Below are 57671 nucleotides of genomic sequence, written 5' to 3'. Positions count from 1 at the left end.
AGCGCCACGCCGCTGGCGGAGGCTGCGGCGCTGGTCTGGTCGCCCAGGCTGATGTGCGTCTGCTGGGTGTGGTAGAGCTCTCGCATCGCCTGCACCTGTTGTTGCAGCGCGGGCAAGTCTTCGATCTGGTCTGCACGGTGCAGCAGTACCTGATGGGCCGACTCGATCAGCTTGCCGTTGCGGGTGGACTGCGCCGCATCGAGCAGCATGAGAACGGTGCCGCGCGGATTGCCCTTGAGGCTTTGGGTCATGGCCTGCTCGGAAAGTTTGAGCACCTGGGTGTGCGCCGCGTGGATGCGTTCGGCGAATTCGGGCCGTCCGGCGGCGGCGCAAGCCAGCAGTTCGGTTAGCGCGCGGCTGGTGCAAAAACGCAGACCCAGCACGTCCACCGCTGCGTCCACCTCGTAGAGCTGGATAGAGCGCACGGCCAGTTGCGTTATCAGGGCCAGCAAGTTGCTGGCGGACTCAAAGTCGAAGTCTGGGTCGAGGATGGTCTTGGCCATGCGCCGCACGTTTTCGAGCGCGCGCGCCGTCTGCTGTTCCTTGATCAATTGCAGGGTGTGAAGCGCGTCGGACAGGCGCAGCAGCCGCGTGCTGTCTGGACTGCGCTGGCGCAAGCGGTTGAGTTGTTCGGCGCAGCGTTGCAGGCCGCGCGTGTCCTCGTTTTTCAGTCTGGCCAGCGCCAGCAGCACCAGTGCCTGGGGGTCGTAGAGTTTGGAGTCGAGCCCGATGCGGGTGGCGCGGTCCAGCAGTTCGATACCCACTTCGCGCTGACCGGCGTAAAAGGCCATCATGCCGTGTTTGAGCAGACGTTTGACCGAATCGGGCGTGAGCCGGGTGGCCATCTGAAAGGTCGACAGCGCAAGGTCAAAGTGGCCTTGCTCGAACTGCGCCCGACCCATCAGGTCGTAGGCGTCGGCGTAGCCGGGGTCGGTCTCGATCAGGCTCTGCAGCGTGGTCAGCGCGCGCTGCGGGTAGCCGGCATCGAGTTGGGTGCGCGCCACGCCCAGCCGTGCCCAGGGCAGGGTTTTGGCTTGCACCACCGCTTCGTAGAGTTGTTGCGCTTCAGTAAAGCGCCCGGCGCGCAGCAGCAGTTCGGCGCCGATGCGTGCGGCGTAGAGCCAGTAAGCCTGCTTGGACTCGAAACGTTCCAGGCACAGGCGGACCGCTCGTTCGAGCTGTTGAGCCTCGATGGCGCTGAAAATTTCTTGCAGCACGCTTTTGCGCAGCCGGGCCAGAAAAATCCGCTCGGCCAGCGCCGAGGTTTTGAACGGCTTGATCAGGTAGGCGTCGAGTGCGGACTCGGCCGCTTCGGCCACCATGCTGTATGAGGCTTCGGATGCAATCAGGATGAAGACGGTGTAAAAGGGCAGCAGGTGGTTGCGTCGCAAGTCGTCCAGCAGGTCTTGTCCCGACATGGTTTCGCGCTCGAAATGGTGTTCGCAGAGCACCACGTCGAAAGCCCCAATTTCCAGTTTGCGCCGCGCATCGCTCAGGCGCGAACACTGCGCCACCGTGCCCATGCCGAACTGGCGCAGTTGCGCCACCAGCGTCGAGCGCGACTGCGGGTTGCTGCTGATCACCAAGGCCCGGGCGTCGCTGAGATCGGTGCTGGATTTAGACATGTCTGGCTTGTTGCGCGAGCTAAGGGCCAGCTTACACGCTGGCGAACGGCGCGGACGATGAATCGATGCGGGCCAAGCGCCGCGCCATCCCATGTGTGTGTTATGCCACAGTTGGGCCGAATCCGTTCTTGTCGTCCCGGTGCGGGCCGCATTTTTTCTCCGCCCTGGCGAATCCGTTGGCGCAGCAGTCACGACCAAAGCTCAATCCGGGCGTATGCTTGAGCGTCACTTTGGCCGGCCCGGACTTCGAGGCCTCAGAGGCGGGGAAGCTTTTGCTCATGCCCGCTCACCACACCAAAATCGCTTGACCTCTGATGACTGCGCCCGTTTTCCCGGCTGACTGGCTCGTTCCCGACTGGCCTGCGCCGCCGGGTGTGCGCGCGGTCTTGAGCAGCCGCGCCGGCGGCGTTTCGTTGGCCCCGTTTGACAGCTTCAACCTGGGCGAGCATGTGCGTGACGACCCCCTGGCCGTGGCCGAGAACCGGGCCCGGCTGGCCGCTTTGATTGCTTGCCGGGCGGTATTTTTGCAGCAGGTGCACGGCGCTGCCGTGTTGACGCTGGAGCCTCATACCCCGGACGGGCTGGTGGCCGACGCCAGCCTGACGCAGCATCTCGGGCTGGCCTGCGTGGTCATGGTGGCCGACTGTCTGCCGGTTTTGTTTTGCCACCGCGCAGGCACGGTGGTGGCGGCAGCCCACGCCGGCTGGCGCGGCTTGGCTGGGGTGGATGCGGCCGGGGTGACGGCCGGGCCGGGCGTGCTCGCTGCTTGCTTTGCCGCCTTCGTGCGCGCGGTGCAGGACGTTGAACCGCTGCTCACGCGCGCGGAGGTGGCGCGCGCCACGCTGGCCTGGCTGGGCCCGTGCATAGGGCCGCAGGCGTTTGAGGTCGGCCCTGAGGTGCGACAGATTTTCCTGGAGCGGCGGCCGCAGGCGCAAGCCTGTTTCGTGCGCCGCGCTGCCGATAAATACCTGGCCGACCTGCCTGCACTGGCTCGGCTGGACTTGCAGTCGCTGGGCATCACCCAGGTGTTCGGCAACGACGCCAGCGCGCCCTGGTGCACCGTGACGCAGACCTCACGCTTCTTTTCGCACCGCCGCGACGCTGCCCAACTCGGCAGCAGCGGGCGCATGGCCGCCTGCATCTGGCGCGTCTGATGCGGCGGGCGCAGCGGGCGCTGTCTCCTGCGCCAGCTTGGCCTGCTGCGCTGGCGCCGCTTCGGCCCGGCGCATGGCTTGGCGGCGTTGCGGCGTGCGCACTAGGTAAAGCACCAATGCCAGCGGCAGCAAACCGTAAAAAAATAAGGTCACAATGGCGCCTGGCATGCTGCCGTCCGGACTCAAGGCCTGGGCTGCTGCCATCAGCACCACCACATACATCCAGCCCAGCACAATCAAATACATGGCAATCCTTGAAAACAGCGCTGGCTCTTAGCCTGCATAAAGACACGCCCTGAAAACGGGGTGCGGGCACAAATTTTTTTGCCTGCAAGCTTCGATAATAGAACGCAACAATAACCTTGGGAGATTTGCATGTCGTCTGGATCAGCTTTCGAACAAACTTGGCTGCAGGCTGCTCAGCAGTGGCAGCAAAACCTGCTGGCGCAGTGGACGCAGGCCGCTCAGACGCCTGCCGCGCAAGCGAATGCTGCTGAATCTGCCGCCGATCCGTTTGCCGTTTTCAAGGCATTCATGCCGCCCAGCGGCGCGGCCAACCCGCTGGGCATGCCCATGCCGTCCATGGGAGCGGGCCCGATCGACATGTTCAGTTGGGTCTGTGGGCAGCAGGTCGGCTTCGGTCCGGTCAAGCTGAAAGAAATTCAGGACAACTACCAAAAAGAGTTGAAGGCGCTGTGGAGCCAGGGGCTGGAGGCCAAACCGGTGGGCGACCGCCGCTTCGCCGCCGAGGCCTGGGGCAGCAATCCGCTGGCGGCTTTTTCTGCCGCGTCTTACCTGCTCAACGCCCGCACCTTGCTGGCCATGGCCGATGCGGTTGAGGGCGACGCCAAAACCCGCGCCCGGGTGCGCTTTGCGGTGCAGCAGTGGGTGGACGCCAGCGCGCCCAGCAACTTTTTGGCCTGCAACGCCGAGGCGCAGAAAAAGGCCTTGGATACCCGGGGCGAGAGCATTGCCAAGGGGGTGGCCAACTTGCTGCACGACCTGCGCCAAGGCCATGTGTCGATGACCGACGAAAGCGTGTTCGAGGTCGGCAAGAACGTCGCCACCACCGAAGGCGCGGTGGTGTTTGAAAACGAGCTGTTCCAGTTGATCGAATACAAGCCGCTGACGCCCAAGGTCTTTGAACGCCCCTTCCTGCTGGTGCCGCCTTGCATCAACAAGTTCTACATCCTGGACTTGCAGCCCGAAAACTCGCTTATTCGCTACTGCATCGAGCAGGGGCACCGCACTTTTGTCGTCAGTTGGCGCAACCCGGACGCTTCGCTCGGGCACAAAACCTGGGACGACTACATCGATGACGCGGTGATCAAAGCCATTGCCGTCACGCAAGACATCACGGGCGCCGATTCCATCAACGCGCTGGGCTTTTGCGTTGGCGGCACCATGCTGGGCACGGCGCTGGCGGTGCTGGCTGCGCGTGGGCAGCAGCCGGTGCACAGCGCCACTTTTCTCACCTCGCTGCTGGACTTCAGCGACACCGGTGTGCTCGATGTGTTCATCGACGAGAACTTCGTGCGCCTGCGCGAGATGCAGTTTGCCCAGGGTGGCTTGCTGCCCGGGCGCGATCTGGCCTCCACCTTCAGCTTTTTGCGTCCGAATGACCTGGTCTGGAACTACGTGGTCGGCAACTACCTCAAGGGCGAGTCGCCGCCGCCGTTTGACCTCTTGTACTGGAATTCCGACAGCACCAACCTGCCCGGCCCGTTCTACGTCTGGTACCTGCGCAACACCTATCTGGAAAACAAGCTGGCCAAGCCGAACCAGCTCCAGGTCTGCGGCCAGCCGGTCGATTTGACCCGGCTCGATTTGCCGGTCTACATCTACGGCTCGCGCGAGGACCACATTGTCCCGATTGGCGGCGCCTACGCCAGCACACAGGTGCTGTGCGGCAACAAGCGCTTCGTCATGGGGGCGTCCGGTCACATCGCCGGCGTCATCAACCCGGCCAGCAAAAACAAGCGCAGCCACTGGATCGGGGCCGACGGCGTGTACCCGCCTTCGGTGCACGACTGGATGGCCGGCGCCACCGAACACCCGGGCAGTTGGTGGACCGACTGGGCGGCCTGGCTCAAACCCCTGGCGGGCAAAACCGTAGCGGCACCCAAGGCCTACGGCAGGGGCAAGCAGTACGCCGCCATTGAAGCGGCACCGGGCCGTTACGTCAAGGTCAGGGCCTGATTCCTGCCCTTGTCCCGAAGACACCGATTTCTCGTTCTCAAACTTAAAACCTAGGAGTCAACATGCAAGATATCGTCATCGTCGCCGCTGCTAGAACCGCCGTGGGCAAGTTCGGCGGCTCGCTGGCCAAAACCCCGGCCACCGAACTCGGCAGCGTGGTCATCCGGGCGCTGCTCGAGCGCAGCGCTCTGGCCCAAGACGCTATTGGAGAAGTCATTCTGGGCCAGGTGCTGGCTGCCGGCGTGGGCCAGAACCCGGCGCGCCAGGCCATGATGAAAGCCGGTCTGGCCAAGGAAACACCGGCGCTGACCATCAACGCGGTGTGTGGCTCCGGCCTCAAGGCGGTGATGCTGGCGGCGCAGGCGCTGGCCTGGGGCGACAGCGAGATCGTGATTGCCGGCGGGCAGGAAAACATGAGCGCCAGCCCGCACGTGCTCAACGGCAGCCGCGACGGCCAGCGCATGGGTGACTGGAAAATGCAAGACAGCATGATCGTCGACGGCCTGTGGGACGTCTACAACCAGTACCACATGGGCATCACGGCCGAGAACGTCGCCCGCGCGCACGGCATCACGCGCGAGATGCAAGACGCGCTGGCGCTGGCCAGTCAGCAAAAGGCCGCCGCCGCGCAGGCCGCTGGCCGCTTCAAGGACGAAATCGTCCCGGTCTTTATTGCCCAGCGCAAGGGTGAGCCGCTGCGTTTTGACAGTGACGAGTACATCAACACCAAAACCAGCGCCGAGGTCTTGGCTGGCTTGCGCCCGGCGTTCGACAAGGCCGGCAGCGTGACGGCGGGCAACGCCTCGGGCATCAACGACGGCGCCGCTGCGGTGCTGGTGATGAGCGCCAAAAAAGCGGCCTCACTCGGGCTCAAGCCACTGGCGCGGATTGCCGCCTTCGGCACCAGCGGGCTCGACCCCGCCACCATGGGCATGGGGCCGGTGCCGGCGTCGCAAAAGGCGCTTGCACGCGCGGGCTGGAAGACATCGGACATTGATCTGTTCGAACTCAACGAAGCCTTTGCAGCGCAGGCCTGTGCGGTCAACCAGGCGCTGGATATCGATCCGGCGCGCGTCAACGTCAACGGCGGCGCGATCGCCATTGGCCACCCGATTGGTGCTTCCGGCTGCCGCGTGCTGGTCACCTTGCTGCACGAAATGCAGCGCCGCGACGCCAAGAAAGGCCTGGCTGCGCTGTGCATCGGTGGTGGCATGGGCGTTGCGCTGGCGCTGGAACGCTGAGTTTTTCGGCCCTGTAGCCGTGCTGGCTGCGGGGCCGGTTTTCGTTTTACCAACGGCCAAATGGCCACCCCAGAGGAGCATAAATCATGAATCAAAAAGTAGCGTACGTCACCGGCGGCATGGGCGGCATCGGCACTGCGATCTGCCAGCGCCTGCATCAAGAAGGTTTCAAAGTGATTGCGGGTTGCGGGCCGACGCGCGACCACGCCAAGTGGCTGAGCGAGCAAAAAGCGCTTGGCTTCACGTTTTACGCCTCGGTCGGCAATGTCGGCGACTGGGATTCGACCGTCGAAGCGTTCACCCAAACCAAGGCCGAGCACGGCAGCATTGACGTGCTGGTCAACAACGCCGGTATCACGCGCGACCGCATGTTCATGAAAATGTCGCGCCAGGACTGGGACAGCGTGATCGAGACCAACCTCAATTCCATGTTCAACGTCACCAAGCAGGTGGTGGCCGACATGGTGGAGAAGGGCTGGGGCCGGATCGTCAACATTTCGTCGGTGAACGGCGAAAAGGGTCAGGCCGGCCAGACCAACTACTCGGCCGCCAAGGCCGGCATGCACGGTTTTTCCATGGCGCTGGCGCAAGAGCTGGCCACCAAAGGTGTGACCGTCAACACCGTGAGTCCGGGCTACATTGGCACCGACATGGTCAACTCGATCCGCGCCGACGTGCTGGAGAAAATTGTCGCCACGGTGCCGCTCAAGCGCCTGGGCAAGCCGAGCGAAATCGCATCCATCGTGGCGTGGCTGGCGAGTGAGGACGGCGGTTACGCCACCGGCGCCGATTTCTCGGTCAACGGCGGTCTGCACATGGGGTGAGTGCGCGCCCGCTTCGGCGCCATGGCGTCGTGGCGGGACGCGGCACCGGGCTCAGGCGGCGGCTTCGAGTCCGTTTTGAAAGTGTTCGTGCATGCGCTGCTGCGTCAGCGCCGGGTTGCGCGCGAGCAGCGCCGCCAAGAGGGCGCGGTGCTCGCGCACCGACTCATCGATGCGCCCGCTCTTGAGCAGCGAGTGGTGGCGGTTGAGTTTCATGACCTTGCGCAAGTCAGCCACCATTTGCAGCCGCCAGCGGTTGCGCGCCAGCTCCAGCAGCCGCAGGTGAAAGCGTTCGTTGACGGCAAAGAAACGCTCACGTTCGCCAGCGGCAGCTTCCAGTTCCTGGTGCAGGCTTTGCAGTTCAGCCAGCTCGTCGGCGCTGGCCTGCTGGGCCACAGCGGCGGCCGCGTCCGCTTCCAGCAGGCCCAGCAGATGGTAGACATCGGCCTGGTCCTGTGCTGACATTTCGGTCACGTAGGCACCGCGCCGCACTTTCATGGTCACCAGCCCTTCGGTCGCCAGCACCTTGAGCGCTTCGCGCAGCGGGGTGCGGCTGATACCGTAGGCTTGGGCAATGCCGAGTTCGTCGATCCAACTGCCGGGTTCGAGTTCGCGGTTGAAAATGCGCTGGCGCAGCAGTTCGGCGACTTCCTCGTACAGGGCGCGGGGCGAGAGCGAACGTTCAGTCATGACAGACAAAGGGGCGAGCCGATCGGATGTGTCGGACGCTCATTTTACGGCGCTCGGAATATTTTGCATCAATAATTATGAATAATATAAAATCAGCCGCTTAAGTCGCTCTGTTTCACCTTTGATCCTTGCATCTGTCGTCATGAGCCCACATCAGCCTGAATTCAAGTCCGCCACTTTGCAAGACTGGACCCGCGCAGCGCAGAAATCAATTCCTGGTGGCGATGTGCAGGCGCTGGACTGGGTTACACCGGATGGCATTCGTGTCAAACCGCTGTACACGGCCGCCGACACCCAAGACCTGCCCTACACCAACACGCTGCCGGGCTTGGAGCCCTTCATCCGCGGCCCGCAGGCCACCATGTACGCGGTGCGCCCCTGGACCATCCGCCAGTACGCCGGTTTTTCCACCGCCGAAGAATCGAACGCTTTCTACCGCAAGGCGCTGGCTGCGGGCGGGCAGGGCGTGTCGGTCGCGTTCGATCTGGCCACGCACCGGGGCTACGACAGCGACCACCCGCGTGTGACGGGCGACGTGGGCAAGGCCGGTGTGGCCATCGATTCGGTGGAGGACATGAAAATCCTGTTCGACCAGATTCCGCTGGACAAGGTGAGTGTGTCCATGACCATGAACGGCGCCGTGCTGCCGGTGCTGGCCGGCTATGTGGTGGCGGCCGAAGAGCAGGGCGTCTCGCAAGACCAACTGAGCGGAACGATTCAGAACGACATTCTGAAAGAGTTCATGGTGCGCAACACCTACATCTATCCGCCCGAGCCGTCGATGAAGATCATTGGCGACATCATCGAGTACACAGCCAGGAAGATGCCGAAGTTCAACTCGATCTCGATCTCGGGCTACCACATGCAGGAAGCGGGCGCCAACCAGGCGCTGGAACTGGCCTTCACCCTGGCCGACGGCAAGGAATACGTGAAGACGGCGATTGCCTTGGGGCTGACCGTGGACGAATTCGCCGGGCGCCTGAGCTTCTTCTGGGCGGTGGGCATGAACTTCTACCTGGAAATCGCCAAGATGCGGGCCGCGCGGCTCTTGTGGTGCCGCATCATGAAGGGCTTTGACGCCCAGAACCCCAAGAGCCTGATGCTGCGCACCCACTGCCAGACCTCGGGCTGGTCGCTCACCGAGCAAGACCCGTACAACAACGTGGTGCGCACCACCATCGAGGCCATGGCGGCGGTGTTCGGCGGCACGCAGTCGCTGCACACCAACAGCTTTGACGAAGCGATTGCCCTGCCCACCGAGTTCAGTGCACGCATCGCCCGCAATACGCAGCTCATCATCCAGGAAGAGACCCACATCACCAGCGTGGTCGACCCCTGGGCCGGCAGCTACATGATGGAAAGCCTGACGCAGGAAATGGCGGATGCGGCCTGGGCCATCATCGAAGAGGTCGAGGCCATGGGCGGCATGACCAAGGCGGTGGACAGCGGCTGGGCCAAACTCAAGATCGAAGCCGCTGCGGCCGAGAAGCAAGCCCGCATCGACAGCGGCAAAGACGTGATCGTTGGCGTCAACAAATACAAGCTCAAGACCGAAGACGCCGTCGAGGCGCGCGACATCGACAACGTGGCGGTGCGCGAAGGGCAGATCGCCCGCCTGCTGCAGATCAAGGCCAGCCGCGATGCTGTCCGGGTGCAGGCCGCGCTGGACGCGCTGACGGCGGCGGCGACATTGGGGCAGGGCAATTTGCTCGACCTGACGATCCAGGCCATGCGCCTGCGCGCCACCGTGGGCGAGGTGAGCGACGCGCTGGAAAAAGTTTTTGGGCGCCACCGCGCCGATACCCAAAAGGTGACCGGTGTGTACGCTGCCGCTTACGACTGCGCCGAAGGCTGGGACGCCTTGAAGGCCGAGATCAACGATTTCGCCGCCGCGCAAGGCCGCCGCCCGCGCGTGATGATCAGCAAGCTCGGCCAGGACGGCCACGACCGCGGCGCCAAGGTGGTGGCCACGGCCTTCGCCGACCTGGGCTTCGACGTGGATATGGGCCCGCTGTTCCAGACGCCCGAAGAATGCGCGCGCCAGGCGATCGAAAACGACGTGCACGCGGTCGGCGTTTCGACCCTGGCCGCTGGGCACAAGACCCTGGTACCGGCCATCATCGCCGAGCTTCAACGCCAGGGCGCCGACGACATCGTCGTGTTCGTGGGCGGCGTGATTCCGCGTCAGGATTACGAGATGCTGTTTGATGCAGGCGTCAAGGGCATCTACGGCCCGGGCACGCCGATACCAGCCAGCGCGAAAGATGTGCTGGAGCAGATCCGCAAGGCCTTGGGGGCAGCTTGAATTTGCACTCGGTCAAAGATCCGTTCGGGCTGAGCCCCACTCCGTTCGGGCTGAGCTTGTCGAAGCCCTCACCCACTCCACCGCGTGAAACCCTTTTTCGTCTACCTGCTGCGTTGCGGAGAGGGCTCGTATTACGCGGGTCATACCGATGACATGGAAGCACGCATGCTTCAACACCAGACAACCGACACCGGCTACACGTCGACGCGCAAGCCGGTTGAATGGGTGTGGCATGGCGAGTTTGAAAGCCGTGAGGGCGCGTTGGCGTTTGAGCAGCAAATCAAGGGTTGGTCGCGGGCGAAGAAAGAGGCTTTGATCGCTGGAGACTGGGAGCGGATCAAGTCTCTGGCCCATGCGCATGGACCTATCGCGGAGGGGCTTCGACAGGCTCAGCCCGAACGGAGTGACGTGCAGCCCGAACGGAGTGACGTGCAGCCCGAACGGAGTGACGTGCAGCCCGAACGGAGTGACGTGCAGCCCGAACGGAGTGACGTGCAGCCCGAACGGAGTGACGTGCAGCCCGAACGGAGTGACGTGCAGCCCGAACGGAGTGACATGCAGCCTGCACGGAGTGACCGTTGAGACCCATAACCCCCGTTCGTTGAGACCCACAACCTCCGTTCGGGCTGAGCCTGTCGAAGCCCTCACCCACCCATTTCGCGTGAAACCCTTCCACGTCTACCTTCTGCTCTGCCGGGACGGCACCTACTACGCTGGACACACCGACGAACTGGAGACGCGTCTGTTGCAACACCAGACCAGCGACTCCGGGTACACCGCCACCCGCAAACCGGTTGAGCTGGTCTGGCAGGGCGAGTTCGAGTCACGCGAGGGTGCGCTGGCTTTCGAGCAGCAGATCAAGGGCTGGTCGCGGGCGAAGAAGGAGGCGTTGATTGTGGGGGACTGGGAGCGGGTTCAGACGTTGGCGCGCTCGAAGCAGGGCTTGGATGGGCTTCGACAAGCTCAGCCCGAACGGGGAGGGGTTGTGCCCGAACGGGGAGGGGTTGTGCCCGAGCGGGGTGCGGTTGTGCCCGAACGGGGTGGGGGTCAGCCTGAACGGAGTGCAGGTCAGCCCCAGGGGAATGAAGCAACCCCCGTTCGCCCTGAGCCTGTCGAAGGGCTCACCTACCCCATTGTCTCCGGCACCCCCATGGCCCAGCGCCGCGCCATTGCAAAAGCCATCACCCTGCTCGAATCGACCCGCGCCGACCACCGCGCGCGGGGCGACGCGTTGCTCACCGCCTTGCTCCCGCACACCGGAAAAGCTTTTCGCCTGGGCATCAGCGGCGTGCCGGGTGTGGGCAAGAGTACTTTCATCGAGGCGCTGGGGCTGTTCCTCATCGACAAAGGTCACCGCGTCGCGGTACTGACCATAGACCCGTCGAGCACCGTGTCGGGCGGCTCCATCCTCGGCGACAAGACCCGTATGGAACACCTGAGCGTGCACGAGCAGGCCTACATCCGCCCCAGCCCGAGCAGCGGCACGCTGGGCGGCGTGGCCGAAAAGACGCGTGAGGCCATGCTGGTCTGCGAGGCAGCGGGCTACGACATCGTGATCGTCGAAACCGTGGGTGTGGGCCAGAGCGAGACCTCCGTGCAAGGCATGACCGACATGTTCGTGCTGATGCAGCTGCCCAACGCGGGCGACGACCTGCAGGCGATCAAAAAGGGCGTGATGGAGCTGGCCGATCTGGTAGTCATCAACAAGGCCGACATCGACCCCGATGCCGCCACCCGCGCGCGCGCGCAGATCACGTCTTCGCTGCGCCTGCTCGGCCTGCACGGCCATCCCGAGCACGCTCACCATGATGAAAGCATCTGGCACCCGCAGGTGATCCAGATCAGCGCGCTGCACGGGCAGGGCGTGGACCGTTTCTGGACCGAGGTGTCGAAATTCCGCACCGTGCAGACCGCCAACGGGCGCCTGGCCGCGCGCCGCCAAGGGCAGGCCAAGGCCTGGATGTGGGAGCGCATTGATGCGGGACTGAAGCAGCGCTTTCGCGAGCATCCGGCGGTGCGCCAGGCGCTGGACGATGCCACCCGCTGCGTGCTGGACGGCAGCCTGCCCGCCAGCAGCGCTGCCCGCCAGCTGCTTTTTTTGTACGAAACCACCCCCGCTCGGGCTGAGCCCTTCGACCAGCTCAGGACAGGCTCTGTCGAAGCCCCGGACCACGATCACGCCAACCCTTCGACCCTTCGACCAGCTCAGGACAGGCCAAGCTCAGGGCGATCGGACATTTGAGAACACGACCATGCAAGACATCCTGGACCAACTGGAGAAAAAGCGCGAAGCTGCACGCCAAGGCGGCGGGCAAAAGCGCATCGCGGCACAACACAGCAAGGGCAAGCTCACGGCGCGCGAGCGGCTGGAAGTGCTGCTCGACGAAGGCACGTTCGAAGAGTGGGACATGTTCGTGGAACACCGCTGCGTGGACTTCGGCATGCAGGACCAGAAGATCCCCGGCGACGGCGTGGTCACCGGCTACGGCATGATCAATGGCCGCCTGGTGTTCGTGTTCAGCCAGGACTTCACCGTGTTTGGCGGCGCGCTGTCTGAAGCCCACGCCGAGAAGATCTGCAAGGTGATGGACCAGGCCATGAAAGTCGGTGCGCCGGTGATCGGCCTGAACGACTCGGGCGGTGCGCGCATCCAGGAAGGCGTGGCCTCGCTCGGTGGCTATGCCGAGGTGTTCCAGCGCAACGTGATGGCCAGCGGCGTGGTGCCGCAGATCAGCATGATCATGGGCCCCTGCGCCGGCGGCGCGGTGTACTCGCCCGCCATGACCGACTTCATCTTCATGGTCAAGGATTCGAGCTACATGTTCGTCACCGGCCCCGAGGTGGTGAAGACCGTGACGCACGAAGAAGTGACCGCCGAAGAGCTGGGCGGCGCGGTCACGCACACCAGCAAGAGCGGCGTGGCCGACCTGGCGTTCGAGAACGACGTGGAAGCGCTGCTGATGCTGCGCCGCCTGTACAACTATCTGCCGTTGAACAACCGCCAGAAAGCGCCGGTGCGCCCCAGTGGCGACCCCATCGATCGCATGGACCTGAGCCTGGACACGCTGGTGCCCGAGAACCCGAACAAGCCTTATGACATGAAGGAGCTGATCCTCAAGACGGTGGACGACGGCGACTTTTTCGAGCTGCAGCCCGAGTACGCCAAGAACATCCTGATCGGCTTTGCCCGCATGGACGGCCAGACGGTGGGCATCGTGGCCAATCAGCCGCTGCTGCTGGCCGGCTGTCTGGACATCAAAAGCGCCGTCAAGGCGGCGCGCTTTGTGCGTTTTTGTGATGCGTTCAACATCCCGGTGATCACCTTTGTGGACGTGCCCGGCTTCATGCCCGGCACCTCGCAAGAGTACGGCGGCATCATCAAACACGGTGCCAAGCTGCTCTACGCCTACGCGGAATGCACCGTGCCCAAGATCACCGTGATCACGCGCAAGGCCTACGGCGGCGCTTACGACGTGATGGCCTCCAAGCATTTGCGTGGCGACGTGAATTTCGCCTGGCCCAACGCCGAGATCGCGGTGATGGGCGCCAAGGGCGCGGTGGAGATCATCTTCCGCGAAGACAAGGGCGACCCGGCCAAGCTGGCCGCCAAGGAGGCCGAGTACAAGGCCCGCTTTGCCAACCCCTTCGTGGCCGGGGCGCGCGGCTTCATCGACGACGTGATTCTGCCGCACGAGACGCGCAAGCGCATCTGCCGTTCGCTGGTGATGCTCAAGGACAAGAAGATAGAGAACCCGTGGCGCAAGCACGGGAACATTCCGCTGTGAGCTGCTTCACCGGCCGTAAACCCACACATCCGTTCGCCCTGAGCTTGGCCTGTCCTGAGCTGGTCGAAGGGTCGAAGGGCTTGCACAGGCTTCGACAGGCTCAGCCCGAACGGATGGGGTTTCAGTCGTGCAGATGGAGCTCAGTCTGAGCGGCGAACGGATGGGGTTTCAGTTGTGCAGATAAAAGCCAGCCTGAACGGATGGATGAAGGAAGAAAGATGTTTACCAAGATATTGATTGCCAACCGCGGTGAAATCGCCTGCCGCGTCATCGCCACCGCCCAGAAGATGGGCATTGCCACCGTGGCGGTGTATTCCGAGGCCGACAAGGAAGCGCGCCACGTGCAGTTGGCCGACGAGGCCGTGTTGCTCGGCCCGGCGCCTTCGCGCGAGTCCTATCTGGCGGCAGACAAGATCATTGCCGCGGCCAAGGCCAGCGGCGCGCAGGCGATTCACCCCGGCTACGGTTTCTTGAGCGAAAACGAAGCCTTTGCCAAGCGCTGTGAAGACGAAGGCATTGTCTTCATCGGCCCGCGCCATTTCTCCATCGCCGCCATGGGCGACAAGATCGCCTCCAAGAAGCTCGCGCTCGAAGCCCAGGTCAACACCATCCCGGGTTGGAACGACGCCATCGAAACCGCCGAGCGGGCGGTGGAGATCGCCAAGGACATCGGCTACCCCGTCATGATCAAGGCCAGCGCCGGCGGCGGTGGCAAGGGCTTGCGCGTGGCCTTCAACGACAAGGAAGCCTTTGAAGGCTTCACCTCTTGTCGCAACGAAGCGCGCAACAGCTTTGGCGACGACCGCGTCTTCATCGAAAAATACGTGTTGGAGCCGCGCCACATCGAAATCCAGGTGCTGGGCGACGCGCACGGCAACGTGATCTACCTGAACGAGCGCGAGTGCTCGATCCAGCGCCGCCACCAGAAGGTGATCGAAGAGGCGCCGTCGCCCTTCATCAGTGATGCCACGCGCCAGGCCATGGGCGAGCAGGCGGTGGCGCTGGCCAAGGCGGTGCAGTACCAGAGCGCGGGCACGGTGGAGTTCGTGGTCGGCAAGGAGCAGGACTTTTACTTTCTGGAGATGAACACCCGCCTGCAGGTCGAGCACCCGGTGACCGAGTGCATCACCGGGCTGGACCTGGTGGAGTTGATGATCCGGGTGGCGGCTGGCGAGCCCTTGCCCTTGACTCAGGCCGAAGTCAAGCGCGAAGGCTGGGCGATCGAGTGCCGCATCAACGCCGAAGACCCGTTTCGCAACTTTTTACCCAGCACCGGTCGCCTGGTGCGCTTTAACCCGCCGGTGCAAACCATGCACCAGGCCGATAGCGCCGAGCGCTACGGCGTGCGCGTGGACACGGGCGTGGTCGAAGGCGGTGAAATCCCGATCTACTACGACTCGATGATCGCCAAGCTCATCGTGCACGGCAAAGACCGCGCCGAGGCGATGGCCAAGATGCGCGAGGCGCTCAACGGTTTTGTCATCCGAGGTGTCAGCAGCAACATCCCGTTCCAGGCCGCGCTGCTGGCGCATCCCAAGTTTGTCTCGGGTGACTTCAATACCGGCTTCATCGCCGAGCACTACGCCCAGGGTTTCCGCGCCGAAGACGTGCCGCACGCCGACGCCGACTTTCTGCTGGCGCTGGCGGCTTTCGTGCGACGCAAATCGCGCGAGCGCGCCGCCGGCCTGAGCGGCCAGTTGCCCGGTTACGGTGTCAAGGTCGGGCACGATTTTTCCGTCATCGCGCTGGGTGCCTCGGGCCAGCACCGCTACACGGCGGTACACGTCGATGAGGTGCTGGGCCAGATCGGTTCGGCCGTGCTGGCCATCGACGGCAAGCGCTACGCCATCAGCAGCCCGTCGCGCTTGAACGACATCTGCATTCACGGCACATGCAACGGGGCCCCGTTTACAGCCCAGATCGAGCGCGGCACCAAGCGCAACCCGCTGGCGCTGGTGGTGCAGCACAACGGCACGCGCATCGAAACCATGGTGGTGTCGTCGCGCATGGCCGAGTTGCACCGGTTGATGCCGTTCAAGGCCGCACCCGACCTGAGCAAATACGTGCTCTCGCCCATGCCCGGGCTGCTGGTTGAGGTGGCGGTGCAGGTGGGCCAGAAGGTGCAGGCGGGTGAGCGCGTGGCAGTGATCGAGGCCATGAAAATGGAAAACGTGTTGTTCGCCGCTGCCGACGGCGTGGTGGCCAAGGTGCTGGCGGCCAAGGGCGATAGCCTGGTGGTCGATCAATCCATCGTCGAGTTTGTTTGAAACCTTTCTGCCGCTGTTTTGTAAAACCGTTTGCAAAATCGGCTACCCTTCGCGGCGTTCTATTATTTTGAGGGGGCAGTGAAATGAGCAGTTTGGCCTTTGCATTGAGGTGTTTGCGCGATCCTCGTCGTATCGGGGCGATTGCGCCAGCCTCCAAGGCTTTGGCTCAAACCATCGCCAAGGAGGTGCGGCGCGCCGACCCGGGCGTGTTGATCGAAGTGGGCGCGGGCACCGGAGCCATCACGCGCGCGCTGGCCGCTGGCGGTCTCGCTTCGGATCGCTTTGTCGTGATCGAGCGCGACCCGGATTTCGCGCGCTTGCTGCGGCGCAATTTCCCGGCGCTGGAGGTGCTCAACCGCTGCGCTTCCAGCGTCAATTCGCTCGTCGTCGATGCCCTGTCGGTGGTCACGCTGGTCTCCTCGCTGCCGCTGATGTCCATGCCCAAGGCTGAGGCCAGACAAAGTGTTGAAGCCATGCTGGCTCTGATTACGCGCCAGCCCGGCTCGCGCTTGATTCAATACACCTACGCCGCGCCGCATTTGCAGCCGTTCAAAAGTGTTCCGCCCGGTTGGCGCTGGCGCCGGGTGGCCTCGGTTTGGATCAATTTGCCGCCGGCGACGGTCTGGTCGCTCGAGCCGGTGGCTCATATGGCACCCCATGCTTACTAGCGGCATGAATCACAGCGCACGGACACCGGTCATGGCAAGCCAGCGGCCCTTCAAAGTGCTGGGCATCCAGCAGATCGCCATTGGCGGTCTGGACAAAATGCGGCTGCGCAAGCTCTGGGTCGATATGCTGGGGCTGGAAGTCACTGGCACCTACCGCAGCGAGCGCGAAAACGTCGACGAGGACATTTGCGTCATTGGCAGCGGCCCGTTCCAGGTCGAGGTCGACCTGATGCAGCCCTTGGACGCTGCGATGAAACCCGCGGTGCACGCCACGCCGCTCAACCATGTGGGGCTGTGGGTCGACGACCTGCCGCAGGCGGTGCAGTGGCTCACGGCGCAGGGCGTGCGCTTTGCGCCGGGCGGCATTCGCCCCGGCGCGGCCGGGTTTGACATCGTTTTTTTGCACCCCAAGGCGAACGCTGAATTCCCCATTGCCGGAGAGGGGGTTCTGGTCGAGCTGGTGCAGGCGCCGCCCGAGCTGGTGCAGGCCTTTGCGCAACGGGCGATGCAGCCGGTCCAGAGCGACTGAGAGGCCGAGAGCCGCCGAGCGGGTGCGCGGCCAGCCGCTGCTGCTTGACTGCGGGTTGTGGCGTCCCGATCTGGGCGCAAAAGCGCCTTTTGTTCCGGGTTTTGTCTGCGGCAGGCACCCTTACCCTTGAGCCGCACGTGCACGGCTTGGCAGCCGGCTTCAGTTCAGCCCCCTGCCGCCGATACCCGGGGTTGCCGTCAAACCAGCAGGTTTTTTCGAATATGTCAGGCTTTATCGTTTTTCGCCCCGGCATCTGGCTGATGCGGCGGCTTCGTCTGCCCGCAAAGTTCGGCCTTTTGTGCGCCGTTTTGCTGCTGCCGCTGCTGGTCGGTGGGGGGTGGCTGCTGCAGCAGGTGCAGCAAGACCTGCGTCTGGTCCAGGACGGGCGCGCGGGCGCGCAGGCGGCGGCGGGGCTGCTCGGCCTGACCCAGGCCTTGCAGGCGCAGCGGGATCAGGCCGGTATGCTGCTGGCGGGTGCTCAGGACGCGCGCAAGGCGCCAGAGCCGTCCCGCGCGCCGCTGCGCTTGGCCATTGCCAGCACCGATGCGGCGCTGCTGGCGCAGCGGCCCGATTGGGGGCTCGGGCCGGACTGGCTGGCCCTGCGTGCGCGGCTGGACCCTGTGGGGGTTACGCAAGCCGCATCGGCAGCCGAACCGCTGGCCCCGCACAGCGCGTTGCTGCTGCAGTCGCGCCACCTGTTGCTGGGTGTGGCGGAACGCTCGCACCTGTTGTTCGACCCGCAGCCAACGGTTCATTTCCTGCTCGAGCTGCTGCTTGCACGCCACATCGGCTGGTCTGATGCGCTGGGCCAACTGCGCACCCTGGGCGCGCAGCACCTGCTGGCGCCCGAGCCACCGATTGATTCGGCGCGTCTCTTGCAGCAGCAGTTACACGCCTTGCAGTTGCTGCTGCAAGAGCAGCGGGTGGTGATCGCAGGGCTGGAGCGTCACGGCCGCAGCGACCCGCAGAGTCAGGCCGCGCTGGCGGCGTCCGAGCGTTTTGTCGATACGGCGCGGCAAGCCTTGGAGCAGCCCGGTGCGCTGCCTGTCGCTGCTTTTTTAACGGCTGGAACCGAGGCCATTGAACAGGTGAGCGCCTACCAGGCCGGTATGCTGGCGCAGCTCGACGCCGTGCTGGTGCAGCGCATGGGTGCTTTGCAAGCCTGGCGGGCGATCCTGATCGGGGCCGCCGTGGCTGGTCTGGCGGTGCTGATTTACCTGGCGCTGACGCTCTACCTCAGTTTCGTGCGTGATTTTCATCGGGTCACGCAAGTCATGGGGCAAACCGCAGCAGGCAACTTGCGCGCCCATGTCCAACTCAAAGGGCGCGACGAACTGGCGGAACTCGCTGAGCGGCTCGAGCGCATGATAGGTCGGCTCTCGGCCATGGTGGCCGAGGTGCGCAGCAACGCCGCACTGGTGGCACAGGCGGGCAAAGCCCTGGCGCAGGGCAACCGCGAGTTGGCCGACCGGACCGAGCAGCAGGCGGCCAATCTGCAGCAGACGGCAGCCAGCGTGCAGCAGCTCTCGAGCACCGTGCATCAAAACGCGGCCTCGGCCGGCGACTCGAACACCCAGGCGGCGCGGGTGCGCGACCTGGCCGAGATGGGGGCGGCTTCGATGGAGCGCGCCGTTGCTTCGGTCGAGCAGATTCAAAAGGGCGCGCGTCAGATGAACGAGATCATCGGCGTGATCGACAGCCTGGCGTTTCAGACCAACATCCTGGCGCTCAACGCCGCGGTGGAGGCGGCCCGTGCCGGCGAGCAGGGCCGGGGTTTTGCGGTGGTGGCCAACGAGGTGCGCACGCTGGCCCAGCGCTCGGCTGCGTCGTCGAAAGAAATTCGTCAGCTCATCGAGGCATCAGCGGCACAGGTGCAAGCCAGCGTGGCGCAAATTCGGGCCGTTGGCGGCACCATTTCGCAAATCGTCAACGGTGTGCGCGGCATGGCGGCCAATATGTCGCAGATTTCGTCGGCCAGCGCCGAGCAAAGCACCGGGTTGACGCAGATTTCGTCCGCCGTTGGCCAGCTCGACCAAATCACCCAGCGCAACGCGCAAATGGTAGAACGCGCCGTGCTGCAAGCCAACGAGCTCGAACAGCGCGCAGCGCACTTGGCGCAGACCGTCGCCACCTTCTTGCTGCAGCAAGGCACCGCCGAAGAGGCGATGGCGCTGGTGCAGCGTGCGCTGGCGCACCGCAGCCAAGTCGCACGGGAGGCGTTTGTGCGCGATCTGAGTCGGCCCGACGGTGCTTTTCACGACCGCGACATGTATGTTTTTGCGCTCGATGAAACGGGCGTTTACCGTGCCTTTGGCGGCAAACCGCACAAGGTGGGCAGCCGGGTGCAGGATATTGCGGGCGTGGACGGTGCGTCTTTGTTGCAGGCCATCGTGGCGCAGGCCCGGGTCGCGCCGGGCTGGGTCGAGTACGACATCGTCAACCCGGTCACGGGCAAGGTGCAGGGCAAGATGTCGTACGTGGTAAAGGTTGACGATTTGTACGTCGGCTGCGGCATCTATAAAACGGCCGCGCTGGCGGCTTGATCGAGCTCTCTGCGCGGCCCGTCGAGTGGCCCCGCTGCGCTGGCTTACACTGGGCCGTGCTGCGCTTTGGCCGACACCGGCGTCGCTTCCTTTTTCGCTGCCAGACCCATTTGAGAGACTCATGCAAGACGACCCCGATCGCCCCGATCCTCCTGCCCAAGCCTTGCGCCAGCGCCGCAAAGGCATTTACATGTTGCCCAACATGATTACACTGGCGGCGCTGTTTTGCGGTTTTTATTCGGTCGTGATGGCGATGGACGGCCGCTTCGATCTGGCCACCGTCGGTATTTTCGCCGCCATGTTTCTCGACAGCATGGACGGCCGGGTCGCGCGCCTGACCAACACGCAAAGCGCGTTTGGCGTGCAGATGGATTCGCTGGCCGACATGGTGTCCTTTGGCGCCGCGCCGGCCCTGATCGCTTACGAGTGGGCGCTGCGCGGTCTGGGCCGCTGGGGCTGGATCGCCGCTTTTGTCTACTGCGCCTGCGCCGCCCTGCGGCTGGCGCGCTTCAATGTCAACACCGAGGTGGTCGACAAGCGTTTTTTTCAGGGGCTGCCATCGCCCGCCGCCGCCGCGCTGGTGGCCGGCTTCATCTGGCTGGCCACCGAGTACGGGGTGGCAGGCTCAGAACTGGTCTGGCTGATGTTTTTTCTGACCTTGTACGCCGGCCTGACCATGGTTACCAACGTGCCGTTCTACAGCTTCAAGGAACTCAGCCTCAAGCGCAGCGTGCCCTTTGCCGTCATTGTGCTGGTGGCGCTGGCGATCGCGGTGATCAACATCGACCCGCCCGCCGTGCTGTTTGGCATTTTCGTGCTGTACGGCTTGTCGGGTTATGCGGTCTATCTGTGGCGCAAGCTCAAGGGTCAGCCGACCAGTGTCATCAGCACCTCGACCCGCGAACCAGAAGAACGCGGTCTGCACGAATGAAAACCTGCGGGGCGACGAGGGTTTTTCACTCTCACCCGATGCCTGGCTTTGTGCTACATTGGCCGCCATGACGTTTATTTCCTTCGCGCTGCTACTGGGTGTCCAACACGGGCAGTTAGGGTAGCGCGCGCAAGTTTCCCTCCAACGGCCCGTTTGCAACTGCAGCGGGCCGTTTGTTTTGGGGCTGCAGTTTTTCTCAGTGCCGCCCATGAGGCGGCTGACCGGAGTATGGCGATGAGCGACAAACTGATCATTTTCGACACTACCTTGCGCGACGGCGAGCAGTCACCCGGCGCGTCCATGACCAGGGACGAAAAGCTGCGCATTGCGCGCCAATTGGAGCGTCTGAAGGTGGACGTGATAGAGGCCGGTTTTGCCGCCAGTTCACCGGGTGACTTCGATTGCGTGCAGGCGATTGCCAACACCATCAAAGATGCCACCATTTGTTCGCTGGCGCGCGCCAACGAACGTGACATCGAGCGCGCGGCCCAAGCGCTCAAAGGCGCCCGACGCGCGCGCATCCACACCTTCATTGCCACCAGCGCGCTGCACATGGAAAAAAAGCTGCGCATGACGCCCGAGCAGGTGTTCGAGCAGGCGCGCCAGTCGGTGCGGCTGGCGCGCAACGTGTGCCCCGACGTCGAGTTCAGCCCCGAGGACGGCTACCGCAGCGACTTCGACTTTCTCTGCCGTGTGCTCGAAGCCGTGATCGATGCGGGGGCGAGCACCGTCAACATTCCCGACACCGTGGGCTACGCCGTGCCCGAGTTGTACGGCAACTTCATTCGCGCCCTGCGCGAGCGCGTTCCGAACGCCGACAAGGCGATCTGGTCGGTGCACTGCCACAACGACCTGGGCATGGCGGTGGCCAATTCGCTGGCGGGCGTCAAGATCGGTGGCGCACGCCAGGTCGAGTGCACCATCAATGGCCTGGGCGAGCGCGCCGGCAACTGTTCGCTGGAAGAAGTCGTGATGGCAGTGCGCACGCGGCGCGACTACTTCGGGCTCGACGTCGGCGTCGATGCCACGCAAATCGTTCCCGCCAGCCGCATGGTCAGCCTGATCACCGGCTTCGTGGTGCAGCCCAACAAGGCGGTGGTGGGTGCCAACGCCTTTGCCCACGCCAGCGGCATCCACCAAGACGGCGTGCTCAAGGCGCGCGATACCTACGAAATCATGCGCGCCGAAGACGTGGGCTGGAGCGCCAATAAAATCGTGCTGGGCAAGCTCAGTGGCCGCAATGCGTTCAAGCAGCGCTTGCAAGACCTGGGCATTGAGCTGGGGTCGGAGACTGAAGTCAACAGCGCGTTTGCCGCTTTCAAGGAACTGGCCGACCGCAAGAGCGACATTTTCGACGAAGACATTCTGGCCTTGTGCAGCGACGAGAGCGTGAGCGCCGAGAAAGAGCAGTACGGGCTGGTTTCACTGGCGCAGCACAGCGAGACCGGCGAGCGTCCGCAGGCGCACGTGGTGTTCACCATCGACGGCCGGGAATATCAGGGTCGCGCCGACGGCAACGGGCCGGTCGATGCTTCGCTCAAGGCGATTGAAACCCACGTCAAAAGTGGCGCGGAGCTCTTGCTCTACTCGGTCAACGCCATCACCAGCGGCTCGACCGAGAGCCAGGGCGAGGTCACGGTGCGCTTGCAGCACGGCGGTCGGGTGGTCAACGGCGTCGGTGCCGATCCCGACATCGTGGTGGCTTCGGCCAAGGCCTACCTGAGCGCGCTCAACAAGCTGCACAGCAAGGCCGAGCGGGTCGCTGCGCAAGGCTGATCGTCGTTGGCGCGCTTGCCAGATGTCCTGACCCTTCGACCGATTCCGATCATCCTGAGCTTGTCGAAGGACAGGCTCAGGGCGAACGGTTGACTCTTCACTGGGCCGAGGCAATAGTTCTTGCGTTAATTGAAGAACAGGGCGCAAGCTTTTGATGTTGCATGTTTTTTTTAAATTCCCTATACTTTGCTCCAAACCCATCTTTCTGGCCAGAACGAAGTCATGTCATTTAGTGCGAACCCGCTGCGAAAACTTTGCCCTGTGACAGTCCTGGTGCTGGTTTTGCTCGCGCTGCTGTTGCCGCTGAGCGCCCCGTCGGCAGCGGCGGCGGTGGCCAGCGCCACAAAAAAACCGCAAATCGCCCCGTCGGCGTCGCAGCTCGGCAGCAGCCGGGTGACAACGCAGCGCGAGCTGCGCGTCAACGGCCAGCGCAGGGCCGAAGCGGTCCGGGCCTCGTCCCAGACCAAGCAGCTTCGCAATACGAAGCGCCCGGCCCAGGCCAAGGCCGCGCAGCGGCGCGTGCAGCAAACGCGCGCGGCGCCGAACCGCCGCGCAGTGGCCCAGCGTGAGCGACCGGCGGCTGCCGGGCCTCGGGTGTCTATGGGGCAGCGCCTGGGCTTGCGCGACGATGAAGACCTGCTCGGCCTGAACTCGAGCGTGGCGCTGGTGGTCGATCAGGAAACCCATGAAGTCCTTTTCAGCAAGAATGACAGCGTCGCGCTGCCGATCGCGTCGGTGACCAAGCTGATGGCCGGGCTGGTGATCGCCGACGCCGCGTTGTCGATGGACGAGCCGATCACCATCACCCAGGACGACGTAGACGTCTACAGAGGCAGCAGTTCGCGGCTGGCGGTGGGCAGCACGCTGACCCGCGCAGAGCTGATGCATTTGTCGCTGATGTCGAGCGAAAACCGCGCCGCACATGCGCTTGGCCGCACCTATCCGGGCGGCATGCAGCAGTTCGTGCGCGACATGAATCTCAAAGCCCGTCTGCTGGGCATGTTCGATACCCGCTTTGTCGAGCCGACTGGCCTGTCCAGCGGCAACCTGTCGAGTGCGCGCGATCTCGCCGCACTGGTGGCTGTGGCCTATGAGCGCCCGATTTTGCGCAGCCTGTCGACATCACCCGGCCACCAGGTGGAGCTGGGTGAACGGGTGTTGCAGTTCAATAATTCGAACCGGCTGGTGCGTGACCCGCAGTGGCAGATTGGTCTGCAAAAAACCGGTTTCATCTCTGAGGCGGGCCGTTGCGTGGTGATGCAGGCCAAGGTGGCCGGACGCCGGGTCATCATGGTGTTTCTCGACTCGGCCAGCTCATTGAGCCGCGTGCAGGACGCCGAGCGCGTGCGCCGCTGGGTCGAGGCGCAGAACTATATTCAGCTCTTTGTCCGGCCGCAGGGCTGAGCGGGCGGCTTCAGCGCGAGACCTTGCACCCGATCAGTTGGGCTGGGCGCTGCCCAGCGCGGCAGAAATTTCGCCTGCGGTAGCGCGCAGTTTGTCGAGCCAATTTTCATTGATCCGGTCGGCCGGGGCTGAGATCGAGAGCCCGGCCACCAGCTTACCCTGATCGTCGTAAATGCCTGCGGCCATGCAGCGCACGCCGATTTCGAGTTCCTCGTTGTCGCGCGCCACGCCGGTTTGGCGGCACTGCAGGAGTTCGCGCTCCAGCGCGGCCAGTTGCGTCAGGCTGTTGCGCGTGTTGCCCACCAGCCCGGTGCGCGTGGCGTAATCGCGCACCCGCTGCGGGGGATCGCAGGCCAGGAACAACTTGCCGACCGAAGTCAGGTGCAGGGGTGCGCGTCCGCCAATGGCGCGCACCACTTGCATGCCCGATCGTTCGCTGAAGACGCGCTCGACGTAGACGATTTCGTCGCCCTGGCGCAGGCTCAGATTGACGGGTTGCTGAATCAGTTTGTGCAGTCCGCGCATAGGCGTCAGCGCTGCGTCGCGCACGCTCAGACGGGCCTTGACCAGGTTGCCCAGTTCCAGCAAACGCATGCCCAGACGGTAGCTGCCGGCCTGCGGGCGCTCGACGAAACGGCCTATGGTCAAGTCATTCAGGATGCGGTGCGCGGTCGAGGGGTGCAAGCCGGTTTTGTCGCTGATGTCTTTCAGCGAAACCGCGTCTTCCCGTGCGGCCAGCACTTCCAGCAAATGGAACATGCGCTCGATGACTTGTACCGATGGCGTGCTGGGCGGCTGTTTGGCTCGTTTCGTCATGGGCAGCGGGTAGGCGTTTGCCCGCATTTTACAAGATGAAATTCAAACGGCTTCAGCCGACTTCGACCCAGCGGCCACTCAGCAGCCGTTCGTGCGGCCGGAAGTTGGCCTTGTAGTTCATTTTCGGGCTCTGTTCGATCCAGTAGCCCAAGTAGACGTGTGGCAGGCCCAGCAGTCGCGCTTGCTCGATCTGCCACAGAACGTTGTAAGTGCCGTAGCTGGCCCGGTCCTGCGGTTCGTAGAAGGTGTAGACCGCCGACAGACCGTCGTTGAGCACATCGACCACCGACACCATTTTCAGTCGGGCGGCCTGGCCGTCCCGTGCCGGCTGGTAGAACTCGACCAGGCGCGAATTGATGCGGCTTTGCAGCAGGAACTGGGTGTACTGGTCGACGCTGTCGTGATCCATGCCGCCGCCGGCGTGCCGGCTGCGCTGGTAGCGCAGATAAAGCTGGTAATGCTCGGGGACGAAGCACAGCCGCAGCACGCGCGTTTGCAGCGTCTCGTGCTGCAGCAGGCAGCGGCGCTGGCTGCGATTGGGCCGCCAGCGCGCCACCGCCACCCGCAGCGGCACGCAGGCTTGGCACGCATCGCAACAGGGGCGATAGGTGAACAGGCCGCTGCGCCGAAAACCCTGTTTGACCAGGTCGGAGTAGGCGTCGTTGTGAATCAGGTGGCTGGGTGTGGCCACCTGCGAGCGGGCCAGGCGCCCCGGCAGGTAGCTGCACGGGTAGGCTGCGGTGGCGTAAAACTGCAAGGCCTGCAGCGGGAGTTCTTTGAGCTGCGTCACTCTGGCGGGCCGTGTTCGACAAGCAGATGGCGCCAGTATAAAGGCTGAAACTGCCACACGGGTGAGCGCTGTGGCACGGCCAGGCGCACCTGTGCGGCAAACGTTTGGCGCGACATGCAGTGCGCTCCCAGCGAGCTCAGATGCGCCGTTTCCTGCTGGCAATCGATCAAGGGCAACGCGTGCGCACGACAAAAGGCCACCAGGGCCGCCAGGGCGATTTTGGAGGCGTTGCTTTGACGGCAGAACATCGATTCGCCAAACACCATGCGCCCCAGGTTGACCGCATACAGACCGCCGGCGAGTTCACCGTCGATCCAGGTCTCCACGCTGTGCGCCAGGCCGGCGCGGTGCAACTGCAAATAGGCCTCGATCATGGCTGGCAGCAGCCAGGTGCCGCTGACGCCCGCGCGCGGCGTCTGCGCACAGGCGCGAATCACGCGCTCGAAATCGTGGTCTATGCGAATGTCGAGCCGGCCCTGCCGCAGCAGGGCTGCAATCGACTTGCGCAGCGAACGGTGCAGCCGAAAATGCTGGGTCTGCAACACCAGGCGCGGGTCCGGGCTCCACCACAGCGGCGGCTGGCCATCGCTGAACCAAGGAAAAATGCCTTGCGAATAGGCGCTGATCAGGGTGGGCAGGTCGATCGCAGCGCCAGCGGCCAGCAAGCCTGGCGCCGGGTCATCGGGTCCCCAGGCGTTGTCAATGGGCGGAAAAGCCTGGCCCGGCTCCAGCCAGGGCAGGATGCGGGTCGGCGACTGTGACATGGCGCTATTGTGGTCGATGCCGGACGCCAGCCGCCGGTGCAGACGCTTCCATGGCAGGGTTCAGCCGCGCTGCGCCAGCGCCTTGGCGATTTTGCCGCGCTTGACGCTAGGCCGTGGCACCGGTTGCGGCAGGTGTTCGAACCAGCGCCGCACCTCGTCTTGCACGCACAGGCCGTGCATGTAGTTGTAGATCGCCTTGCGCAGGCCGCTGCCCAGCGCATCGTGATCGACACCGGTGGGGTCGATGAAGCCGATGTCGTTCTTGGCAAAACTCACCGGCGGCAGCGCGATCAGCTCGATGCCATAGGCCGCCGGGTCCATGCCCACGGGGGAATGCACGGTGCAGCTGAAACGGTGGAAGAAGCCGCTCTGGATGCAGCCGGCCTCGAACAACTGGCGCACGTATTCGAGCGCGTCCACCGTGTCCTGCAGCGTCTGGGTGGGAAAGCCGTACATCAGGTAGGCGTGCACCAGGATGCCGGCGTCGCTGAAGCCTTTGGTCACGCGCGCCACCTGCTCGACCGACACGCCTTTTTTCATGAGGTGGAGCAGGCGGTCGCTCGCCACTTCCAGCCCGCCGCTGATGGCGATGCAGCCGCTTTGCGCCAGCAGCTCGGCCAGCTCGGGCGTGAAGGTTTTCTCAAACCGGATGTTGCCCCACCAACTGATCTGCAGCTCGCGCCGGATCAGCTCTTGTGCCAGCGCTTTCAGGGCCTTGGGCGGCGCGGCTTCGTCGACGAAATGGAAGCCGGTCTGGCCGGTCTCGTTGACGATCTTTTCGATGCGATCGGCCAGTGTGGACGCGGTCGCGGCCTCAAAGCGGCCGATGTAGTCCAGGCTCACATCGCAGAAGCTGCACTTCTTCCAGTAGCAGCCGTGCGCCACCGTCAGCTTGTTCCAGCGGCCATCGCTCCACAGGCGGTGCATGGGGTTGAGCAGGTCGAGCAGGCTGAGGTAGCGGTCCAGCGGCAGGCCGTCCCAGGTGGGTGTGCCCACGTCTTCAAACGGGATGTCGGGCTCGACGAAGTTGATGTAGCGCACGGTGCCCGCGTTGGCTGTGGCTCCCTCTCCCTCTGGGAGAGGGCTGGGGTGAGGGCTGTCTTCACGCACAAAAGTCCGCTGCAGCCGTTGGCGCCCACGCTCGCCGCGCAGGTGCTCGATCAGCGACAGCACCGGCCGCTCGCCGGCGTCCAGCGTCACATAGTCCACGAAGTGAAACACGCGCGGGTCGGACAGTTCGCGCAGCTCGGTATTCACAAAACCGCCGCCGAGCGCAATGCGGATGTTCGGGTTATGCGCCTTGATGGTCTGCGCGATGCGCAAGGCCGCATAGACCGAGCCGGGAAAGGGCACCGAAAGCAGCACCAGCGCCGGCTGGTGCCGGTGGAGGGCGGCCAGCGTCAGCTCGTGCAGCAGCTCGTCCACCAGCGTGGGTGGCGCGGCCAGCGCTTGCGCGAGCGGGTCGAAGCTGGGCTGGCTGCTGGCGAGCGACTCGGCGTAGCGCACGAACTCGAAGCGCGCGTCCACCGCGTCGCGCAGCACGTCGGCCAGGTCGTTCAGGTACAGCGTGCACAGATGCCGTGCCTTGTCCTGCACGCCCAGCGCGCCAAAGGCCCAGGCCAGCGGGTCGCCGCCGCCGTCGCCCATGTCCACGTTGTCGTAGGCGTCGAGCGCCGCAAAGCGCGGGCCTTCAGGCAGCAGGCCGCGCGCGGCCATGCGGTGCGCCAGCGTGGCGTCGCGCCCCTGCAGGTAGGCGATGGCCGGGCCGATGCTGCTGCGGTAGGCGCCAAACTGGTCCAGAAAGGCGTGCACGCTGCCCGAGCGCCGTGCTTCGGGCTGGGCCAGCGCACGGCTGCGCACGGCCGCCAGCCCGGCGGGCGTGAAGATTTTCAAGACCAGCGCCAGCGCCAAGTCTTCCTGCACGGCGCTGATACCGCGCGAGCGCAGGAAGCCGGTGAGGTAGGCGGTGGAAGGGTAGGGCGTGTTGAGCTGCGTCATCGGCGGGATGAGGCTCAAGACGCGCAGGCTGGGCTGGGTCATGCGGGGATCGGTGGCGGGCCTGTGCCCGGTCTTGCAGTCGAGTGATCAGGCGCTGGCGTATTCGCTCACCGGCACACAACTGCAATACAGGTTGCGGTCGCCGTAGACGTTGTCCACTCGGCCCACTGACGGCCAGTACTTGGTGTTGAGTGCGTGGCCCTGGGCCGCGGCGGCGAGTTCGCGCGGGTAGGGGTGGGTCCAGTCGCTCATGAGCACGCTGGCCGCAGTGTGCGGCGCGTTCTTCAGCGGGTTGTCGTCGCGCGGCCACTCGCCGGCTTCAATGCGGCGGATTTCGTTGCGGATCGCGATCATGGCGTCGATGAAGCGGTCCAGCTCTTGCAGCGTTTCGCTCTCGGTGGGCTCGACCATCAGCGTGTTGGCCACGGGGAAGCTGAGCGTGGGCGCATGAAAACCGTGGTCCATCAGGCGCTTGGCCACGTCTTCGGCCAGCACCCCGCTGGTCTCTTTCAGGCCGCGCAGGTCCAGGATGCACTCGTGCGCCACATGGCCGTTGGCCGAGGCGTACAGCGTGGGGTAGTGGTCGGCCAGGCGCTTGCTGATGTAGTTGGCGCTCAGGATGGCGGCCTCGGTGGCGTGCTTGAGGCCGTCGGCGCCCATCATGCGGATGTACATCCAACTGATCGGCAGGACCGCGGCGTTTCCGAGAGGGGCGGCGCTGACCGCCCCCACCAAATGCCGTTCGGGCTGAGCTGATATTTCCGACTGTCCTGAGCTTGTCGAAGGAAGCCCTTCGACAAGCTCAGGGCGAACGGATGGGCTGGCAGCGGCTCCCGTGGCGTGCCCGGGCAGGAAAGGCACCAGGTCTTGCACCACGCACACCGGGCCGACGCCTGGGCCGCCACCGCCGTGCGGGATGCAGAAGGTCTTGTGCAGGTTCAGGTGGCTCACGTCGCCGCCGAACTCGCCCGGCGCCGCCACGCCCACCAGCGCGTTCAGGTTGGCGCCGTCCACGTAGACCCGGCCGCCGTGCTGGTGTACCAGGGCGCAGAGTTCCTTGACCGTGGTTTCGAACACGCCGTGCGTGCTGGGGTAAGTGATCATCACGCAGGCCAGGTTCGCGCTGTGTTTTTCGCACTGGGCTTGCAGGTCGGCCATGTCCACGTTGCCGCGCTCGTCGCATCGGGTCACCACCACCTGCATTCCGACCATTTGTGCCGTGGCCGGGTTGGTGCCGTGCGCACTGGAGGGGATCAGGCAGATGTTGCGATGACTCTCGCCGCGCGAGGCGTGGAAGGCCTTGATGGCGAGCAGACCGGCGTATTCGCCCTGCGAACCGGCGTTCGGTTGCAGGCTGATGCCGGCGTAACCCGTGGCCTGGCACAGCCAGGCGCGCAACTGCTCATCCAGCTCTTGGTAGCCCTGCAACTGCTCGGCCGGGGCGAACGGGTGCACGTGGGCGAACTCGGGCCAGGTGATGGGGATCATCTCGCTGGTGGCGTTGAGCTTCATGGTGCAGCTGCCCAGCGGGATCATGCTGCGGTCCAGCGCCAGGTCTTTGTCGGACAGGCTGCGGATGTAGCGCAGCATGCTGGTTTCAGCGTGGTGGCGGTTGAACACCGGGTGCGTGAGGTAGGCGCTGGTGCGGCGCAGCTCGGCCGGAATCATCGGCTCGATGCCTTTTTCGAAGCTGTCCCATATGTCCGTTCGCCCTGAGCTTGGCCTGTCCTGAGCTTGTCGAAGGGTCGAAGGGCTCTCTGTCCGACCGTCCTGAGCTTGTCGAAGGGTCGAAGCCTCGATGGAGGTGTTGGCGTGCCCTTCGACAGGCTCAGGGCGAACGGGGGCGGCATCAGGGCGAACGGAGGAAAACACTGTCCACAGCTTCTCGATATCCTCGCGCGTGGTGGTCTCGTCGAGCGAAATCGTGATGCTCTGCTCACAAGCCTGGCGCAGGTTCATGCCAGCCTCGCGGGCGCGGGCCAGCAGCGCGGCGGTGGCGTCTTTGGTCAGTACCCAGAGGGTGTCAAAGGCGGTGTCTTTGCGCAGCGTGTGGCCCATGCTTTGCAGGCCCTGGGCCAGCACGGCGGTGTAGGCCGCCACGCGCTGGGCGATGCGCTTCAAGCCCTGCGGGCCGTGGTACACCGCATACATGCTGGCCACCACAGCGGGCAGCACCTGCGCGGTGCAGATGTTGGAGGTGGCCTTTTCGCGCCGGATGTGCTGTTCGCGCGTTTGCAGCGCCAGCCGGTAGGCCGGGTGGCCGTGCACGTCCACGCTCACGCCGACCAGTCGGCCCGGCAGCGAGCGCTTGAATTCGTCGCGGCAGGCCAGGTAGGCCGCGTGCGGACCGCCCGCGCCCATGGGCATGCCAAAGCGCTGGGTGCTGCCGACCACGATGTCGGCGCCCATTTCGCCCGGTGGCTTGAGCAGCGTCAGGGCCAGCAGGTCGGCGGCCACAATGAAGGCGGCCGACTGGGCGTGGCTGTGCCCGGCGTAAGCGCTCAGGTCTTCCACCACGCCGGTGCTGCCGGGGTATTGCGCCAAAGCCGCGAAGTGTTCTGATTGCAAGGCCGCAGTCCACTGGTCGGCGCTCTGGGGCACCAGCACCTCAATGCCCAGGGGCTTGGCCCGGGTCTGGATCACTTCAATCGTCTGGGGGTGGCAGGCGCGCGACACCACAAACACCCGGCTCTTGCTTTTCACCGTGCGCATCGCCAGCGTCATCGCCTCGGCGGCGGCAGTGGCTTCATCCAGCATCGATGCGTTGGCGATGTCCATGCCGGTCAGGTCGGTCACCAGGGTCTGGAAGTTGACCAGCGCCTCCATGCGGCCCTGCGAAATCTCGGCCTGGTAAGGCGTGTAGGCGGTGTACCAGGCCGGGTTCTCCAGCACGTTGCGCAGGATCACACCCGGGGTGTGCGTGCCGTAATAGCCCTGGCCGATGAAGCTCTTGAACACCTGGTTCTTCGAGGCGATGGCCTTGAGCTCGGCCAGCGCGGCGGCTTCGGTGACGGCTGGCGGCAGCTCCATGGGGCTGCGCCGCACGATGCTGCGCGGCACGATGGAGTCGATCAGGGTGCGGCGCGAGGCCTCACCGATGACCGACAGCATCAGCGCTTCGTCGGCCTCGCTGATGCCGATGTGGCGGGCAACGAACTCGCTGGCGTTTTCGAGTTCATTCAGGGGTTTTATAGAGGGCATCAGCATGGCGGCGACTTCCACAGACCGTTCGCCCTGAGCCTGTCGAAGGGCGGCGAACGGAAAAAACGTGCAAGGGCTTCGATCCTTCGACCCTTCGACAAGCTCAGGACAGGCCAAGCTCAGGATGAGCGGGGTCGGGCCCGGGCGGATAAAAAACGGCTCAGGCGTTGGCCGAGAAGGCGGTGTAGGCGGTTTCGTCCAGCAAGGCATCCACTTGCGAAACGTCCGACAGCTTGACCTTGAAGAACCAGCCCGCACCCAGCGGGTCGCTGTTGGCCAGCGAAGGGTCCTTGCGCAAGGCTTCGTTCACTTCCACGACTTCGCCACTGATCGGCATGTAGATATCGGCTGCCGCCTTGACGGACTCGACCACGCCGGCCACGTCTTTCTGGGCAAAAGTCTTGCCCACTTCGGGCAGGTCGACAAACACCACGTCGCCCAGCGCGTCCTGCGCGTGGGGGGTGATGCCGACGGTGGCGATGCCGCCGTCAACGGTGATCCATTCGTGGTCTTCGGTGTATTTGGTGATCATGGTGTTTCCTTCAGAAAGCGGTAGATTCCGTTCGCCCTGAGCCTGTCGAAGGGCTGCGAGACGGGGGGGATGAGGGCTTCGATCCTTCGACAGGCTCAGGATGCGCGGATTTCAGCCCGAATGGGCCTGACTTTAGCCGCGGAAATAGCGGTTCGGCACAAAAGGCATGGGCGCGACTTCCATCGGAACGGCCTTGCCGCGCACGATGGCGTTCACGCGGGTGCCCACGGCGGCGAACGCGGGCGAAACATAGCCCATGGCGACCGGTTTGTCGACGCTGGGGCCAAGCAGACCGCTGCTGACTTCGCCGATGGTCTGACCGTCCAGACTCTGCAGTTCCACATGTTCGCGCACCGGCACACGCTCCAGCGCGATCAGGCCGACGCGCTTGCGCGTCAGGGCGACCGTGCCGTCGAGCTGGCCGAGCACGCGTTCGGCGCCGGGGAAACCGCCGGCGCGTTCGCCCCCGCTGCGGCGCACTTTCTGCATGGCCCAGTTCAGCGCGGCCTCCACCGGGCTGGTGGTGGTGTCGATGTCGTTGCCGTACAGGCACAGCCCGGCTTCCAGGCGCAGCGAGTTGCGCGCACCCAGGCCCACGGGTTTGACTTCGGGCTGCGCCAGCAGGGCGCGGGCAAAAGCCTCGGCGCTGGCGGCGGGCAGGGAGATCTCGAAACCGTCTTCGCCGGTGTAGCCGCTGCGCGTCAGGTACAGATCGGCGCCGTTCCAAGTGGCGGCCATGCCGGTCATGAACACCAGCTTTTCAACGCCAGGCAGCAGGCGGGCCAGCGCGGTCACGGCTTGCGGGCCTTGCAGGGCGAGCAGGGCGCGGTCGAACTGCGGGGTGACGCTGCAGCGCTTGCCGATGCGCTGGGCGATGTGCGCCAGGTCGCCGTGCTTGCAGGCGCCGTTGACGATCACGAAGATGTCCGACCCGCGGTTCACGAACATCAGGTCGTCGATGATGCCGCCGGCGTCGGTGAGCAGCAGGCCGTAGCGCTGCTTGTTCAGGCCCAGGCCGATCACGTCCACCGGCATCAGGCTCTCGAACGCGGCAGCGGCATCGGGGCCGCAGAGCGTGAGCTGGCCCATGTGCGAGACATCAAACAGGCCGGCAGCGGCTCGGCTGTGCTGGTGTTCGGCCATCAGGCCAGCGGGGTACTGCACCGGCATGCTGTAGCCAGCAAAGGGCACCATGCGCGCACCGAGTTCGAGGTGCAGCGCGTGCAGCGGGGTCTGGAGCTGGGCGGCGGAATCGCAGGGGGCGCAGGAGGTGGACACGGGTGGACTCTCGGTGAATGGGGCAGCTGCCAGGGTGCAGGGCCACGGCGACGACACGCAAGAGCATCGTGTGGCTTGTGTAAGGATTTACGAGTTTTTGCGCACATGCATGCGACGGCCAGCGGGCACCACGCACGCGCAAGGCGCCCTCACATGCCCGCGTAATTTGGCCCACCGCCGCCCTCGGGCGTGACCCAGACGATGTTCTGCGTCGGGTCCTTGATGTCGCAGGTCTTGCAGTGCACGCAGTTCTGCGCGTTGATCACCAAATGGTCCGCGCCATCTTTGTGCACGAACTCGTACACGCCGGCCGGGCAGTAGCGGCTCTCGGGCCCGGCGTACTTCGCCAGGTTGATGCTGACCGGCACGCTGGCGTCTTTCAGCGTCAGGTGCGCCGCTTGCTGCTCTTCGTGGTTGGTGTTGCTGACGAACACGCTGGAGAGCCGGTCGAACGTGATCACGCCGTCGGGCTTGGGGTAGCTGATCTGCGGCATGTCGGCCGCCGGTTTGAGCTGGGTGTGGTCACGGGTGGTGTTGTGCAAGGTCCAGGGCGGGCTGCTCACACCCACCTTGGGCAGGAACCAGTGTTCTACCCCGGTCATGAGCTTGCCCAGCAGCGGGCTCTTCTTGAACCAGTTCTTGAAGTTGCGGTAGGTCCAGAGTTCATCAAACAGCCAGCTCTTCTGGAAGCCTTCGGGGAAGGCGCTGAGCTCGTCGCTGCTGCGCCCTGCGGCCACGGCTTGGAACGCGGCTTCGGCGCACAGCATGCCGCTCTTGATGGCCGCATGGCTGCCTTTGATGCGCGCGGCGTTCAGGAAACCGGCGTTGCAGCCCACCAGCGCGCCACCCGGGAACACCAGCTTGGGCAGGGCCTGCGGTGTGCCGTTGTTCAGCGCCCGCGCACCATAACCCAGGCGCTGGCCGCCTTCGATGTGGGCGCGGATGGCGGGGTGCGTCTTCCAGCGCTGCATCTCTTCGAACGGGCTCATCCAGGGGTTCTGGTAGTCCAGCCCGATCACATAACCCAGCGTGACCTTGTTGCCCTCCAGGTGGTAGAGGAAACCGCCGCCAAACGCGTCGTCGTTCAGCGGCCAGCCAGCGGTGTGCACCACCAGGCCGGGCTTGGCTTTGTCGGCCGGCACTTCCCACAGCTCCTTGATGCCGATGGCAAAGGTCTGCGCGTCCTTGCCTTCGTCCAGCTTGAACTTCGCGATGAGTTGCTTGCCCAGATGGCCGCGCGCGCCCTCGGCGAACACGGTATATTTCGCGTGCAGTTCCATGCCGATCTGAAAGCTCTGCATCGGCTCGCCGTCCTTGCCCACGCCCTGGTTGCCGGTGGCCACACCCTTGACCGAGCCGTCGTCGTTGTAGAGCACCTCGGCGGCGCTGAAACCGGGGAATATCTCCACGCCCAGCGCCTCGGCCTGTTCACCCAGCCACTTGGTGAGCGCGCCCAGGCTGATGACGTAACAGCCGTGGTTGTCGAAGTTGCGCGGCATCAGCCAGTCCGGGGTGCGGGTGGCGCCAGTCTCCGACAGCACCAGCAGGTCGTCGCCGGTCACCGGCTGGTTCAGCGGCGCGCCGAGTTCTTTCCAGTTCGGAAACAGTTCGGTGATGGCCCTGGGGTCCATCACGGCGCCCGAGAGGATGTGGGCACCGGGCTCGGAGCCTTTCTCCAGCACGCAGACGCTGACTTCATGGCCTTTTTCAGCCGCCAGTTGCTTGAGTCGAATCGCGCTCGACAGGCCGGCCGGGCCGCCCCCTACCACCACGATGTCGTACGCCATCGTCTCGCGCGGGCCATAAGTGCTAAGGAGGTCGGCTGGGTTCATGGGCTGTTGTCTCTTGTGGGGCGCACGCAACACTACACTAGTGCCGCCTGGGGCGGTTTGGCTGCTTGCAGATTTTAGTGTGCCTGCGCTCGATCGCTCAGAAAACGCGGGCGCTCAGCAAGGGCCGGGTCACAGCCGGGCAAAGCGGTGCGTGCCGTCGTTTTTAAACCGAGATTGTCCATGAGACGCAGCTGCGGTGCTGTTGGGGTGCTGGCGGCGCATGGGCGGTCATTGTTGCCCCTCTTCGGCGCCCATGGCACAGGCCATGGGCTTCGCGACGTCGGGACAAAACTGCCTCGCCCCTGCATCCACCAGCCCACCCAAGCCCAATGGACAATCTCGGGTGAACGGTCTGCGCCGCTGGAGGCGCAAGTCGAATCAGATGACTGACATATTGATGTCACAATCTTCGTCAAGAATCGAAATCGGTCGGCAACCCGCGACTGTCGGGCCGTTTATTCCATCACCACCTGCGAGGTAACATATGAAGCGTCATTTTTCTACCCTGGTCGTTGCGGCAACCGCAGCGGCCGCATTCAGCGCGCCGGCTCTGGCGCGAGACGTGATCCAGATTGCTGGCTCGTCGACCGTGCTGCCGTTCTCGGCCATCGTGGCTGAAGAATTCGGCAAAACGTTTCGTCAATTCAGGGCGCCCGTGGTGGGTTCCGGCGGTACCGGCGGCGGCCTGCGCATGTTCTGTCAGGGTGTGGGCCCGCAGTTCATGGACATCGTGAACGCTTCGCGTCCCATCCGCCCGGCCGAGCTCGCCGCTTGCAAAGCCAACGGCGTCGACCGGATCATCAAGGCCAGGATCGGTTTTGACGGCATCGTGTTCGCGTCGCGTCTGGGCGGTGGCCGCTTTGCGCTCGACCCGGTGCACATCTTCTTGGCCCAAGCCAAAGAAATTCCGGTGGGTGGTCGCATGGTGCCCAATCCTCACACCCGGTGGTCGCAGATCGACCGCACGCTGCCGAACCAGGAAATCACGCTGGTGATTCCGGGCAGCGCCCACGGAACGCGCGATGTCTACGAAGAGCGGGCCGTGTTTCCAGGTTGCAACAGCCTGCCAGAAGTCAGGACCATGCGCGCCGCCAACGCCGCCCAGGCCGACGCCTTTTGCAAAGCCCTTCGCACCGACGGCCGCGTGATCGAGATCGCCGGTGACTACACCGAGACGCTGGCACGGCTGGCCGCGCAGCGCGATGCCGTGGGCGTCTTCGGCCTGAGCTTCTACGAGATGAACCGCGACCGCTTGCAGGTCGCATCGATCAGCGGCGTGGCGCCAAGCGTAGAGACCATCGAAAACGGTACCTACCCGATTTCGCGCCCCCTGCACTTCTACATCAAGGACGCGCACATCGGCGTCATCCCCGGTCTGATGGAGTTTGTCGAGTTCTACCTGTCGCCGCAAATGTCCGGCCCAGGCAGTGCGCTTGACCGCGCCGGTCTGATCCCGCTTAGCGCGGCCGAGCGTGCTCGCGTGCTGGCCAATGTGCGTGCCCGCACGCCGGTCGTCGCCAGGTAATGTGCTGCCTGACAAGGGCGGCGCCGCAAGGTGCCGCCCTTGTTTGCGTATTGAATTCCCAAGCCCTCGATAGGTGCCAGTGAACAACCTTACGTTTGCCCTCATGTTGCTGGTGCTGCTGGCGTTGGCGTATCAGGTCGGACTGGTGCGCAGCCGGCGGGTTCTCGCCGCCGATCCGGATCAGCGCTTGCATTCGCGTCCCGGCTATCACGGCTTGCTGTCGGTTTTGTACGCCGCCTTGCCGGCTGTGCTGGTCTATTTTCTCTGGCTCATATGGGGCGACGCGGTGCTGCGATCCCTGCTGCTGGCCAGCCTGCCGCCGGCTCATTTGCCGGTCGATGCCGCCGCGCAGAGCGCGTTGCTGCAGAGAATCGAAAACCTGGTGGCCGGTTATGCGCCGCTGGATCAGGCGCAGGCGTTCGAGCAGACCGCAGCAGCCTATTTGCAGCGCCTGCAGGCAACCGGGGCCTTGTTTGTCGCAGCGCTGATGGCCTCGGTGGCTGCCTTGGGCCTGTTCATGTCGTGGCGACGCACCACCGCGCACACGCGTGCGCGCAACCAGGTCGAGCGTTTCGTTCAGTTTGCGCTGCTGGCTTGCTCGGCCGTGGCGGTGTTCACCACGGTCGGCATCGTGTTGTCGATGTTGAGCGAGTCGCTGAATTTCTTTCGCTTCGTCAGCCCGCTCGACTTCTTTTTGGGTACCGTATGGAACCCGCGCTTCGTCGGTGTCGGGGTCGAAGGCCAGACCGGCTTTGGCTTGCTGCCGCTGCTGGCGGGTACCTTGCTGGTGACGGTGATCGCCATGCTGGTGGCGGTTCCGCTGGGGCTGATGACCGCTATCTACATGGCTGAATACGCGCCTCCTGCGGTGCGTTCGGTCGCCAAGCCGGTGATCGAGGTGCTGGCCGGCATACCGACCATCGTCTACGGCTTTTTTGCCTTGTTCATGGTCGGCCCCTTTCTCTCCGAGCTGGGGGCGACCTTTGGCTTGACCGTGCCTGCCACCTCGGCGCTGACCGCTGGCGTGGTGATCGGCATCATGATCATTCCCTTTGTCTCTTCGCTGTCGGACGACATCATCACCCAGGTGCCCCAGTCCATGCGTGACGGTTCGCTCGCACTGGGTGGCACCAGGTCGGAAACCGTCGTCAAGGTGGTGCTTCCGGCTGCCTTGCCGGGCATCGTGGGTGCGGTATTGCTGGGCGTGAGCAAGGCTCTGGGAGAGACCATGATCGTCGTGCTGGCGGCCGGCAACGCGCCGGTCTTGACCGCCAATCCGCTCGATTCGATCGCCACCATCACGGTCTCCATCGTCAATCAGCTTCTGGGCGACCAGGACTTTGCCAGCCCGCAATCGCTGGTGGCTTTCGCCCTGGGCATGACGCTGTTCGTCATGACGCTGATCCTGAACGTGATTGCCTTGGTGGTGGTGCGCAGGTACCGCGAGCAATACGAATGACACGGCGGAAAATGCAATGAACGACAACAGCTCCGAAAAATCCTACACGCCGCTGCAGTTGCGCGTGATCGACTCGCTGCGGCGGCGGCGCCGCAAGGAAATGGGGTTTCGCCTGCTGGGTATGACGGCGGTCACGATCTCGCTGGCGCTGGTCGTGGTCTTGTTCGCCTCGATTTTGTCCAAAGGTTTGCCGGCGTTCTGGCAGGCGACCTTTGTCATGAACGTGCACTTCGACCCTGCGGTGGTCACCGTCGGCCCCAAGCCAGAGCGACAAAGCGGCGAGACGGACGCGCAGTTTGACGAGCGCATGATGGCGTGGGAGATGGAGCTCGGCTTCGTCGACTTCAATCAGTTGATCTTGAATGCGCTGGCCAAGGTCAAGCCAGAAACCGCCGACCACGTGCGCGACGCCATGGCGCTGGTGACCTCGGGTGAGCGTTTTGCACTGCGCGACATGGTGGCCGAGAATCCGGCCCTTGTCGGGCAGACCCTCACGCTGTCCTTGCTGGCTGATGCCAACGTAGACGTCTGGATCAAGGGCAACATCGATCGCACCTTGCCGGACGACCGCCAACAACTCAGCGCGCGCGTGCGCCAATGGGCTGACGAGCTCTACGCCGCCGGTGTGATCCAGAACAAGTTCAGCACCGCGCTGTTCATGAATCCCGATTCGCGCAGCTCGCTGGCGTCGGCCGGTCTGGCCGGCGGCTTCATCGGCTCCTTGATGATGATGCTGATCGTCATCGTGCTCGCGGTCCCGGTGGGGGTCGCTGCAGCGATCTACCTCGAGGAGTTTGCGCCCAAGAACAGGTGGACTGATTTGATCGAGGTCAACATCAACAACCTGGCGGCGGTGCCGTCGCTGATTTTCGGTCTGCTGGGGGCGGCGGTGTTCATCCAGTTTTTCAAGCTGCCGATGTCGGCTCCCATCGTCGGTGGTCTGGTGCTGACGCTGATGACCTTGCCGACCATCATCATTGCCACCCGCTCCACCCTCAAGGCGATTCCACCGTCGATTCGGGAAGCTGCGCTCGGGCTGGGTGCTTCGCGCCTGCAAACCGTCACCGACCACGTGCTCCCGCTGGCCTTGCCCGGCATTCTGACCGCCACCATCATCGGCGTGGCGCAGGCGCTGGGCGAGACCGCGCCGCTGTTGCTGATTGGCATGGCGGCTTTTGTCGCCAGCGTGCCAGCCTCGCCGTTCGACCCATCCACCGCCCTGTCTTCGCAGATTTATCTCTGGCAGGCCAACGAACTGCGCAATTTCTTTGAAGCCCGCACCTCAGCGGCCATCATCGTGCTGCTGGCCCTGATGCTGATCCTCAACTCGCTCGCCATCTGGCTGCGCAAACGATTCGAAACGAGGTGGTAAATGACCGCAACCGCAACCGCAACCGCAACCGCAAGCGCAAGCGCAAGCGCAAGCGCGAAAATGCCCAACGGCCTGATCATGAAAACCATTCGCGACGCCGCAGCGTCCCGTGCCAAGACCGTTGCGGCGAGCGAGACGGTCAAGCTGCAGGCCGAGGGCGTCTCGGTCACGTATGGCGACAAAGCGGTCTTGCACCAGATTTCGCTCGACATCATGCACAACGAGGTGGTGGCCTTCATCGGTCCGTCGGGCTGCGGCAAGAGCAGCCTTCTGCGCTGCTTCAACCGCATGAACGACACCATTCCAGGGGCCCGGGTGACGGGCAAGATCACGCTCGATGGCAAAGACATTTATGACGCCAAGGTCGACGAGGTGTTGCTGCGCGCCCAGGTCGGCATGGTGTTCCAAAAGCCCAATCCGTTTCCGAAGTCTATTTTCGAAAACGTGGCCTACGGCCCGCGGCTGCACGGGCTGGCATCGTCGCGCGATGAGTTGCGGGAAATCGTTGAAGCCAGCCTCAAGCGCGCCGGCTTGTGGGGTGAGGTGAAAGACAGGCTCGACACCCCGGGCACCGGCTTGTCGGGCGGGCAGCAGCAGCGGCTGTGCATCGCGCGCTCGATTGCGGTCAGTCCAGAGGTGATTTTGATGGACGAGCCCTGTTCGGCGCTCGACCCGATTGCCACCGGCATCATCGAAGATCTGATGCACGAGCTGAAACAAAATTTCACTATTGTCATCGTCACGCACAATATGCAGCAGGCCGGCCGGGTGGCTGACCGCACGGCATTTTTTCACCTCGGCAACCTGATCGAAATCGGAACCACCGAGCAGATTTTTCTCAACCCCAAAGAGCGCCGCACCGAAGACTACGTCACCGGCCGCTACGGCTGAACCGGGTTTTCTGCCTTGCGCGGTTTCACGCGCCGCCTGGGGCGAGGTGTGGCAGCGCGAGGGTCTGGACCGCAAGCTGCTCAGCCTGCCAGCAGCCCCGCCAAAATCGCACGCGCCCGAAACGACGGCCAACTGCGACGCGGGATAAATCGCACGGAACCCGACACCTGCGCAATACTGCGCAGGCTGTGACGCGTTATCGTACGTACTTTCCTGTTCAACCCGTGGAGCCTTGCAACGTGAATAAAATCTACCCCAGCGCGGCGGCCGCGCTCGATGGCATTGTGGCCGACGCGCAGCTCATTGCTGTTGGCGGCTTTGGCCTGTGCGGCATCCCTGAGGCCCTGATCGACGCCTTGCGCGACAGCGGCGTCAAAGACCTGACGGTGATTTCCAACAACGCCGGCGTCGACGGCTTTGGCTTGGGTAAGCTGCTGGAGACGCGTCAGATCAAAAAAATGATTTCGTCCTATGTGGGTGAAAACAAGGAATTCGAGCGCCAGTACATCGCGGGTGAACTCCAGCTCGAATTCACCCCGCAGGGAACGCTGGCCGAGAAATTGCGCGCCGGTGGCGCCGGCATTCCGGCTTTTTTCACCAAAACCGGGGTTGGAACTGTCGTCGCGCAGGACAAGGAACTGCGCGAGTTCGATGGTGAAACCTACGTCATGGAGCGTTCTTTGGTGCCCGAGCTGGCCTTGGTCAAGGCGCAGCGCGCTGATCGTTCGGGGAATTTGCAATTTCGCCTGACGGCGCGCAACTTCAACCCGGCGGTTGCCATGGCGGGCAAGATTTGTGTCGTTGAGGTGGAGGAAATCGTTGAAACCGGCGCCCTGGTGCCGGATCAGGTTCACCTGCCAGGCATTTATGTGCACCGCATTGTGCATAACCCCAAGCCCGAGAAGCGAATCGAAAAGCGCACCATCACCGAAAAACCTGGAGTTTGACCATGCCCTGGAATCAAGATCAAATGGCCGCGCGTGCGGCACAAGAGCTCGAAGACGGTTTTTACGTCAACCTGGGCATTGGCATTCCAACCCTGGTGGCCAACCATGTGCCGGCCGACAAAGAGGTCTGGTTGCAGAGCGAAAACGGCATGCTGGGCATTGGCCCGTTCCCGACCGAAGACGAGGTTGATGCCGACCTCATCAACGCCGGCAAACAGACCGTCACCACCATTGCCGGTTCGTCTATCTTTGGCAGCCACGACAGCTTTGCCATGATCCGGGGTGGCAAGATCAACCTGAGCATTCTGGGCGCGATGCAGGTGAGCGAAAAAGGCGATCTGGCCAACTGGATGATTCCCGGCAAGATGGTCAAGGGCATGGGCGGTGCGATGGACCTGGTTGCCGGTGTCAAGCGCGTGATTGTGCTGATGGAGCATGTCGCCAAGAAGAAAGACGGCAGCGAAGAGCTGAAGATTTTGCCCGCCTGCACCCTGCCGCTGACCGGCCTGGGCGTGGTCGACCGCATCATCACCGACCTGGGCGTGTTCGACGTGCTGCCACAAGGCCTCAAGCTGGTCGAACTCGCCCCCGGCGTGACACGCGAATTTGCTCAGTCCAAGACCGGGGTGACGCTGCTGTAGGCAGCGCCTGCGCTGCACCATCGCCCGGCGCTGTCAAGGTGCCGGGGCTCGGTCCAGATACTGCGTCACACCCCTGGCCTCAGCCAGGGGTATTGGCGCAAAGCGCGTTGCGCCCGTCAGCGCGTTCAGGACTGCAGGCGCTTCAAGGTGGCTTTGATGATGGCTTCCATTTCTTCGCCAGACTTCCTAATGATTGTGGCGGCGCCGGGGTGTCCGACCATGGTGGACATGGCGACGGAGTTCATGCGCGAGATGATGACTTGGCCGGTGCTGGTCTGGTAGATGGCGACACGGCACGGGATCATCGAGGCGACGAAGCGTGTTTCGTCGCGGGCCAGCAGTTCGGAGCTGTATTTGCCGCTGCAGGCGTCAAACACCAGCACGGGGTGCAGGGTGTGGCCGCGTTCGGACAGGATGCCGGCCATGTTGGTGACGCCCAAAATGCTCCAGCCAGCGGCTTTGACGGCTTCTTTGAAGGCATCTACGGTGGGCACCAGGGCTTTGGGGCTGGTGTTTTCCAGGAATATGGCGGGCGGCTGCAGGGCGGCCTGGGACTGGGCTTGGGCCAGGGCGGGCGTGACCAAGGTGGCTGCCGCCAGGGCGAGCGCGGCGACGAACAAGGCACCCACTTTGTGCGCCTGGCTGTACAGCGGGGACGTCCGGACGGTTTTGTTGCAGCGGGTCAGGGGGGTGTTCATACAGGTGTCCTTGGGCTAACGGTGGATCAAACAAAGGCGGGCATGGATGCCCGCCAAGACAATATACACCACCCAGTATGTTTCCGGTGGAATTGCCGGAGTTCCCAACGCCCAGGGCCCGGCACAAGGGCGCAGCGGATGGCGGTCAGGGCGCTGGCGCGGGCTAGGCCGCGCCGCGTTCAAGACGGGGCAGCTTGTGACAGGCAGCCGGTGTGTGCCGGGGTTGCAAGTGGTTGCAGCGCGTGTATATCTGGTCCGGAATTTTCCGGCGCTCACGCCAGCCCCAACGTGGCACTGAAAAACATCCAGAACACCCGTGGACCCGCAGATGCGTTGGGGCATGACCAGAATCGTCTGGCAGCGGCGCGTTTTTTGCAGCTTGGAGCACAATCGACCGACGGGCGGGCGCGGGCTTGCGCCGTGCCCCTCACAGAGGATGCGTCGATGTTTCAAAGTCTGGATGCACAACGCCTGTTGGCGCTGTTTTTTGCCGGCCTGACGGTGTTCAGCTTCCCGCTGCTGACGCTGTGGGACCGCTTGGGCTACTTCTTTGGTTTGCCGCTTTTTCCGCTGGCCTTGTTCGTGCTCTGGGCGCTGCTGGTTGCCGCAATGGCCTGGCTGGTCGAGCGTGGCGCTGACCCCCATCAGAGCTAAAACTGCGCCGTCCCAGCATGCTCAGCGCCCCCCTGGTCATCGGTGTTTCGTTTGCGTACCTGCTGTTGTTGTTTGCGGTTGCCTATTACGGCGACAGGCGCGCCGCACAGGGCCGCTCCATTATTGCCAGCCCCTGGGTTTATGCGCTGTCGATGGCGGTGTATTGCACCGCCTGGACTTATTTTGGCAGCGTAGGTCTGGCGGCCAGCTCGGGCGTCTGGTTTTTGCCGATCTACCTCGGGCCGACGCTGGCCATGGTGCTGGCTTGGATGGTGTTGCGCAAAATGATACGCATCGCCAAGACCTACCGCATCACATCGATTGCCGACTTCATTGCCAGCCGCTACGGCAAAAGTCCGACGCTGGCCGGCCTGGTGACGCTGATCACCGTGGTGGGCATCGTGCCCTATATCGCGCTGCAACTCGAAGCCATTTCCAGCGTCTACGAACTGTTGACCACCCTGCCGGGTCAGCCCGCCACGTCAAACACCGCCTTGTGGGGGGACAGCACCTTCTATATGGCGCTGGTGTTGGCTGGTTTCACCATTGCTTTTGGCACCCGCCGACTCGATAACGCCGAACGCCACGAGGGCATGGTGGCAGCGGTTGCGTTCGAGTCGCTGGTCAAGCTATTGGCTTTTTTGGCCGTTGGCGTGTTCGTCACTTATGGCATGTTCAACGGCCTGGGCGACCTGTTTGAGCAGGCGCAGGCCAGCCCCACGATCGAACGCTTGTTTCAATTTGACCAGGGGCAGCCGTTTCCCTACGTGCAGTGGATGGTTTTGACCTTGTTGGCGATGCTGGCGGTGCTTGTTTTGCCGCGGCAATTTCAGGTCATGGTGGTGGAAAACGTGGACGAACGGCATCTGCGGCGCGCGATCTGGGTCTTTCCGCTCTACCTCTTGCTCATCAACCTGTTCGTGCTGCCGATCGCCGTTGCCGGCTTGCTGCATTTTGGCCCCGGACAGATGGACCCGGAGATGTTCGTGCTTTCGTTGCCGCTGTCGCAGGGCTGGTACGGGCTGGTGCTGCTGGCGCTCGTGGGCGGCCTTTCGGCGGCTACTGCCATGGTGATCGTCGAGACGATTGCCGTCTCCACCATGGTCTGCAACGACCTGGCAATGCCGTTCTTGCTGCGACTCAAGCGCTTTGGCGCGCGCGCCAGCGGCGACCTGACCCGGCTGCTGCTGCTGATTCGTCGCCTGGCGATTCTGGGCATCATGCTGCTGGGCTACCTGTACTACCACCTTGCGGGTGATGCGTATGCGCTGGTGAGCATCGGTCTGATCAGTTTCGCCGCCGTGGCGCAGTTCGCTCCGGCCATGCTGGGCGGCATGTACTGGAAGGGTGGCACCCGCAACGGCGCGCTGGCCGGCTTGCTGCTCGGGTTTGGCTTGTGGGTCTATACCTTGATGCTGCCGTCGCTGGTCAAGTCGGGCTGGTTGGCGACCGATTTGCTGCTGCACGGCCCGTTCGGACTGGCCTGGCTCAAACCCGAGGCTTTGTTCGGTTTGACCGGTCTGGATCACTTGAGCCACGCCTTGTTCTGGAGCCTGCTGGCCAACGTCGGCGCTTACGTGGGGGTGTCGCTCTGGCGCGCGCCTTCGGTGGCTGAGACCGGCCAGGCGCTGCTGTTCGTTGACGTGTTTCAGCGCGCGCCCGACGCCCGGCCGGTGTTCTGGCAAGGCCGGGCCCAGGTGGCGGCGCTGCTGCCGCTGGTCAGCCGTTTCCTGGGCGCCGAGCCGGCGCGGCGTTTGTTTGAAGATTACGCCAAGAGTCTGGGGCTGCCAGACATGGGGCAGCTTGCGGCCGATGCGCGCCTGGTGCAGTTCGTCGAGACGCGGCTGGCTGGCGTCATCGGCAGTGCATCGGCGCGCGTGATGGTGGCTTCGGTGGTGCAGGAGGAGTCGTTGAGCCTGGACGACGTGATGCGCATCCTCGACGAGGCCACGCAGTTGCGCATCCACTCGCAGGAACTGGAGCAAAAGTCGCGTTCGCTCGAACGCGCCACGGCAGAGCTGCGTCAGGCCAACGAACAGCTCAAGAGCCTGGATCGGTTGAAAGACGATTTCATGTCCTCGGTCACGCACGAGCTGCGCACGCCCTTGACATCGATCCGCGCCCTGGCCGAGCTGATGCGCGACGACGAGCAGATGTCGTTGGCACAGCGCCAGCAGTTTTTGGACATCATCGTGGCCGAGACCGAACGCCTGAGCCGGCTGGTCAATCAGGTGCTCGATCTGGCCAAAATCGAGGCCGGCCACGCGCAGTGGCATACCACCGAGGTCAATCCGTGCGACCTGTTGCAGCAGACCGCAGACAGTCTGGGCCAGCTCTGCCGCGAGCGCGGTGTAACGCTGCAACTGGAGCTGCCCGGCGCGGTGCAGCCGATTCAGGCCGACGCCGACCGCATCACCCAGGTGGTGCTCAATCTGCTGTCGAACGCGATCAAGTTTGCACCACGCCAGCACGGCCGGGTGGTGCTGCGCTTGCAGGACGAAGCCGACGGTGTAACGATTTCGGTGCAAGACAATGGCCCCGGCATCGCGGCCGACCAGCAGGCGCTGGTGTTCGAGAAATTTCGCCAGCTCGGCGGCGCCGAGCACTACCGCCCTGGGGGTACCGGTCTGGGCTTGCCGATCAGCCGCCAGATCGTCGAGCACCAAGGTGGGCGCATGTGGTTGAATTCCAGCCCGGGGCAGGGCGCGTGCTTCGGGTTTTTCCTGCCGCGCCAGCCGCGTATCATGGCGCAAGACAAGCGAAAATAAAACGACCAGAGACAGGCCTTTATGAGTCAAAGAATACTGATTGCCGACGACGAGCCCAACATCTTGCTCTCGCTCGAGTATCTGTTGCGACGCGAGGGCTATCAGGTGCTGCTGGCGCGCGACGGCCAAGAGGCCATCGACGCCATTGTGCGCGAGCGCCCGGCGCTGGTGCTGCTCGATGTGATGATGCCGATCAAGAATGGTTTTGACGTGTGCCACGAGGTGCGCGCCAATGAATCGGTGGCCGACACCCTGATCCTGATGCTGACCGCCAAGGGGCGCGACACCGACGTCGCCAAGGGCTTGGCGCTGGGCGCCAACGCCTACATGATTAAACCTTTTTCGACCAAAGAGCTGGTGCAAAAGGTGCGCGAGCTGCTGGGGGTTCAGACATGAGGCCTGGTTCGACGCCACGCCGGTCGTTCGGCGCCTGCAACAGCGGCACGGAGCTTGCTCCATGAGCGCGCCACGCCAGACCGACCGGCGGCTCTGGTGGCTGCTGGCGGCAGCGGCTTTGCTGTCGGTGGCCTGGTTACTGCTCACGCTGGCCTTGCTCGGCGCTACCTTGCCAGCCGACGCACGCGCCACCGTTTGGGCCTTGCTGGGCGAGCGCTTGTTGTTGATCAGCCTGAACTGGGGTCTGGGCATGGCGGCCATTGCCTGGGGCTTGAAGCGCTGGTTCGACCATTGGGTGCGGCCTTCGGTGCAACTGGCCGAAGAAGCCCAGGTGCTGCTGCGCACCGACGTGGTGCGCGCGCTGCGCCCCAAGGGCAACGTGGAAACCCAGGTGCTGGCGCTGCTGTTCAACCAACTGGTCGAACAGCGCGAGGACTTGCGCCGCCAGATGGACGAGCGTGTGCAGCAGGCGGCACAACACATCGAGCAAGAAAAAAACCGACTCGCCGCGCTGATGGCCGAGCTGACGCAAAGCGTGGTGGTGTGCAATCTGGACGGTCGCATTTTGCTCTACAACCAGCGCTCGCGGCTGCAGTTTCGGGCCCTGTCCCAGGTGCCAGGGGTGGCCGGCGGCAGCGAGTTGATTGGCCTGGGGCGTTCGATCTACAGCGTGTTCGACCGCAAGCTGGTGGCGCACGCGCTAGAGAGTATTCAGCAGCGCATGCTGCGCGGCGTGGCCCAGCCATCGGCCCAGTTCGTCACCAGTACCGCTGCCGGGCAGTTGCTGCGGGTGCAGATGGCACCGGTGCGCTCGGCCCAGGCGCAAGCGGCCACAGCGGCGGCCGACCGCATCGAGCTCAGCGGTTTTGTGCTGATGCTGGAGAACATCACGAGCGACTATGAGGCTGAATCGGCCCAAGACCAGGTGCTGCACGCGCTCATCGAAAGCAGCCGGGCGGCGCTGGCCAATATGCAGGCCGCCCTCGACATGCTCGACTACCCCGACCTCGAGCCTGCCATGCGCGGGCGCTTTTTGGCCGTGATTCGTGAGGAAACTGGCGCGTTGGGGCAGCGTGTCGGTAAACTGCAAGCCGATTCAGCCGCCAGCCTGAAATCGCGCTGGCCGCTGGAGGATATGCTGGGTTCCGATTTGATCAACGCCGCCGCGCGCCGCATCGAGACCGTGACCGGCTTGGCCGCTTCGGCTGCCGAGGTGGATGCCACACTTTGGCTCAAGGTCGAGAGCTTTTCCTTGCTGCAGGCGCTGGTTAGCCTGTCGGGCCGACTGGCCGATGAGTTTGCCGTGCGTTTCGTGCAGTTGCGCCTGTCGCGCGCCAGCGGCAGCACCGGCAAGGCCCAGCTCGACCTGATCTGGTCGGGCCAGGCCATGAGCACCGAGACCGTCATGAGCTGGGAAATGGACGTCATGAAGGTCGGCGCCGAGACCTTGCGGCTGACGGTGCGCGACGTGGTCGAGCGGCACGGCGGCGAGTTCTGGTTCGAGCGCGAGCGCGTGCGCCACCAGGCGTTTTTCCGCTTTTTGCTGCCGCTGGCCGACGTGCGCGATCAAGTCGACGCCGCCACCTTCATGCGCAGCGACAGCCGCCCGGAATACTATGATTTCGACCTCTTCAAGACCACCGAGCTGACGCGCACGCTCGACGAGCGCCGACTTTGCGATCTGGCTTACACCGTATTCGATACCGAGACCACCGGCCTGAACCCCTCGCAGGGCGACGAGATCATCCAGATCGGCGCGGTGCGAGTCGTCAACCAAAAGCTGTTGCACCAGGAATGTTTCGATCAACTGGTGGATCCGCAGCGCCCAATACCGCAGGCGTCGATCCCGATCCACGGCATCGAGCCCGAGATGGTGGCGGGGCAACCCACCATCGATACGGTGCTGCCAGCCTTTCACGCTTTCGCGCAGGACACCGTGCTGGTGGCACACAATGCCGCGTTCGACATGCGATTTCTGCAGATCAAACAAGAGCAGGCCGGCGTGGTGTTCGATCATCCGGTGCTCGACACCTTGCTGCTGTCGGCCCTGCTGCACCCGAACCAGGACTCGCATCGACTGGAAGCGATCGCCGAACGCCTCAACCTCACCATCATTGGCCGCCACACCGCATTGGGCGATGCGATGGTGACAGCCGAGGTGTTTTTGCGGCTGATACCGCTGCTGGCTGAAAAGGGCATTCATACCCTGGGCCAGGCGCGTGAGGCGGCGCAGAAAACCTATTACGCCCGTTTGACTTATTGAGTTGCTTGCCTTCGGCAGACTCCCTGTCTTGCGGCATCATCCCGGGCTTTTATGTTAACCCTTATCACAACGATCAAGCTGGTGACTGAAATAGCCTTGCTGGCCTTGCTTGGGTAGTGGGTGCTTAGGCTGCTGATAGGCGCGCGCCGCGAGCACAATTTCTTCTATCAAATTTTGCACCTGGTGAGCAGGCCCTTTGTCGTCGCGGCTCGCTGGCTGACGCCGCGTTTTGTGCTGCAGCAGCACCTGCCCCTGGTGGCGTGTTTGCTGCTGGGCTTGGTCTGGTTCGCCGTTACGGTGGCAAAAGTTTCGTATTGCCTGCGCGTCGGGGTGGCCGTTTGTCAGTGATTTGCACCATCGAGCGTGGTTTTGCGCTCTGGCAGACCCGGCTGCTGCTGCTGCTGGGCCGCCGGCGCGCTGCACTCCAGCGCGTGACCCGGCGGCTCGAGCGTCATCCCAACGACCTGTACGCCCTGGCCACGCGCGCCCATTTGCGGGCCGAATGGGGTGACAAGCCGGCTGCGTTGGAGGATTTTCTGCGCCTGGTGCAACTGGCGCCGGCGCAGGCCAGCGCCTGGTTCAATCTGGGATTTCTCAGTGAAGCATTGGGCCTGCTGGCGCAGGCCGAGGCGGCTTTTGTGCGCGCCATCGAGCTCGACCCGGCGCTGGATCGGGCCTGGTATGGGCTGGCGCTGTGCCTGATCGCCCAGCGTCGCTTGGACGAAGCGCTGCTGGCGCTGCGCAGGAACACCGAGCTGCAACCGCTCAGTCCCTACGGCTGGTATCAAATGGCCCGGGTTCAGGTCGATCGGCAGCAGCCCGAAGAAGCGGCGCGGCTGATTCGCCATTTGCGTAGTTTCGAGCCCAAAGTGGCGGCGCAGCTCGAGCGCGAAACTGGTCTGGGCCAAACCCGGGCGTGAAGCCGCCGGCGGTGTCGCAGGCGTGTTTGCCCGGACGCAGCAGCAAAAGACAAAAAACCATGGCATCGAGCGAAACACACGAACACAGCGCAGCGACCGAGAACCAGCGGCGCTACTGGCGCAAGAACCTGCGCCTGAGCGCTGGGCTGATGGCGGTCTGGTTTGTGGTGAGCTTTGGTGTGAGTTACTTTGCGCGCGATTTGAGTTTCAACTTTTTTGGCTGGCCGTTCAGTTTCTGGATGGGCGCGCAGGGCGCGCTGCTGGTGTACGGTCTGATCATCGGTTTTTACGCCTGGTATATGAACCGGCTCGACGTCGAGCACGGCTTTGATGAGGCCGAGTAAGGCCATGGCAGACAAGTCTGCTGCTGACCAGCGCAGCGCCGCTGCAGCCGGCGAGAAGAGTGCCAGGCGGCAACTCGACAAGCTGTTCGCCTGGTACATGGGAGGTTTTTTCGTCTTCGTCGCCGTGCTGGCGCTGTGGGAGCAAAAGGGGCTGGCGCGCGAGTGGATCGGGCTGATCTTTCTGTTTGCCACCCTAGGTTTGTACACCGGCATCGGCATCATGAGCCGCACCATTGACGCGGCCGAGTACTACGTCGCGGGTCGACGCGTGCCAGCGGTATACAACGGCATGGCCACCGGGGCCGACTGGATGTCGGCGGCGTCATTCATCGGCATGGCCGGCACCTTGTACCTGACGGGTTACAACGGCCTGGCCTTCATCATGTGCGCGCCGCGTCACCCTGTCCAAGTCTTTGTTGTTGCTGGTCACGCTGCTGGCGGCTTACGTGGCACTGCAAAAACCGGCCGACATTTTGTTTCTGGTCTCGGCGGCGTTCTCGATCGCAGCAGCGGGCTTCTTTCCGGCCCTGGTGCTGGGTATTTTTTGGCGCCGCACCACCGCAACAGCCGCCGTGCTGGGCATGTTGTCCGGCGTCGGCGTCACCTTGTACTACATGGTCATGAATCAGGCCTGGCTGCGTGATGTGTTCAACGTGTCGGCGCCAGTCGATCTCTGGTGGGGCATTTTGCCGATCTCAGCCGGTGTATTCGGTCTGCCGGTTGGTTTGGCCGTGATCGTGGTGCTCAGCCTGCTTGGCCCGGCCCCGAGCCGCGAAGCGCAGGCGCTGGTGGAATACGTGCGTTACCCCGGTTCGACGCCCGGTAGACACTAAAACTGTCAGCTATAATGGCGGGCTTGCCTTGCCGCACCCCAATCGACGCTGGGGGCGGCTTTTCAGGTTCTGTCACCCCGCTGGCAGGGCCACATCCACAAGGAGAGTCCATGCGTCATTATGAAATCGTTTTGCTGATCCATCCAGATCAGAGCGAGCAGGTTGCGGCCATGCTGGAGCGCTACAAGGGCATGATCAGCGCCGGCGGCGGCAAGGTCCACCGCGTTGAAGACTGGGGCCGGCGTCAGTTGGCCTTTCAGATCAACAAGCTGTCCAAGGCCCACTACCTGTGTGTCAACATCGAGGCCGATCAGGCTGTGATGGCCGAACTCGAGCACGCCTTCAAGTTCAACGACGCTGTCTTGCGCCACCTGACGGTGCTGCGCAAGAAAGTCGAAACCGCACCATCTTCCATGATGAGGCTGGTCGAGCGCGAAGAAGCCCGCAAGCTGCAAGCGCCTGAGTCACGCGAGCCGCGCGCCGAAGCCTGATACCGGGCGTGACGGCGTCGCAAGCCAACCATTTCCAGTTGACCGCTATGGTGCTCGAGGTGCAAAACCTGCGCTACACCCCGGCTGGTATTCCAGTGCTCAACTTGCTGCTCGAACACGAGTCGAGCGTGACGGAAATGGATGCGCCCAGGCGGGTCAAGCTGCAGGTGCGGGCGGTCGCTTTCGGCGTTTTGGCCGAAACACTGTCGCGCCAGGCGCTGACTTCTGTCTGCCGCTTTGCTGGTTTTATGGCGCATGCACGCAACGGCAAGGGTCTGGTATTTCACATTCAAGATTTCAGCAAAACATAGGAAAGGCCGACCATGGCTGCCCCCAAGCGTTTCAACAAAGACAAGCGTCCCAAGCGCAACACCCAATCGCTGCTGTTCAAGCGCAAGCGCTACTGCCGCTTTACCGTCGCCAAAGTCGAAGAGGTCGACTACAAAGACGTCGATGTGTTGCGCGACTTCATTGCCGAGAACGGCAAAATCATCCCGGCACGCCTGACCGGCACGCGCGCGTTCTACCAGCGCCAGGTCAACACCGCCATCAAACGTGCGCGCTTTTTGGGCATGCTGCCCTACAGCGACCAGCACCGCGTCTGAAAGAGAGCCCGATATGCAAATCATTCTGCTCGATAAAGTGGTCAACCTGGGTGCGCTGGGCGATGTGGTCCGGGTCAAAGACGGCTACGCACGCAACTTCCTGATTCCTGCTGGCCGTGCGCGCCGTGCCACGCAAAGTGCGGTGGCCGAATTTGCCGAGCGCCGTGCCGAGCTGGAAAAGTCGGCGGCGGCCAAGCTGGCTGACGCTCAGGCGCTGGGTGAAAAGCTCGCCGCCGTGACAATCAAACTGTCGCAAAAAGCCGGTGTCGATGGCCGTTTGTTCGGCTCAGTGACCAACCACGACGTGGCCGACGAACTCGTCAAACAGGGTTTCTCGGTCAACAAGTCGCAGATTCGCATGCCCCATGGCGTGCTCAAACTGGTCGGTGACTACACGGTCAAGGTCCATCTGCATACCGACGTGACGGTCGATGCCCGGGTCTCGGTGCTGGGCGAGACGGCCTGATCTGCTCGCGTGCGCACAGACTGCCGCCGTCCGTTGGGATGGCGGCTTTTTTTTGGCCTGCTACTCTAGTGCAGTGTTGCGCGCTATCTGGAACATAAAACCGCGTCTTTTCGCCCCTGATGTCGTTGCAAATCCGCGCCATAGTGAAACTATGGCTGTGGTTTGCGCCTAATCAGGGTCAAAAATCCATCGGTTTTATTTGTTCCATCAAGCACACAACACTGCACTAGCCTGTTTTATTGTGGCCATGCGCTGGATCACTTCGCGCTTTGACATCGACCTGGGCCAGCCTCAGGTGATGGGCATCGTCAACGTCACGCCTGATTCGTTTTCTGACGGTGGGCGCTATCTCGGCACGCGCGCGGCGCTGCGGCACGCCGAGCAACTGCTGGCTCAGGGCGCGCATCTGCTCGACATTGGCGGCGAATCGACCCGGCCGGGCAGCGTGGCGCTGCCCCTGGAGCAGGAGATGGCGCGCGTGCTGCCGGTGCTGCGCGAGGCGGTCAAGCTGGGTGTGCCGATTTCTGTCGATACCTACAAACCCGAGCTGATGCGCGCTGCCCTGGACCTCGGCGTCGATATCGTCAACGACATCTGGGCCTTGCGCCAGGGGGATGCGCTGGCCTTGCTGGCTTTGCAGCCGCGCTGCGGCGTCTGTTTGATGCACATGCACCGCGATCCGCAGACCATGCAGGTCGCACCGATGGCGGGCGATGTGTTGCCGTCGGTGTGCGATTTTTTGCGCCAGCGCGCCGCTGCCCTGCTGGCGCTGGGCGTGGCGCGTGAACGCGTGGTGCTCGACCCCGGCATTGGTTTTGGCAAGACGCTGGCGCAGAACTTCAGCCTGCTGGCGCGCCAGCACGAATTGCTGGCGCTGGGTTACCCCTTGCTGGTCGGCTGGTCGCGCAAATCGTCCCTGGGCCAGGTGTGCGCTCGCGAACAGCCCGGCGAACGCGTGGCCGCCAGCGTGGCCGCTGCCGTGCTGGCGCTTGAGCGCGGTGCGCGCGTGCTGCGCGTGCACGACGTGCGCGAGACGGTCGATGCGCTCTTGGTCTGGCAAGCCAGTCGCTGCGCCTGATGCGGCCGCGATAATGTCCGACGTTTTCGCTGGTGACCAAGCGGTTTGCCGGCTCGGCAACAAGGGGGAGAATTTTTGATGACACGCCAATACTTCGGCACCGACGGCATTCGAGGCACCGTTGGCCAGCCGCCTATCACGCCCGACTTTGTGCTGCGCCTGGCGCACGCGGTCGGCCGCGTGCTCAAGCGCACGCAAGCCCGGCCCACGGTGCTGATCGGCAAGGACACGCGCATTTCTGGTTACATGCTCGAGAGCGCGCTCGAATCGGGCTTCAACTCGGCCGGGGTCGACGTGGTGCTGCTCGGGCCGGTGCCCACGCCGGCGGTGGCCTACCTCACGCGCGCGCAGCGCGCCAGCCTGGGCGTGGTGATCTCGGCCAGCCACAACCCTTTTGCCGACAACGGCATCAAGTTCTTCAGCGCGCTGGGCAGCAAGCTGCCCGATGAGTGGGAGCTGGCGGTGGAGGAGGCGCTGCTGGAGGCGCCGGTCTGGGTCGATTCGATCAACCTGGGCAAGACGCGTCGGCTCGAAGACGCGGCCGGACGCTACATCGAGTTCTGCAAAAGCACCTGCTCGCATTTGTTCAGCCTCAAAGGTCTGAAAATCGTGGTCGACGGCGCCCACGGCGCGGCCTACCACATTGCGCCCGACGTGTTCCACGAGCTGGGCGCCGAGGTGATCAAGATTGGTTGCGCGCCCGATGGCCTCAACATCAATCAGGGCGTGGGTGCCACCCACCCGCAGGCGCTGGTGGCCACCGTCTTGGCGCAGCGGGCTGACTACGGCATTGCGCTTGACGGCGACGCCGACCGCTTGCAGATGGTCGACGCCAGCGGGCGCTTGTTCAACGGCGACGAACTGCTTTATTTGTTGGCCGTCGATCGGATTGCGCGCGACATTGACGTGCCCGGCGTGGTCGGTACGCTCATGACCAATATGGCGGTGGAACTGGCGCTGCGAAAAAAGGGCGTCAAGTTCGTGCGTGCCCAGGTGGGCGACCGCTACGTGCTGGAGGCGCTGGAGCGCTGCGGCTGGACCTTGGGCGGCGAGGGCTCCGGCCACTTGTTGGTGCTGGACCGCCACACCACCGGTGATGGCCTGGTCAGCGCCTTGCAGGTTTTGCACGCCTGCGTAGACAGCGGCCAGACGATGGCGCAACTGCTCGCTGCCGTGACGCTGTTTCCGCAGGTGCTGCTCAATGTGCGCTTGCAAGCAGGGCAGGATTGGAAAAGCAACGCCTTGCTGACTGAGGAAATCCGGGCCGTGCAGGCCGAGCTGGGCGATGCCGGGCGCGTATTGATCCGCCCCAGCGGCACCGAGCCCCTGCTGCGCGTGATGGTCGAGGCGCGCGATGCGCAGCAGGCCAAAAACTGCGCCGAGCGCCTGCTGCAAGCGGTGCAGGCGCAGGCCTGAGCCGAGACGCACTCAATAGAGCAAAAAAGGCTCGCGCGCGTGCTGCCAGGCGGCCTCGTCGGGTTGGGCCAGCGCGTCCAGTTCGGATGCGCCGGCACCGGCGTCGTCGACCCATTGGCGCAGCAAGGGGCTGCCGTTGATCAGGTCTATCGCCAGCCGGTCGTGCTCGTATTCGTAGGCAAAGTCGCGCCACAGCGCGTAGTCTGGTGCTTGCAGGCGCAGCGCCTTGAACGCCAGTGCCTGCAGCCGCCAGGGCGTAAACGCGGCGTGTTCGTAGTGCAGCGGGTCTTGGACGTGGATTTGCAGTCCGGCACAGAGCTGCCCGGCGTGTTTGTGGAAAGTCGGCTCGAAGAAGCACTCGCGCAGCACACAGCCGCGCAGCCAGTGCGGCGCCAGTCGCTGCATGTCCTGCAGCAGGCACCGGGCGTCGATGTCGGGCGCGCCCATCAGTTCCAGCGGACGGGTCGTGCCACGCCCTTCCGACAGCGTGCTGCCTTCGAGCATGACGGTGCCGGCGTAGGCGCGCGCCATTGACAGGTGGGCGGCGTTCGGGCTGGGGTTGACCCAACTGCGCTCGCTCGGCCAGCCGTGGCCGGGTGCGGCGTCGGGCTGCCAGCCCTGCATGGCAATGACGCGGTATTCCAGCTCCAGCCCCAGCGTGGCGATGAACCAGTGACCCAGTTCGCCCAGCGTCAGACCGTGGCGCATAGGCAGCACTCCAGCGCCGACGAAGCTCTCCCAGCCGGGGCGCAGCAGCAGGCCTTCGACCGGGCGGCCGACCGGGTTGGGCCGATCCAGCACCCAGACCGCCTTGCCCTGCGCCGCCGCTGCCTCGAGCACGTAGCGCAGCGTGGTGATAAAGGTGTAGATGCGGCAACCCAGGTCTTGCAGGTCAACCAGCAGCACATCGAAGCGCTCCAGCATCTCTGGCGTGGGGCGGCGCACGCTGCCGTACAGGCTGTAGACCGGGATGCCGAGTCGGGGGTCGACGTAGTCGGGCGACTCGATCATATTGTCTTGCTTGTCGCCGCGCAGCCCGTGCTGCGGGCCGAAGGCGGCGCACAGCTTCAGGTCGGGCAGCGCCGCCAGCGCGTCCAGCGAATGGCTCAGATCGCGTGTCACCGACGCCGGGTGCGCCAACAGGGCCAGGCGGCGTCCGGCCAGCGGTGCGCGCAGCGTGGGTTCTTGTAAAAAACGTTCGAGACCGAGTTTCATGGGGAATTCAGGATGCAGCAGGGCTTGGCTTGCGGCAAGCGGGCGCTCCGTTCGTGTTGTGGGGGACGTGCAGCACGAAACCGCCGCGGTGATGAAAATCGGGCCGCTCGCCTGGGTGGCGCAGCGCCCAATAGCTGAGCTGGCCGCAGCGGGTCTCAATCACCGCGCTCAGGCCGAGCTGCAGACCGCAAGCGGGCGCTGACTCGGGCAGCGCGGCGCCGGGCAGCCAGGCCAGCAGCTTCAGTTCGTCGGCGCTGCGTTGCCAGCGCAGCTCAGGTGCCGGTTGCGGCGGGCGGGCAGCTTGGGCGACGGCGCGCACGCGCACAGCGTCAAAAGGATAAGCCGCCCACTGGCCCGAGGGGGAAAAATTGAACTCGTGGTAAGCCGTCTGGCCGGGGCAGGCGACAAAAGCTTCCAGGCAACAGCGGCGCCACAAATCGTCGGCCGGGCCGGGCGTGGCGGCAGCGGGCAGACGCAGGCCGCTCACCTCACCCAGCAGCCGGTAGTGCAGCAACAAGCCGCGCGTACCCAGCCAGTCTGCCCAGCCACATTGCACCGTGATCGCCAGTGCCAGCGCGCACGGCGTGGCTGGGTGGCAGCTCAGGTGCTGCTGCGCGGCGGGCGGGTGGGTGTTGGCGGCAAAGATCACGGCCCGCTATTTTGGCAGGCTGGCGCTGGGCACTGCGCGCGGCGCTGCTGTTTTGCGGGCTTGCAGTTGCAGCGCCAGCAGCAGGCCGAGCGCGCCGCCAACGCACTGGGCCAGCACAAAGGCTGGCGCGCTGCTTGGCGCAATGCCGGCAAAGCTGTCGCTGAGCAGCCGCCCCAGAACGGCGGCCGGGTTGGCAAAACTGGTGCTGGCAGTGAACCAGTAAGCCGCGCCTATGGTGCAGGCCACCAGCGTGCTGACCCGGGCCTGCACCCGGCCATCGAAGCTGCGGCAGATGACCCAGATCAGCGCCGCCGTGGCCACCACCTCGGCCAGCCACAGCCCGGGTCCGCTGCGCAGCTTGGTGCTGGTCTGCAACAGGTCGAGCCCGAACATGGCGTGCGCCAGCCAGGCACCGAGCACGGCGCCAGCGAGCTGGCAGGCGATGTAGCCCAACGCGGTCAGCGCCACGCGCTGTGGGCCGAGTCGCCCACTGACAGCCAGCGCCAGCGTGACCACCGGGTTGAAGTGCGCGCCGCTGATCGGCCCCAGGGTTTCGATCAACACATAGAGCGCGAACACGGTGGCCAGTGTGTTGGCCAGCAGGGCCAGCGCCACGTTGCCGTCGGCCAGACGCTCGGCCATGATGCCCGAGCCAATCACCACGCACAGCAGCGCGCAGGTGCCCAGCCCTTCGGCCAGCAGTTTTTGTCCCAGTGAGTTGTCGTCCGCCGGGGCCACGCTGGCGCCGCTCATGGCTGCTCTTGCGCCAGCGCCCGCGCCTGTTGCTGCAGCGCCAGGCGGTCCATGCGGGCGGGAGCCAGGCTGAGCAGCCGTTCGATTCGTTGCTGCAGTGCCAGCAGCGTTTGTTGGAAGGCGGCCAGTTTGTCAGCG

49 protein-coding genes and 4 pseudogenes (2 of these 53 cut by a window edge) are annotated in these 57671 nt (G+C 64.1%); 37 read left to right on the top strand and 16 right to left on the bottom strand.

What is annotated here, in order from left to right; all coding sequences use genetic code 11:
* Positions 1-1625: the 5' portion of a tetratricopeptide repeat protein gene (locus EST26_RS03865; RefSeq protein ID WP_291065572.1), read on the bottom strand. The gene continues 73 nt to the left of window position 1, outside the view; the window shows 1625 of its 1698 coding nt (coding positions 1-1625); its start codon is at positions 1623-1625; the stop codon falls past the left edge of the window.
* Positions 1626-1939: 314 nt separating this feature from the next.
* Between EST26_RS03865 and EST26_RS03860 the strand changes: the two genes are divergently transcribed.
* Positions 1940-2779 carry a laccase domain-containing protein gene (locus EST26_RS03860; protein ID WP_291065571.1) on the top strand — a complete coding sequence of 280 codons (840 nt, stop codon included), beginning with the start codon at positions 1940-1942 and terminating at the stop codon, positions 2777-2779.
* Here the strand turns inward: EST26_RS03860 and EST26_RS03855 are convergent.
* Positions 2699-3025 carry a hypothetical protein gene (locus EST26_RS03855; protein ID WP_291065570.1) on the bottom strand — a complete coding sequence of 109 codons (327 nt, stop codon included), beginning with the start codon at positions 3023-3025 and terminating at the stop codon, positions 2699-2701. The two genes, EST26_RS03860 and EST26_RS03855, sit on opposite strands and share 81 nt — an antisense overlap.
* Before the next feature lie 129 nt (positions 3026-3154).
* Between EST26_RS03855 and phaC the strand changes: the two genes are divergently transcribed.
* The 3 genes from phaC to phbB all read left to right on the top strand — a co-directional run bounded on the left by phaC (position 3155) and on the right by phbB (position 7043).
* Complete coding sequence (phaC, locus tag EST26_RS03850; protein ID WP_291065569.1) at positions 3155-4978, top strand: class I poly(R)-hydroxyalkanoic acid synthase; 1824 nt, start codon at positions 3155-3157, stop codon at positions 4976-4978.
* A 62-nt stretch (positions 4979-5040) separates the two neighbouring features.
* Positions 5041-6219, top strand: a complete 1179-nt coding sequence (locus EST26_RS03845; protein ID WP_291065568.1) for an acetyl-CoA C-acetyltransferase — start codon at positions 5041-5043, stop codon at positions 6217-6219.
* A gap of 86 nt (positions 6220-6305) precedes the next feature.
* On the top strand, positions 6306-7043 hold the full coding sequence (gene phbB, locus EST26_RS03840) for an acetoacetyl-CoA reductase (protein ID WP_291065567.1): 738 nt from the start codon (positions 6306-6308) through the stop codon (positions 7041-7043).
* Between the two features lie 51 nt (positions 7044-7094).
* Here phbB and EST26_RS03835 read toward each other — a convergent pair whose 3' ends face one another.
* Positions 7095-7730 carry a GntR family transcriptional regulator gene (locus tag EST26_RS03835; protein WP_291065566.1) on the bottom strand — a complete coding sequence of 212 codons (636 nt, stop codon included), beginning with the start codon at positions 7728-7730 and terminating at the stop codon, positions 7095-7097.
* Positions 7731-7872: 142 nt separating this feature from the next.
* Here EST26_RS03835 and scpA point away from each other — a divergent pair, with 142 nt between their 5' ends.
* The 12 genes and pseudogenes from scpA (at position 7873) to EST26_RS03775 (ending at position 23938) form a co-directional block, all read left to right on the top strand.
* Entirely contained in the window at positions 7873-10035 is a 2163-nt protein-coding gene (gene scpA, locus EST26_RS03830; RefSeq protein WP_291065565.1) for a methylmalonyl-CoA mutase, read from the top strand.
* An 84-nt stretch (positions 10036-10119) separates the two neighbouring features.
* Positions 10120-10617 carry a GIY-YIG nuclease family protein gene (locus EST26_RS03825; RefSeq protein ID WP_291065564.1) on the top strand — a complete coding sequence of 166 codons (498 nt, stop codon included), beginning with the start codon at positions 10120-10122 and terminating at the stop codon, positions 10615-10617.
* Positions 10502-10906 (top strand): annotated as a pseudogene (locus tag EST26_RS03820) (GIY-YIG nuclease family protein); the annotation flags it as partial. The gene EST26_RS03825 and the pseudogene EST26_RS03820, both read left to right, overlap by 116 nt.
* A 261-nt stretch (positions 10907-11167) precedes the next feature.
* Positions 11168-12142, top strand: a pseudogene (meaB, locus tag EST26_RS03815) (methylmalonyl Co-A mutase-associated GTPase MeaB); the annotation flags it as partial.
* Positions 12143-12287: 145 nt separating this feature from the next.
* Positions 12288-13820 carry an acyl-CoA carboxylase subunit beta gene (locus EST26_RS03810; RefSeq protein WP_291065563.1) on the top strand — a complete coding sequence of 511 codons (1533 nt, stop codon included), beginning with the start codon at positions 12288-12290 and terminating at the stop codon, positions 13818-13820.
* A 218-nt stretch (positions 13821-14038) separates the two neighbouring features.
* A complete protein-coding gene (locus tag EST26_RS03805; protein WP_291065562.1) occupies positions 14039-16087 on the top strand; it encodes an acetyl/propionyl/methylcrotonyl-CoA carboxylase subunit alpha in 2049 nt (682 codons plus the stop codon).
* Between the two features lie 161 nt (positions 16088-16248).
* On the top strand, positions 16249-16755 hold the full coding sequence (locus tag EST26_RS03800) for a methyltransferase (protein WP_291065561.1): 507 nt from the start codon (positions 16249-16251) through the stop codon (positions 16753-16755).
* Between the two features lie 31 nt (positions 16756-16786).
* Positions 16787-17284, top strand: coding sequence for a VOC family protein (locus EST26_RS03795; RefSeq protein WP_291065560.1), 498 nt, complete (start codon positions 16787-16789; stop codon positions 17282-17284).
* A gap of 221 nt (positions 17285-17505) precedes the next feature.
* Positions 17506-19827 carry a methyl-accepting chemotaxis protein gene (locus EST26_RS10450; RefSeq protein ID WP_366474265.1) on the top strand — a complete coding sequence of 774 codons (2322 nt, stop codon included), beginning with the start codon at positions 17506-17508 and terminating at the stop codon, positions 19825-19827.
* A gap of 121 nt (positions 19828-19948) precedes the next feature.
* Positions 19949-20758 (top strand): CDP-diacylglycerol--serine O-phosphatidyltransferase, encoded by an 810-nt coding sequence (pssA, locus tag EST26_RS03785; RefSeq protein WP_291065559.1) that lies wholly within the window; start codon positions 19949-19951, stop codon positions 20756-20758.
* Between the two features lie 234 nt (positions 20759-20992).
* A complete protein-coding gene (locus EST26_RS03780; protein WP_291065558.1) occupies positions 20993-22534 on the top strand; it encodes a 2-isopropylmalate synthase in 1542 nt (513 codons plus the stop codon).
* A 261-nt stretch (positions 22535-22795) separates the two neighbouring features.
* Complete coding sequence (locus EST26_RS03775) at positions 22796-23938, top strand: serine hydrolase (RefSeq protein WP_291065557.1); 1143 nt, start codon at positions 22796-22798, stop codon at positions 23936-23938.
* 33 nt (positions 23939-23971) lie between these two features.
* Here EST26_RS03775 and EST26_RS03770 read toward each other — a convergent pair whose 3' ends face one another.
* The 8 genes from EST26_RS03770 to EST26_RS03735 form a co-directional block, all read right to left on the bottom strand.
* Positions 23972-24754, bottom strand: a complete 783-nt coding sequence (locus EST26_RS03770; RefSeq protein ID WP_291065556.1) for an IclR family transcriptional regulator — start codon at positions 24752-24754, stop codon at positions 23972-23974.
* 52 nt (positions 24755-24806) lie between these two features.
* Positions 24807-25544: an arginyltransferase gene (locus EST26_RS03765; RefSeq protein WP_291065555.1), complete on the bottom strand. Its 738-nt coding sequence runs from the start codon at positions 25542-25544 to the stop codon at positions 24807-24809.
* Positions 25541-26308, bottom strand: coding sequence for a leucyl/phenylalanyl-tRNA--protein transferase (aat, locus tag EST26_RS03760; RefSeq protein ID WP_291065554.1), 768 nt, complete (start codon positions 26306-26308; stop codon positions 25541-25543). The genes EST26_RS03765 and aat overlap by 4 nt, the downstream gene beginning before the upstream one ends.
* 60 nt (positions 26309-26368) lie before the next feature.
* On the bottom strand, positions 26369-28348 hold the full coding sequence (locus EST26_RS03755) for a B12-binding domain-containing radical SAM protein (RefSeq protein ID WP_291065553.1): 1980 nt from the start codon (positions 28346-28348) through the stop codon (positions 26369-26371).
* Between the two features lie 45 nt (positions 28349-28393).
* The gene (gene gcvPB, locus EST26_RS03750) at positions 28394-31513 is read right to left on the bottom strand and encodes an aminomethyl-transferring glycine dehydrogenase subunit GcvPB (RefSeq protein ID WP_291065552.1); all 3120 of its coding nucleotides are present in this window, start codon (positions 31511-31513) and stop codon (positions 28394-28396) included.
* A 154-nt stretch (positions 31514-31667) separates the two neighbouring features.
* The gene (gcvH, locus tag EST26_RS03745; RefSeq protein WP_291065551.1) at positions 31668-32039 is read right to left on the bottom strand and encodes a glycine cleavage system protein GcvH; all 372 of its coding nucleotides are present in this window, start codon (positions 32037-32039) and stop codon (positions 31668-31670) included.
* A gap of 132 nt (positions 32040-32171) precedes the next feature.
* The gene (gene gcvT, locus EST26_RS03740) at positions 32172-33317 is read right to left on the bottom strand and encodes a glycine cleavage system aminomethyltransferase GcvT (protein ID WP_291065550.1); all 1146 of its coding nucleotides are present in this window, start codon (positions 33315-33317) and stop codon (positions 32172-32174) included.
* 149 nt (positions 33318-33466) lie between these two features.
* Positions 33467-35149: an electron transfer flavoprotein-ubiquinone oxidoreductase gene (locus tag EST26_RS03735; protein WP_291065549.1), complete on the bottom strand. Its 1683-nt coding sequence runs from the start codon at positions 35147-35149 to the stop codon at positions 33467-33469.
* Positions 35150-35633: 484 nt separating this feature from the next.
* Between EST26_RS03735 and EST26_RS03730 the strand changes: the two genes are divergently transcribed.
* The 6 genes from EST26_RS03730 to EST26_RS03705 all read left to right on the top strand — a co-directional run bounded on the left by EST26_RS03730 (position 35634) and on the right by EST26_RS03705 (position 41984).
* A complete protein-coding gene (locus EST26_RS03730) occupies positions 35634-36674 on the top strand; it encodes a substrate-binding domain-containing protein (RefSeq protein ID WP_291065548.1) in 1041 nt (346 codons plus the stop codon).
* A 79-nt stretch (positions 36675-36753) separates the two neighbouring features.
* Entirely contained in the window at positions 36754-38133 is a 1380-nt protein-coding gene (pstC, locus tag EST26_RS03725) for a phosphate ABC transporter permease subunit PstC (protein ID WP_291065547.1), read from the top strand.
* Between the two features lie 16 nt (positions 38134-38149).
* The gene (gene pstA, locus EST26_RS03720; RefSeq protein ID WP_291065546.1) at positions 38150-39505 is read left to right on the top strand and encodes a phosphate ABC transporter permease PstA; all 1356 of its coding nucleotides are present in this window, start codon (positions 38150-38152) and stop codon (positions 39503-39505) included.
* A 78-nt stretch (positions 39506-39583) separates the two neighbouring features.
* Positions 39584-40396: a phosphate ABC transporter ATP-binding protein PstB gene (pstB, locus tag EST26_RS03715; protein WP_291065545.1), complete on the top strand. Its 813-nt coding sequence runs from the start codon at positions 39584-39586 to the stop codon at positions 40394-40396.
* Positions 40397-40635: 239 nt separating this feature from the next.
* Entirely contained in the window at positions 40636-41343 is a 708-nt protein-coding gene (locus EST26_RS03710) for a CoA transferase subunit A (RefSeq protein ID WP_291065544.1), read from the top strand.
* Positions 41344-41345: 2 nt separating this feature from the next.
* Positions 41346-41984: a 3-oxoacid CoA-transferase subunit B gene (locus tag EST26_RS03705; protein WP_291065543.1), complete on the top strand. Its 639-nt coding sequence runs from the start codon at positions 41346-41348 to the stop codon at positions 41982-41984.
* Between the two features lie 125 nt (positions 41985-42109).
* Here the strand turns inward: EST26_RS03705 and EST26_RS03700 are convergent, their stop codons facing one another.
* On the bottom strand, positions 42110-42682 hold the full coding sequence (locus tag EST26_RS03700) for a DUF302 domain-containing protein (protein ID WP_291065542.1): 573 nt from the start codon (positions 42680-42682) through the stop codon (positions 42110-42112).
* Positions 42683-43126: 444 nt separating this feature from the next.
* Here EST26_RS03700 and EST26_RS03695 point away from each other — a divergent pair, with 444 nt between their 5' ends.
* From EST26_RS03695 to glmM, 15 genes and pseudogenes are all read left to right on the top strand, one after another.
* The gene (locus tag EST26_RS03695; RefSeq protein WP_291065541.1) at positions 43127-43336 is read left to right on the top strand and encodes a hypothetical protein; all 210 of its coding nucleotides are present in this window, start codon (positions 43127-43129) and stop codon (positions 43334-43336) included.
* A gap of 17 nt (positions 43337-43353) precedes the next feature.
* A complete protein-coding gene (locus EST26_RS03690) occupies positions 43354-46104 on the top strand; it encodes a sensor histidine kinase (RefSeq protein ID WP_291065540.1) in 2751 nt (916 codons plus the stop codon).
* 21 nt (positions 46105-46125) lie between these two features.
* Entirely contained in the window at positions 46126-46500 is a 375-nt protein-coding gene (locus tag EST26_RS03685) for a response regulator (RefSeq protein WP_291065539.1), read from the top strand.
* A gap of 61 nt (positions 46501-46561) precedes the next feature.
* Positions 46562-48763, top strand: coding sequence for an exonuclease domain-containing protein (locus EST26_RS03680; RefSeq protein ID WP_291065538.1), 2202 nt, complete (start codon positions 46562-46564; stop codon positions 48761-48763).
* Positions 48764-49107: 344 nt separating this feature from the next.
* Entirely contained in the window at positions 49108-49683 is a 576-nt protein-coding gene (locus EST26_RS03675; protein ID WP_291065581.1) for a tetratricopeptide repeat protein, read from the top strand.
* A gap of 59 nt (positions 49684-49742) precedes the next feature.
* Positions 49743-50027, top strand: coding sequence for a DUF4212 domain-containing protein (locus tag EST26_RS03670; protein ID WP_291065537.1), 285 nt, complete (start codon positions 49743-49745; stop codon positions 50025-50027).
* Positions 50014-50358: pseudogene (locus tag EST26_RS10445) on the top strand (cation acetate symporter); the annotation flags it as partial. The gene EST26_RS03670 and the pseudogene EST26_RS10445, both read left to right, overlap by 14 nt.
* A gap of 115 nt (positions 50359-50473) precedes the next feature.
* Positions 50474-50560 (top strand): annotated as a pseudogene (locus tag EST26_RS10440) (hypothetical protein); the annotation flags it as partial.
* A gap of 87 nt (positions 50561-50647) precedes the next feature.
* Positions 50648-50860, top strand: coding sequence for a hypothetical protein (locus tag EST26_RS10435; protein WP_366474274.1), 213 nt, complete (start codon positions 50648-50650; stop codon positions 50858-50860).
* Positions 50861-50970: 110 nt separating this feature from the next.
* Entirely contained in the window at positions 50971-51351 is a 381-nt protein-coding gene (gene rpsF, locus EST26_RS03660) for a 30S ribosomal protein S6 (protein ID WP_291065536.1), read from the top strand.
* Positions 51352-51359: 8 nt separating this feature from the next.
* Positions 51360-51662 (top strand): primosomal replication protein N, encoded by a 303-nt coding sequence (gene priB, locus EST26_RS03655; protein ID WP_291065535.1) that lies wholly within the window; start codon positions 51360-51362, stop codon positions 51660-51662.
* A 12-nt stretch (positions 51663-51674) separates the two neighbouring features.
* Entirely contained in the window at positions 51675-51956 is a 282-nt protein-coding gene (gene rpsR, locus EST26_RS03650) for a 30S ribosomal protein S18 (RefSeq protein WP_291065534.1), read from the top strand.
* A gap of 13 nt (positions 51957-51969) precedes the next feature.
* A complete protein-coding gene (gene rplI / locus EST26_RS03645) occupies positions 51970-52422 on the top strand; it encodes a 50S ribosomal protein L9 (protein WP_291065533.1) in 453 nt (150 codons plus the stop codon).
* A 247-nt stretch (positions 52423-52669) separates the two neighbouring features.
* Entirely contained in the window at positions 52670-53500 is an 831-nt protein-coding gene (gene folP / locus EST26_RS03640; RefSeq protein WP_291065532.1) for a dihydropteroate synthase, read from the top strand.
* 78 nt (positions 53501-53578) lie between these two features.
* On the top strand, positions 53579-54916 hold the full coding sequence (gene glmM / locus EST26_RS03635) for a phosphoglucosamine mutase (protein WP_291065531.1): 1338 nt from the start codon (positions 53579-53581) through the stop codon (positions 54914-54916).
* 12 nt (positions 54917-54928) lie between these two features.
* Here the strand turns inward: glmM and EST26_RS03630 are convergent, their stop codons facing one another.
* The 4 genes in view from EST26_RS03630 to EST26_RS03615 are tightly spaced (at most 7 nt apart) and all read right to left on the bottom strand, a layout consistent with a single transcriptional unit that may run on beyond the window.
* Positions 54929-56131 carry a DUF1343 domain-containing protein gene (locus EST26_RS03630; protein WP_291065530.1) on the bottom strand — a complete coding sequence of 401 codons (1203 nt, stop codon included), beginning with the start codon at positions 56129-56131 and terminating at the stop codon, positions 54929-54931.
* Between the two features lie 7 nt (positions 56132-56138).
* Complete coding sequence (locus EST26_RS03625) at positions 56139-56780, bottom strand: DOMON-like domain-containing protein (protein WP_291065529.1); 642 nt, start codon at positions 56778-56780, stop codon at positions 56139-56141.
* 6 nt (positions 56781-56786) lie between these two features.
* Positions 56787-57533 (bottom strand): MIP/aquaporin family protein, encoded by a 747-nt coding sequence (locus EST26_RS03620; protein WP_291065528.1) that lies wholly within the window; start codon positions 57531-57533, stop codon positions 56787-56789.
* Positions 57530-57671 carry the 3' portion of an arsenate reductase ArsC gene (locus EST26_RS03615; protein ID WP_291065527.1) on the bottom strand. Its footprint extends 368 nt past the window's final position, so only the last 142 of its 510 coding nucleotides appear in the window; the start codon falls outside the window, past its right edge; its stop codon occupies positions 57530-57532. The genes EST26_RS03620 and EST26_RS03615 overlap by 4 nt, the downstream gene beginning before the upstream one ends.

The organism is Hydrogenophaga sp., from assembly GCF_014773545.1.
In the GTDB taxonomy this organism is placed as follows: domain Bacteria; phylum Pseudomonadota; class Gammaproteobacteria; order Burkholderiales; family Burkholderiaceae_C; genus Hydrogenophaga.
Note: the sequence above shows the minus strand (reverse complement) of the source record. Positions and strands in the feature narration are given on the sequence as shown.

Excerpts from the sequence above, each read along its gene's own strand:
- EST26_RS03860 (WP_291065571.1), top strand. The coding sequence starts at position 1,940 with ATGACTGCGCCCGTTTTCCCGGCTGACTGGCTCGTTCCCGACTGGCCT.
- EST26_RS03855 (WP_291065570.1), bottom strand. The coding sequence starts at position 3,025 with ATGTATTTGATTGTGCTGGGCTGGATGTATGTGGTGGTGCTGATGGCA.
- phaC (WP_291065569.1), top strand. The coding sequence starts at position 3,155 with ATGTCGTCTGGATCAGCTTTCGAACAAACTTGGCTGCAGGCTGCTCAG.
- EST26_RS03845 (WP_291065568.1), top strand. The coding sequence starts at position 5,041 with ATGCAAGATATCGTCATCGTCGCCGCTGCTAGAACCGCCGTGGGCAAG.
- phbB (WP_291065567.1), top strand. The coding sequence starts at position 6,306 with ATGAATCAAAAAGTAGCGTACGTCACCGGCGGCATGGGCGGCATCGGC.
- EST26_RS03835 (WP_291065566.1), bottom strand. The coding sequence starts at position 7,730 with ATGACTGAACGTTCGCTCTCGCCCCGCGCCCTGTACGAGGAAGTCGCC.
- scpA (WP_291065565.1), top strand. The coding sequence starts at position 7,873 with ATGAGCCCACATCAGCCTGAATTCAAGTCCGCCACTTTGCAAGACTGG.
- EST26_RS03810 (WP_291065563.1), top strand. The coding sequence starts at position 12,288 with ATGCAAGACATCCTGGACCAACTGGAGAAAAAGCGCGAAGCTGCACGC.
- EST26_RS03805 (WP_291065562.1), top strand. The coding sequence starts at position 14,039 with ATGTTTACCAAGATATTGATTGCCAACCGCGGTGAAATCGCCTGCCGC.
- EST26_RS03795 (WP_291065560.1), top strand. The coding sequence starts at position 16,787 with ATGGCAAGCCAGCGGCCCTTCAAAGTGCTGGGCATCCAGCAGATCGCC.
- EST26_RS10450 (WP_366474265.1), top strand. The coding sequence starts at position 17,506 with ATGTCAGGCTTTATCGTTTTTCGCCCCGGCATCTGGCTGATGCGGCGG.
- pssA (WP_291065559.1), top strand. The coding sequence starts at position 19,949 with ATGCAAGACGACCCCGATCGCCCCGATCCTCCTGCCCAAGCCTTGCGC.
- EST26_RS03780 (WP_291065558.1), top strand. The coding sequence starts at position 20,993 with ATGAGCGACAAACTGATCATTTTCGACACTACCTTGCGCGACGGCGAG.
- EST26_RS03770 (WP_291065556.1), bottom strand. The coding sequence starts at position 24,754 with ATGACGAAACGAGCCAAACAGCCGCCCAGCACGCCATCGGTACAAGTC.
- aat (WP_291065554.1), bottom strand. The coding sequence starts at position 26,308 with ATGTCACAGTCGCCGACCCGCATCCTGCCCTGGCTGGAGCCGGGCCAG.
- EST26_RS03755 (WP_291065553.1), bottom strand. The coding sequence starts at position 28,348 with ATGACCCAGCCCAGCCTGCGCGTCTTGAGCCTCATCCCGCCGATGACG.
- gcvPB (WP_291065552.1), bottom strand. The coding sequence starts at position 31,513 with ATGCTGATGCCCTCTATAAAACCCCTGAATGAACTCGAAAACGCCAGC.
- gcvH (WP_291065551.1), bottom strand. The coding sequence starts at position 32,039 with ATGATCACCAAATACACCGAAGACCACGAATGGATCACCGTTGACGGC.
- EST26_RS03735 (WP_291065549.1), bottom strand. The coding sequence starts at position 35,149 with ATGAACCCAGCCGACCTCCTTAGCACTTATGGCCCGCGCGAGACGATG.
- EST26_RS03730 (WP_291065548.1), top strand. The coding sequence starts at position 35,634 with ATGAAGCGTCATTTTTCTACCCTGGTCGTTGCGGCAACCGCAGCGGCC.
- pstA (WP_291065546.1), top strand. The coding sequence starts at position 38,150 with ATGAACGACAACAGCTCCGAAAAATCCTACACGCCGCTGCAGTTGCGC.
- pstB (WP_291065545.1), top strand. The coding sequence starts at position 39,584 with ATGAAAACCATTCGCGACGCCGCAGCGTCCCGTGCCAAGACCGTTGCG.
- EST26_RS03705 (WP_291065543.1), top strand. The coding sequence starts at position 41,346 with ATGCCCTGGAATCAAGATCAAATGGCCGCGCGTGCGGCACAAGAGCTC.
- EST26_RS03700 (WP_291065542.1), bottom strand. The coding sequence starts at position 42,682 with ATGAACACCCCCCTGACCCGCTGCAACAAAACCGTCCGGACGTCCCCG.
- EST26_RS03695 (WP_291065541.1), top strand. The coding sequence starts at position 43,127 with ATGTTTCAAAGTCTGGATGCACAACGCCTGTTGGCGCTGTTTTTTGCC.
- EST26_RS03690 (WP_291065540.1), top strand. The coding sequence starts at position 43,354 with ATGCTCAGCGCCCCCCTGGTCATCGGTGTTTCGTTTGCGTACCTGCTG.
- EST26_RS03685 (WP_291065539.1), top strand. The coding sequence starts at position 46,126 with ATGAGTCAAAGAATACTGATTGCCGACGACGAGCCCAACATCTTGCTC.
- EST26_RS03680 (WP_291065538.1), top strand. The coding sequence starts at position 46,562 with ATGAGCGCGCCACGCCAGACCGACCGGCGGCTCTGGTGGCTGCTGGCG.
- EST26_RS03670 (WP_291065537.1), top strand. The coding sequence starts at position 49,743 with ATGGCATCGAGCGAAACACACGAACACAGCGCAGCGACCGAGAACCAG.
- EST26_RS10435 (WP_366474274.1), top strand. The coding sequence starts at position 50,648 with ATGAATCAGGCCTGGCTGCGTGATGTGTTCAACGTGTCGGCGCCAGTC.
- rpsF (WP_291065536.1), top strand. The coding sequence starts at position 50,971 with ATGCGTCATTATGAAATCGTTTTGCTGATCCATCCAGATCAGAGCGAG.
- rpsR (WP_291065534.1), top strand. The coding sequence starts at position 51,675 with ATGGCTGCCCCCAAGCGTTTCAACAAAGACAAGCGTCCCAAGCGCAAC.
- rplI (WP_291065533.1), top strand. The coding sequence starts at position 51,970 with ATGCAAATCATTCTGCTCGATAAAGTGGTCAACCTGGGTGCGCTGGGC.
- folP (WP_291065532.1), top strand. The coding sequence starts at position 52,670 with ATGCGCTGGATCACTTCGCGCTTTGACATCGACCTGGGCCAGCCTCAG.
- glmM (WP_291065531.1), top strand. The coding sequence starts at position 53,579 with ATGACACGCCAATACTTCGGCACCGACGGCATTCGAGGCACCGTTGGC.
- EST26_RS03630 (WP_291065530.1), bottom strand. The coding sequence starts at position 56,131 with ATGAAACTCGGTCTCGAACGTTTTTTACAAGAACCCACGCTGCGCGCA.
- EST26_RS03620 (WP_291065528.1), bottom strand. The coding sequence starts at position 57,533 with ATGAGCGGCGCCAGCGTGGCCCCGGCGGACGACAACTCACTGGGACAA.